Source organism: Pseudomonas sp. FW305-7 (assembly GCF_058786735.1).
Genome location: NZ_JBYSZA010000035.1, coordinates 1 through 54754 on the forward strand (window position 1 = coordinate 1; position 54754 = coordinate 54754).

General features: G+C 59.4%; 53 protein-coding genes. 19 read left to right on the forward strand and 34 right to left on the reverse strand.

The window, feature by feature from the left end; translation table 11 throughout:
* Positions 1 to 282: 282 nt before the first annotated feature.
* From AC3WMT_RS27420 to AC3WMT_RS27445, 6 genes are all read right to left on the reverse strand, one after another.
* A complete protein-coding gene (locus tag AC3WMT_RS27420) occupies positions 283 to 684 on the reverse strand; it encodes an ExbD/TolR family protein (RefSeq protein WP_003220570.1) in 402 nt (133 codons plus the stop codon).
* Position 685: 1 nt separating this feature from the next.
* On the reverse strand, positions 686 to 1411 hold the full coding sequence (locus tag AC3WMT_RS27425; protein WP_103306446.1) for a MotA/TolQ/ExbB proton channel family protein: 726 nt from the start codon (positions 1409 to 1411) through the stop codon (positions 686 to 688).
* A gap of 45 nt (positions 1412 to 1456) precedes the next feature.
* The gene (locus tag AC3WMT_RS27430) at positions 1457 to 2272 is read right to left on the reverse strand and encodes an energy transducer TonB (protein WP_103306447.1); all 816 of its coding nucleotides are present in this window, start codon (positions 2270 to 2272) and stop codon (positions 1457 to 1459) included.
* Positions 2273 to 2650: 378 nt separating this feature from the next.
* Positions 2651 to 2977, reverse strand: a complete 327-nt coding sequence (locus tag AC3WMT_RS27435; protein ID WP_042557100.1) for a hypothetical protein — start codon at positions 2975 to 2977, stop codon at positions 2651 to 2653.
* Positions 2978 to 3167: 190 nt separating this feature from the next.
* Entirely contained in the window at positions 3168 to 4511 is a 1344-nt protein-coding gene (locus tag AC3WMT_RS27440) for an aryl-sulfate sulfotransferase (RefSeq protein WP_103306448.1), read from the reverse strand.
* Positions 4512 to 4534: 23 nt separating this feature from the next.
* Complete coding sequence (locus tag AC3WMT_RS27445; RefSeq protein ID WP_103306449.1) at positions 4535 to 6895, reverse strand: TonB-dependent receptor; 2361 nt, start codon at positions 6893 to 6895, stop codon at positions 4535 to 4537.
* A 165-nt stretch (positions 6896 to 7060) separates the two neighbouring features.
* Between AC3WMT_RS27445 and AC3WMT_RS27450 the strand changes: the two genes are divergently transcribed.
* Entirely contained in the window at positions 7061 to 8005 is a 945-nt protein-coding gene (locus tag AC3WMT_RS27450) for a LysR family transcriptional regulator (protein WP_103306450.1), read from the forward strand.
* A gap of 213 nt (positions 8006 to 8218) precedes the next feature.
* Positions 8219 to 9835 carry an alkaline phosphatase family protein gene (locus AC3WMT_RS27455; protein ID WP_103306451.1) on the forward strand — a complete coding sequence of 539 codons (1617 nt, stop codon included), beginning with the start codon at positions 8219 to 8221 and terminating at the stop codon, positions 9833 to 9835.
* Positions 9836 to 9942: 107 nt separating this feature from the next.
* On the opposite strand, the gene AC3WMT_RS27460 is transcribed toward AC3WMT_RS27455, so the two are convergent.
* Complete coding sequence (locus AC3WMT_RS27460) at positions 9943 to 10863, reverse strand: TauD/TfdA dioxygenase family protein (RefSeq protein ID WP_103306452.1); 921 nt, start codon at positions 10861 to 10863, stop codon at positions 9943 to 9945.
* A gap of 181 nt (positions 10864 to 11044) precedes the next feature.
* Between AC3WMT_RS27460 and AC3WMT_RS27465 the strand changes: the two genes are divergently transcribed.
* Positions 11045 to 11965 carry a LysR family transcriptional regulator gene (locus AC3WMT_RS27465; protein ID WP_042557094.1) on the forward strand — a complete coding sequence of 307 codons (921 nt, stop codon included), beginning with the start codon at positions 11045 to 11047 and terminating at the stop codon, positions 11963 to 11965.
* A 117-nt stretch (positions 11966 to 12082) separates the two neighbouring features.
* Here AC3WMT_RS27465 and AC3WMT_RS27470 read toward each other — a convergent pair whose 3' ends face one another.
* Complete coding sequence (locus tag AC3WMT_RS27470; protein ID WP_103306453.1) at positions 12083 to 13096, reverse strand: ABC transporter substrate-binding protein; 1014 nt, start codon at positions 13094 to 13096, stop codon at positions 12083 to 12085.
* Between the two features lie 407 nt (positions 13097 to 13503).
* On the opposite strand from AC3WMT_RS27470, the gene AC3WMT_RS27475 reads away from it, so the two are divergent.
* Genes AC3WMT_RS27475 through AC3WMT_RS27485 form a run of 3 tightly spaced genes read left to right on the forward strand, consistent with a single transcriptional unit; the run spans position 13504 to position 17537 of the window.
* The gene (locus AC3WMT_RS27475; protein WP_103306454.1) at positions 13504 to 15102 is read left to right on the forward strand and encodes an ABC transporter permease; all 1599 of its coding nucleotides are present in this window, start codon (positions 13504 to 13506) and stop codon (positions 15100 to 15102) included.
* The gene (locus tag AC3WMT_RS27480; RefSeq protein ID WP_042557091.1) at positions 15099 to 15914 is read left to right on the forward strand and encodes an ABC transporter ATP-binding protein; all 816 of its coding nucleotides are present in this window, start codon (positions 15099 to 15101) and stop codon (positions 15912 to 15914) included. Before AC3WMT_RS27475 ends, AC3WMT_RS27480 begins: the two co-directional genes overlap by 4 nt.
* A 12-nt stretch (positions 15915 to 15926) precedes the next feature.
* Positions 15927 to 17537, forward strand: a complete 1611-nt coding sequence (locus AC3WMT_RS27485) for an arylsulfatase (RefSeq protein WP_103306455.1) — start codon at positions 15927 to 15929, stop codon at positions 17535 to 17537.
* A gap of 49 nt (positions 17538 to 17586) precedes the next feature.
* Here the strand turns inward: AC3WMT_RS27485 and AC3WMT_RS27490 are convergent, their stop codons facing one another.
* The 3 genes from AC3WMT_RS27490 to AC3WMT_RS27500 form a co-directional block, all read right to left on the reverse strand.
* Positions 17587 to 19113 (reverse strand): SulP family inorganic anion transporter, encoded by a 1527-nt coding sequence (locus AC3WMT_RS27490; protein WP_103306456.1) that lies wholly within the window; start codon positions 19111 to 19113, stop codon positions 17587 to 17589.
* Positions 19114 to 19203: 90 nt separating this feature from the next.
* Entirely contained in the window at positions 19204 to 19932 is a 729-nt protein-coding gene (locus tag AC3WMT_RS27495) for a carbonic anhydrase (protein WP_103306457.1), read from the reverse strand.
* A gap of 237 nt (positions 19933 to 20169) precedes the next feature.
* Positions 20170 to 21228 (reverse strand): PA0069 family radical SAM protein, encoded by a 1059-nt coding sequence (locus tag AC3WMT_RS27500; protein ID WP_103306458.1) that lies wholly within the window; start codon positions 21226 to 21228, stop codon positions 20170 to 20172.
* A 220-nt stretch (positions 21229 to 21448) separates the two neighbouring features.
* Here AC3WMT_RS27500 and AC3WMT_RS27505 point away from each other — a divergent pair, with 220 nt between their 5' ends.
* A complete protein-coding gene (locus tag AC3WMT_RS27505) occupies positions 21449 to 21751 on the forward strand; it encodes a hypothetical protein (RefSeq protein WP_103306459.1) in 303 nt (100 codons plus the stop codon).
* 68 nt (positions 21752 to 21819) lie between these two features.
* Here AC3WMT_RS27505 and AC3WMT_RS27510 read toward each other — a convergent pair whose 3' ends face one another.
* The 3 genes from AC3WMT_RS27510 to AC3WMT_RS27520 are packed head-to-tail and all read right to left on the reverse strand — an operon-like array spanning position 21820 to position 25667.
* Positions 21820 to 23121 (reverse strand): c-type cytochrome, encoded by a 1302-nt coding sequence (locus tag AC3WMT_RS27510; RefSeq protein ID WP_103306460.1) that lies wholly within the window; start codon positions 23119 to 23121, stop codon positions 21820 to 21822.
* A gap of 12 nt (positions 23122 to 23133) precedes the next feature.
* Positions 23134 to 24918 (reverse strand): GMC family oxidoreductase, encoded by a 1785-nt coding sequence (locus AC3WMT_RS27515; RefSeq protein WP_016983441.1) that lies wholly within the window; start codon positions 24916 to 24918, stop codon positions 23134 to 23136.
* Between the two features lie 2 nt (positions 24919 to 24920).
* The gene (locus tag AC3WMT_RS27520) at positions 24921 to 25667 is read right to left on the reverse strand and encodes a gluconate 2-dehydrogenase subunit 3 family protein (RefSeq protein WP_103306461.1); all 747 of its coding nucleotides are present in this window, start codon (positions 25665 to 25667) and stop codon (positions 24921 to 24923) included.
* A gap of 305 nt (positions 25668 to 25972) precedes the next feature.
* Here AC3WMT_RS27520 and AC3WMT_RS27525 point away from each other — a divergent pair, with 305 nt between their 5' ends.
* Positions 25973 to 26617 (forward strand): phosphatase domain-containing protein, encoded by a 645-nt coding sequence (locus tag AC3WMT_RS27525; RefSeq protein WP_103306462.1) that lies wholly within the window; start codon positions 25973 to 25975, stop codon positions 26615 to 26617.
* A 9-nt stretch (positions 26618 to 26626) separates the two neighbouring features.
* Here AC3WMT_RS27525 and AC3WMT_RS27530 read toward each other — a convergent pair whose 3' ends face one another.
* From AC3WMT_RS27530 to prlC, 3 genes are all read right to left on the reverse strand, one after another.
* On the reverse strand, positions 26627 to 28657 hold the full coding sequence (locus tag AC3WMT_RS27530) for a M3 family metallopeptidase (protein ID WP_103306463.1): 2031 nt from the start codon (positions 28655 to 28657) through the stop codon (positions 26627 to 26629).
* Positions 28658 to 28769: 112 nt separating this feature from the next.
* A complete protein-coding gene (locus tag AC3WMT_RS27535) occupies positions 28770 to 29060 on the reverse strand; it encodes a YheV family putative zinc ribbon protein (protein WP_103306464.1) in 291 nt (96 codons plus the stop codon).
* Entirely contained in the window at positions 29057 to 31135 is a 2079-nt protein-coding gene (prlC, locus tag AC3WMT_RS27540; protein ID WP_177431454.1) for an oligopeptidase A, read from the reverse strand. Before prlC ends, AC3WMT_RS27535 begins: the two co-directional genes overlap by 4 nt.
* A 62-nt stretch (positions 31136 to 31197) precedes the next feature.
* Between prlC and AC3WMT_RS27545 the strand changes: the two genes are divergently transcribed.
* Both AC3WMT_RS27545 and AC3WMT_RS27550 read left to right on the forward strand, forming a co-directional pair.
* A complete protein-coding gene (locus AC3WMT_RS27545; RefSeq protein WP_103306465.1) occupies positions 31198 to 31743 on the forward strand; it encodes a gamma carbonic anhydrase family protein in 546 nt (181 codons plus the stop codon).
* A 28-nt stretch (positions 31744 to 31771) separates the two neighbouring features.
* Positions 31772 to 32422, forward strand: a complete 651-nt coding sequence (locus tag AC3WMT_RS27550) for an HAD family hydrolase (RefSeq protein WP_103306466.1) — start codon at positions 31772 to 31774, stop codon at positions 32420 to 32422.
* Positions 32423 to 32522: 100 nt separating this feature from the next.
* Here AC3WMT_RS27550 and AC3WMT_RS27555 read toward each other — a convergent pair whose 3' ends face one another.
* Positions 32523 to 33614 carry an aminopeptidase gene (locus AC3WMT_RS27555; RefSeq protein WP_103306467.1) on the reverse strand — a complete coding sequence of 364 codons (1092 nt, stop codon included), beginning with the start codon at positions 33612 to 33614 and terminating at the stop codon, positions 32523 to 32525.
* Between the two features lie 58 nt (positions 33615 to 33672).
* Between AC3WMT_RS27555 and AC3WMT_RS27560 the strand changes: the two genes are divergently transcribed.
* Positions 33673 to 34095, forward strand: coding sequence for a PA0061/PA0062 family lipoprotein (locus AC3WMT_RS27560; RefSeq protein ID WP_103306468.1), 423 nt, complete (start codon positions 33673 to 33675; stop codon positions 34093 to 34095).
* Between the two features lie 40 nt (positions 34096 to 34135).
* On the forward strand, positions 34136 to 34555 hold the full coding sequence (locus AC3WMT_RS27565; RefSeq protein ID WP_103306469.1) for a PA0061/PA0062 family lipoprotein: 420 nt from the start codon (positions 34136 to 34138) through the stop codon (positions 34553 to 34555).
* A gap of 6 nt (positions 34556 to 34561) precedes the next feature.
* Here the strand turns inward: AC3WMT_RS27565 and AC3WMT_RS27570 are convergent, their stop codons facing one another.
* Together AC3WMT_RS27570 and AC3WMT_RS27575 are read right to left on the reverse strand one after the other, a co-directional pair.
* Positions 34562 to 34801: a DUF1161 domain-containing protein gene (locus tag AC3WMT_RS27570; protein ID WP_103306470.1), complete on the reverse strand. Its 240-nt coding sequence runs from the start codon at positions 34799 to 34801 to the stop codon at positions 34562 to 34564.
* A 267-nt stretch (positions 34802 to 35068) separates the two neighbouring features.
* Positions 35069 to 35500 carry an OsmC family protein gene (locus tag AC3WMT_RS27575; RefSeq protein ID WP_103306471.1) on the reverse strand — a complete coding sequence of 144 codons (432 nt, stop codon included), beginning with the start codon at positions 35498 to 35500 and terminating at the stop codon, positions 35069 to 35071.
* A gap of 241 nt (positions 35501 to 35741) precedes the next feature.
* Between AC3WMT_RS27575 and AC3WMT_RS27580 the strand changes: the two genes are divergently transcribed.
* The gene (locus tag AC3WMT_RS27580; protein ID WP_027610203.1) at positions 35742 to 36743 is read left to right on the forward strand and encodes an LLM class flavin-dependent oxidoreductase; all 1002 of its coding nucleotides are present in this window, start codon (positions 35742 to 35744) and stop codon (positions 36741 to 36743) included.
* A 249-nt stretch (positions 36744 to 36992) separates the two neighbouring features.
* Here AC3WMT_RS27580 and AC3WMT_RS27585 read toward each other — a convergent pair whose 3' ends face one another.
* Both AC3WMT_RS27585 and AC3WMT_RS27590 read right to left on the reverse strand, forming a co-directional pair.
* On the reverse strand, positions 36993 to 37214 hold the full coding sequence (locus tag AC3WMT_RS27585) for a DUF1161 domain-containing protein (RefSeq protein WP_103306472.1): 222 nt from the start codon (positions 37212 to 37214) through the stop codon (positions 36993 to 36995).
* A 128-nt stretch (positions 37215 to 37342) separates the two neighbouring features.
* A complete protein-coding gene (locus AC3WMT_RS27590; protein ID WP_003187305.1) occupies positions 37343 to 37558 on the reverse strand; it encodes a dodecin in 216 nt (71 codons plus the stop codon).
* 156 nt (positions 37559 to 37714) lie between these two features.
* Here AC3WMT_RS27590 and AC3WMT_RS27595 point away from each other — a divergent pair, with 156 nt between their 5' ends.
* Positions 37715 to 38041 (forward strand): ElaB/YgaM/YqjD family protein, encoded by a 327-nt coding sequence (locus AC3WMT_RS27595; RefSeq protein ID WP_007911686.1) that lies wholly within the window; start codon positions 37715 to 37717, stop codon positions 38039 to 38041.
* Here AC3WMT_RS27595 and AC3WMT_RS27600 read toward each other — a convergent pair.
* Positions 38014 to 38931 (reverse strand): LysR family transcriptional regulator, encoded by a 918-nt coding sequence (locus AC3WMT_RS27600; protein ID WP_103306473.1) that lies wholly within the window; start codon positions 38929 to 38931, stop codon positions 38014 to 38016. The genes AC3WMT_RS27595 and AC3WMT_RS27600 overlap by 28 nt on opposite strands.
* 114 nt (positions 38932 to 39045) lie before the next feature.
* On the opposite strand from AC3WMT_RS27600, the gene trpB reads away from it, so the two are divergent.
* The 3 genes from trpB (at position 39046) to AC3WMT_RS27615 (ending at position 41668) form a co-directional block, all read left to right on the forward strand.
* A complete protein-coding gene (trpB, locus tag AC3WMT_RS27605; RefSeq protein WP_103306474.1) occupies positions 39046 to 40278 on the forward strand; it encodes a tryptophan synthase subunit beta in 1233 nt (410 codons plus the stop codon).
* Entirely contained in the window at positions 40278 to 41090 is an 813-nt protein-coding gene (gene trpA, locus AC3WMT_RS27610; protein ID WP_103306475.1) for a tryptophan synthase subunit alpha, read from the forward strand. The genes trpB and trpA overlap by 1 nt, the downstream gene beginning before the upstream one ends.
* 122 nt (positions 41091 to 41212) lie before the next feature.
* Positions 41213 to 41668 (forward strand): anti-virulence regulator CigR family protein, encoded by a 456-nt coding sequence (locus AC3WMT_RS27615; protein WP_103306476.1) that lies wholly within the window; start codon positions 41213 to 41215, stop codon positions 41666 to 41668.
* Between the two features lie 186 nt (positions 41669 to 41854).
* On the opposite strand, the gene AC3WMT_RS27620 is transcribed toward AC3WMT_RS27615, so the two are convergent.
* The 11 genes from AC3WMT_RS27620 to AC3WMT_RS27670 form a co-directional block, all read right to left on the reverse strand.
* Complete coding sequence (locus AC3WMT_RS27620) at positions 41855 to 43816, reverse strand: DUF7844 domain-containing protein (RefSeq protein WP_103306477.1); 1962 nt, start codon at positions 43814 to 43816, stop codon at positions 41855 to 41857.
* Entirely contained in the window at positions 43813 to 44133 is a 321-nt protein-coding gene (locus AC3WMT_RS27625) for a DUF2388 domain-containing protein (protein ID WP_034152281.1), read from the reverse strand. The genes AC3WMT_RS27620 and AC3WMT_RS27625 overlap by 4 nt, the downstream gene beginning before the upstream one ends.
* A gap of 43 nt (positions 44134 to 44176) precedes the next feature.
* The gene (locus AC3WMT_RS27630; protein WP_103306478.1) at positions 44177 to 44485 is read right to left on the reverse strand and encodes a DUF2388 domain-containing protein; all 309 of its coding nucleotides are present in this window, start codon (positions 44483 to 44485) and stop codon (positions 44177 to 44179) included.
* Positions 44486 to 44592: 107 nt separating this feature from the next.
* On the reverse strand, positions 44593 to 44910 hold the full coding sequence (locus AC3WMT_RS27635; protein ID WP_103306479.1) for a DUF2388 domain-containing protein: 318 nt from the start codon (positions 44908 to 44910) through the stop codon (positions 44593 to 44595).
* Positions 44911 to 45044: 134 nt separating this feature from the next.
* Entirely contained in the window at positions 45045 to 45254 is a 210-nt protein-coding gene (locus AC3WMT_RS27640) for a DUF1127 domain-containing protein (RefSeq protein ID WP_103306480.1), read from the reverse strand.
* Between the two features lie 258 nt (positions 45255 to 45512).
* Positions 45513 to 45728, reverse strand: a complete 216-nt coding sequence (locus AC3WMT_RS27645) for a DUF1127 domain-containing protein (RefSeq protein ID WP_103306481.1) — start codon at positions 45726 to 45728, stop codon at positions 45513 to 45515.
* Between the two features lie 321 nt (positions 45729 to 46049).
* Positions 46050 to 47543: a succinyl-CoA:acetate CoA-transferase ScpC gene (gene scpC / locus AC3WMT_RS27650; RefSeq protein ID WP_103306482.1), complete on the reverse strand. Its 1494-nt coding sequence runs from the start codon at positions 47541 to 47543 to the stop codon at positions 46050 to 46052.
* 214 nt (positions 47544 to 47757) lie between these two features.
* On the reverse strand, positions 47758 to 49191 hold the full coding sequence (locus AC3WMT_RS27655; RefSeq protein WP_103306483.1) for an NAD(P)(+) transhydrogenase (Re/Si-specific) subunit beta: 1434 nt from the start codon (positions 49189 to 49191) through the stop codon (positions 47758 to 47760).
* A complete protein-coding gene (locus tag AC3WMT_RS27660; protein WP_003187417.1) occupies positions 49191 to 49511 on the reverse strand; it encodes an NAD(P) transhydrogenase subunit alpha part 2 in 321 nt (106 codons plus the stop codon). Before AC3WMT_RS27660 ends, AC3WMT_RS27655 begins: the two co-directional genes overlap by 1 nt.
* Before the next feature lie 15 nt (positions 49512 to 49526).
* Complete coding sequence (locus AC3WMT_RS27665; protein WP_103306484.1) at positions 49527 to 50648, reverse strand: Re/Si-specific NAD(P)(+) transhydrogenase subunit alpha; 1122 nt, start codon at positions 50646 to 50648, stop codon at positions 49527 to 49529.
* Between the two features lie 434 nt (positions 50649 to 51082).
* Entirely contained in the window at positions 51083 to 51982 is a 900-nt protein-coding gene (locus tag AC3WMT_RS27670; RefSeq protein WP_103306485.1) for a LysR family transcriptional regulator, read from the reverse strand.
* Between the two features lie 158 nt (positions 51983 to 52140).
* On the opposite strand from AC3WMT_RS27670, the gene AC3WMT_RS27675 reads away from it, so the two are divergent.
* A complete protein-coding gene (locus AC3WMT_RS27675; protein WP_007953903.1) occupies positions 52141 to 53322 on the forward strand; it encodes an acyl-CoA dehydrogenase in 1182 nt (393 codons plus the stop codon).
* A gap of 13 nt (positions 53323 to 53335) precedes the next feature.
* On the forward strand, positions 53336 to 54556 hold the full coding sequence (locus AC3WMT_RS27680) for a CaiB/BaiF CoA transferase family protein (RefSeq protein WP_103306486.1): 1221 nt from the start codon (positions 53336 to 53338) through the stop codon (positions 54554 to 54556).
* Positions 54557 to 54754: the final 198 nt, after the last annotated feature.

Genomic DNA, 54754 nt, shown 5'->3' on the forward strand with positions numbered 1-54754 from the left:
TATGAGATTTGTGCATGGCTTGAAATCTTTTCCCCCTCACCCCAGCCCTCTCCCCCATGGGGGCGAGGGGAAAGGGAGCCGATCTCCTGGCCTTTCAAATCCTGAGTTCGACTGGATTTGTCATGTCGATGTATAGCGGCCAAACAACGCGGTCAGTTCCCTCTCCCTCTGGGCGGTCCGACGTTTCGGGAGGGCTAGGGTGAGGGGCTTTTCTCCCCCGCGAGAAATAAAAAAAGGGCCGCACCCTGCCAAGGAGACGGCCCCGGAAAAACGTAAATTCGGTTAACGCGCAGTGATCACCGACAACTTGGTAATCCCCGCCCGCTCGATCGAGGCCATGGCCCGCGCCACTTCCCCGTAGTTCACCCCGTCATCCGCCTGCAATTGCACGCGCACTTCCGGGTCCTTCGCCTTGGCCGACTTGAGGTTGAATTCGAGCAAGTCCGGCTGAATCTCATCCTTGTTGATAAACAGCTTGCCGGCGCCATCGATACTCACCACCAGCGGGTCTTTCTGCTCGACCGGCGCTACCGCTTCGGTCTTCGGCAGGTTGATCGGTATCGCGTTGGTCAGCAGCGGCGCGGTGACGATAAACACCACCAGCAGCACCAGCATCACGTCCACCAGCGGCGTCACGTTGATCTCGCTGAGCACCTCATCACTGTCTTGCGTGGAGAAGGCCATATCAGGACGCCTCCTTCACTTTTGCCGCGTTGCCTTGCGCTACAACCTTGTGCGCCGTCGGATGAATCAGCACGCGGAACGCACTCTTCTGCGCCAGGCTGTAGAAGTCGTGGGCGAAGTCATCCAGATCGGCGGCGGTCAGTTTCAAACGCCGCAGAAAGTAGTTGTAAACCAGCACTGCCGGTACCGCGACGGCGATACCCACGCCGGTCGCAACCAGTGCCGCACCGATCGGACCCGCCACCGTTTCCAGGCTCGCCGAGCCTGCCGCGCTGATGCCTTTCAACGCTTCCATGATTCCCCACACCGTGCCGAACAGACCAATGAACGGCGACGTACTACCGATACTCGCAACCACCGCCAGACCGGTCTCCAGCGAACGCCGTTCGCGGACAATCTGCTGACGCAAGGCACGTTCCAGTCGATCCTGATGGTTGATCGCCTGGCTCAAATCATTCGTCTGCGGCGCCTCACCAACCTGAATCGCCGCGTAACCGGCCTGTGCCACCCGCGCTGCTGCGCCGGGTTGGGTTTCGCTCAACTCGGCAGCGGAATCCAGACTCGACGCCGCCCAGAAGCGTTTATGAAAGCGCCGATCCTGTGCTTTCAGACGGCCGAACTGCACAGCCTTGAGCAGTGCCAGACCCCAGGTGGCGACGGAAAAAACCACCAGCAGCCAGATCACCGCGCTTTCGATGGATTCCAGTGGAGATGCCAGTAACGTCATGATGTGTTCCCTCGTGTAAACGTTTAGCGCGAATTTGGTTTCGGTTTAATGAATCTTGAAATCGATGGGCACGCTGACCCAGCCGTCCTGAGCGACATCACCCTGCTTGGCCGGGACAAAACTCCAACGTTTCACGGCGTTCAGCGCTGCGTCGTCGAGTTGTTGCCGGCCACTGCTTTTCTGAATCTGAATCTCGCCCGGTTTGCCGCTGGCCAGCACATGCACGCGCAACAACACCGTGCCTTCCCAGCCGCGACGCTGAGCCAGCGACGGATATTCCGGCGCGGGGTTTTTCAGGTAGGCGGCGTTGGCTGACGCCGGTGTCACCGGTGCTGGCGCGGGTGGTGCAGGTGGAGCTGGGGCGGCGGCCGGTGCTGCCGGTTGGGGCGGTGCAGGTGGCTGTTCAACAGCTTTTGGCGCCGGTTTCGGAACCGGTTTAGCCACAGGTTTCGGCTTGGGTTTCGGAATAGGTTTGGGCGGTGGTGGCTTTACCGCCAGTTCGTCTTCTACCGGCGGCGGTGGCTCGACCACAGGCGCAGGCGGTGGTGGCTCGACAACCGGTGGCGCGGGTGGTGCCGGGCGCGAAAACTCGATGGTCATCGGTGGAATTTCCGGCGGCACAATCGGCAACACCGGCGTCGGCTTCTGGCTGATCCAGTAGATCACCACGCCATGCACCACCAACGCCAGCACACCGAGCAGAATCGTCTCGCGGCGACTCAGAATGCCTTTAGGCGCGCGCTGCAAACGCAACTGCCCCAACGGCACGCGATGCGGTCGGCCGAGATCGACCAATTCGCCACTCGGCGTCTGACGCCACAGCAATTCCTGTGCGCTGGCGGCGGTCTGGACATTGCCCATTGATTCACTCCCTGCGGTCTTTTTTGCGTTCTCTACAAAAAGGCTGAGCTGCCGTTTGTTGAATCCCCCACGGCAGATCGCTGGGTGAATCATTGGGCTTGACGCTTATCTCCGAAAGTAATCTTTAACGTTATGCATAGGCTTTTATGGAATATGTAAATTGATCATTTCCAGCAAAGCCACGCGCCACAAGGGCTGCAGCGATGTGTGAAAAAATGCATGCTTTTCAGGCATTGAAAGTATTCACGCAACGCATCGATTTCGCCTGACCGGGTTTGGCAGGACAATTAATACACATTCGATAGTTGACGAATTTATCGTCAGCAATAAAAAAGCCGATGCACTTTCGTACACCGGCCTTTATATATTTCAACTGAGTTACTGCTTGACAAACTCCCCTGCCAGCGTCACGACTTCACCGTCAAAGTTAGTACGGGAACCGGCTGCGCGAACTCTCGCGTAATTATGATCGGGAGAAAACAATGACCACGCCTGAAACCCGCTATTACCATTCAGACCGACAAACGTAATGGTGGTGGGTTGTCCGGTGCTGTTCTGGAAATGGTAATGCCCGTAGCTGACGTCATAGTTGACGCCGCCCTGGCTGAAGGTACCGCTGAAGGTGCCGTTGGAATCGTTGCCATCGGTAATCGTCAGTTTGGCGCCAGCGTTCGCGTTTACATAAGTGCCATTAATGCTCGACATAATTCGACTTCCTTTATCGTTGGGATAAGTGTCTTCCGATGAGAGCAAGTTTCCTCCTGGAAACTCACGACAGTCAGAATGGTTGGACATTCAAATATTGTCCACGCCACTTACAAACGAAATTGCAATAAGCACTGTTCAAGTTACTCATAACTTATCGCCAATCGGTCGAGCATTAATTCCATTTCAACTAACGACTGGCATCGGTCTGCTGCAGTCCAACGGCCGGCGCAATGACGGCCGTCTCGGAGCGCGGCGTTCCGGCAGGCACCCAGTCATAACTCACAGGCAGCGCTCGATAGACCCAGTTGCTGATTGCGTCACTACCCGGGGCTTTGCCGAGGTAGGGACTGACGTATTCCCAGACGTTCTCACCCTTGGCTGTGACCTGGAAAAACCGCCCGTTCATACCTTCGTCGATCAGCGTATTGCCGTTGGGCAAGCGCCGTGCGCTGCTGATAAATGAGCTGTAAAACGCCCAGCCCGGCTGCTTCGAATTGGCCGCGCTGTACTGCCAGACAATCTCATTTTTCAGCGGGTCGATTTCCAGCACCCGCGAGCCGGAGATCAGCCCGAGCGTCACGTTCGGATAACCCGCTGAGCCCTGGTTATCGAATACCAGCAAATTACCCGCACCGGGCAATCCGGCCGGGATGATATGGGCGTCATGCTGACCGACAAACTGATCCACCGGGCGCGGCAGAGTCTGCGCGGTTTTCGGGTTGATCAGCGGCAGGTTCGGCCCCAGACGCCAGACCACTTTGCCGCTGTTCTTGTCGATGATCGCGATGAAATTGGCGTTGCGTGAATCGATCAGCAGGTTGTCCGGATTGAAGCGTTTGTCACCGCCATCGAACCACTTGTTCGGCCCGACCAGACTGAGGTTGTTGATGTGCAGATAATCGGGATTGTCACTGGCGCGCACCAGTTTCAATTGCTCGGCCGTGAAGCCAAACTCGTTGAGGTGCTCGGAGGCCAGCCATTGCCATTTCACCGCGCCATCGGCACCGACTTCGTAGATTGCATCGTCAATCACCTCGGGCACTTTGAAACCTTTGACCTTGTGTACCTTGTTGGCCAGCACCACGGTGTTGCCGTTGCTCAAGCGGCGCTGATCATGATGCTGTTGCGCCGCACCACCGGGTGCGTTGTCGCCCCACTGCCAGACGACTTTGCCATTCCAGTCCAGTTCGCCGACGCTCTGGTTGCCCAGGCCGTTGCCGGCCGAACCGAGCTTGCCCGGATCCTTGTCGCTCAGTTGCAGCAACACGTGTCCACGCTCACCGCCAACCAATTGCGGGTCGATGATCGCCGAGGGGAAACCCGCCTGTGGCCAGGTTTTCACCTCGTTGCCGTTCATGTCGATCAGGTGCGTCTGCTTGTCGGCGCCGCTGAAGATCACGTACTGATTGAACGCTTTGTCCGGGTCATAACGGGTAACGCCCGTGGGGTAGACGCTGGGTGCGGCGAAGGCGCCGCTACTCAACACCGCGCCGGACAACAACAGCGGTAAAGCGCTTTTGATGGGCAACATGATGCAGCTCCTTGAAGGGTCAATCAGAAGTCGTAACGGCCAGTGACGCCGAGGGTTCGCGGTGTGCCGAGCAGGCCTTCATAGCCGCCGTTGCCGCCGGTCCACAGGGTCGTGTAATAGGTTTTGTCGAAGGCGTTTTTCAGCCACAGCGAGACGTCCCACTGGCCTTGATTGAAATCGCCGCGCAGGCCGGTGGAAAAGTTGACCACCGCATAGCTCGGGATCTGGCCGTAGTCGGAATCCTCGACCGTGCCGACGGCTTTCGAGCGGAACGCATAACTGGCGGTGACGTAGGGTTCGAAGCCGTTATCCAGATTCCATTTGTATTCGCCGTTGGCGTTGCCGATCCATTTCGAGGCACCGACCACTTGATGGCCGCTGAGATCGCAAGAGGCCGGAGCGCCTGGCGCCTGGCTGACTTCCGGCGGGCATGGCGCATCTTTATACGAGAGGTAGCTGACGTCGTTGTAGGAGCCGTTGAAGTTCAGGGTCAGGCCGCGCAGCGGGATCACCGTGCTCTCGAATTCGACACCGCGCGAGCGCACGGAACCGGCGTTGGTCAGGTACTGCACGCGGTTTTCGGCGTCGTAGGCGTTGGTCTGGTAGGCGTTGACCTGGGTCCAGAACACGTTGGCGTTGAGTTGCAGACGGTGATCCCACAGCGTGCTTTTGAAACCCAGCTCGGCGTTGTTGGCGCGCTCGGTGCCGATCAACAAAGAGTCGGCGCCGGCCACCGGAGCCGAGCCGACCGCAAGGTTGACCCCGCCGGATTTCTCGCCGTGGGACAGCGTTGCGTAGCCGAGCACATCGTCGGTGATCCGGTAGCTGAGGTTGAGCAGCCCGGACGGACTGGAGCTGTATTGATTCAAGTCGCCAGAGTCGTAAGCGCCGGCACGACCACGCCGCGCCGTCGCGGCAGCACCGGCGACAGTCGCACCGCCAACCGGAGCATTACGCGTGACCCAGGCGCTTTTTTCTTCATAGGTGCCGCGCACTCCGGCGGTGAAGTCCAGACGCTCGGTGAGGTGCCAGGTGCCTTGGGCGAACAGGGCAAAACTGTCGGTCTTAATGTGGCCGTTGCCGACGCTGGTCACGTTGGCCAGCGCACCGGCCGGCGTGCCGTTCCAGATATCCGCCTGCGGGCCGTAATAGGCGAAGGATTTGTTGTCCAGATTGTTGCCGAAGTAGTACGCACCTACGACGTAATCGAAGAACTCACCCTTCGGTGAGGCCAGGCGAAATTCCTGCGAATACTGTTTGTCTTCCACCGACACCCCGGCGTTATAGCTCGCCGGCACGTTGAGGCCGTCGTCGTTGCGCGGGGTGAAATTCCAGAAGCGGTAGGAGCTGATCGAGGTCAGCGTGAAGTCGCTCGGCAGCGTCCAGTTGGCCTCGACCGAGGTACCGCCCTGATGCACGGTGACGTGCTGATCGTTATCCAGATTGACCTTGCGGTGCGAGCCGTTGACCAGCGTCGCGCCGGCGGCATTGGCTCGCGACTGGTAAAGATTGACGCCATTGATGGTCGGCCCGGTGCTGTACAGCACGCGGGTGCCGGCGCTGGAATCCTCTTCGTTGTAATCGCCGATCCAGCGCAGGTTGAAATCTTCGTTGGGCTTGAACAGCAACTGTGCACGGAAGCCATCGCGCGAGCCGCCGTTCAGATCATGGCCGTCGTATTCATTCTTGATGTCGCCATCGCTGCGGGTGCGATAGGCGGAAAAACGCCCGGCGAGTTGATCGTTGAGCGGCCCGGAAATAGTGCCCTTGGTCTGGAAGTAACCGTCCTCGCCGACCGAGGTTTCAATGCTGCGTTCAGGTGTAAACGTCGGCGCACGGGTGCTGATGTTGATCACCCCGGCGGTGGTGTTTTTACCGAACAGTGTGCCCTGCGGGCCACGCAAAACTTCGAGCTGTTCGATGTCCATCAGATCGAACACCGCCATCCCCGGGCGCCCCAGGTAGACGTTGTCGATGTACAGACCGACGCTGCCCTCCAGACCATCACTGGCCGGGTTGTTGCCCAGGCCGCGAATCGACACGCTGGACTGGCGGGCGTGCATGTAGGCGACGTTGACGCTCGGCACCAGTTGCTGCAAATCCTGAATCCGGTAGACCCGTTGCGTCTCCAGATTCTGGCCGCTGACCACACTCATGGGCGTCGGCACATCTTGCGAACTTTCTTCACGGCGGCGGGTGGTGACCGTCACGGTTTCCAGTTGCGAACTGTTGGCCGCCGGCTTGCCGGCCGGCACCGGCGCTGGGGATTCGGATTCAACCGCGTAGCTGTGAGTCCAGCTGGCGCTCCCTGCCAGCAACAGGGCCAGAGGCAGGCGTTTGAGCCGTCGTGGGGTTAAGGGTGACGCGAGGTTCAACGGACTCATGGCGCGGCTCCTGGTCAAAAAACACACAGACATCGTCAGCGCTGCATATTCTTTTAAGTTATTTATTTATGGATTTACAAATATTTACTGCATAAGAGATTGCCTTTATAAGGAGTCGACGTAATGCATATCCAATGCATTTCCCGGATATTTTTTATGTGAAAAATGCATATCGACTTGCGCCAACTTCGTCACTTCATCGCCTTGGCTGACCAACGCAGCTTCGTCGCCGGCGCGCAGGCGGTGAACCTGTCGCAGTCGGCGTTCAGTCGCAGTATTCAGGCACTGGAACACAGCGTTGGCTGCCAGCTGGTTGATCGCGGGCGCAAGGAATTGCCGCCGACCAAGCAAGGCCAGGTGCTGCTCGAACATGCGCGGCGGCTGGTCAGCGGTGCGCAGCAAATGGCCAACGAGATCAGCCAGTTCAATGGCCTGGAGGCGGGAGAATTGCGCTTCGGTTGCGGCCCGGCGCCGGCAGCGGGATTGATTCCGCGTGCCATCGGCAGCTTCATCGGCCGTTATCCAAAAGCGCGGGTGCAGTTCCAGGTCGATGACTGGCAGAGTCTGAGCAAGCGCCTGCTCAGCGAAGAGTTCGAATTCTTTGTCGCCGACACCCGACACTTTGAAGCCGATCCGGATTACCTGACGTACCGGTTACGCCCGCGCAAATGGCATTTCTGCTGCCGTGCGGGGCATCCACTGGCAGGTTTTGAGCGGGTTACCGCCGAACAACTGATGAGCTATCCGCTGGCGGTGAGCATTCGTCCGCCGAACCTGCGCAAAGTCATCGTCGACCTCAGCGGTCGCCCGGATTTCACGCCGAATGTGGAGTGTGAAAACAGCTCCAGCCTGTTGAGTGTGGTGCTGCGTTCGGATGCGATCGGGATCGTCGGCGCGTACTCCGATGCGTTGCATCAGGCCAAGGGTGATCTGCTGTGTTTGAAGATCGAAGGGTTGGCGGACGATCTGGAGGAGTTGTACACCCGCTACGGGATTGTCAGTCGCGCGGGGTATCGGTTGTCGCCGTTGGCTGAGGCGATGATTGAGCAGATCAAAGAGATTGATGCGGTGGATGAGGAGGTGTGTTCACTTGAGAACCTGGCTGTCTGAGCTACCGCTATCGCTGGCAAGCCAGCTCCCACAGGATGTGCGTCTGGCAGAAATAATGTGTTCAACCGGGACTTGTGGGAGCTGGCTTGCCAGCGATGGCGTCGCCACTCACTCCGATGCATCCACTGCATAAAACCCATTCCCCAAATGCACTTGCCGAACACCCCCACCGAAAGCGAAAACCCTCGCCTGTCTCTCTGACCGGTGAACCCCATGTCCCAGCCTGAAAAACCCGTGCGCAACGTGCTGTACATCATGTGCGACCAACTGCGCCGCGATTACCTGTCCTGCTACGGCCACCCGCACCTGCACACGCCAAACATCGATCGCCTGGCCGAAGCCGGTGTGCGTTTCAGCCGCGCTTACACCCAAGGCACGATCTGCGGACCGTCACGGATGTCGGCCTACACCGGACGCTACGTCAGCAGCCATCAAGTGGCATGGAACGCGGTGCCGTTGCCGCTGGAAGAACTGACCATCGGTGATTACCTGCGCCCTCACGGCATTCGTACCGCGCTGGTCGGCAAGACCCACGCCACGGCGAATGTCGATGCCTTGCAGCGTCTGGCCATCAACCCGGACAGCGAGCAGGCCGAAGTGCTCAACGAGGTCGGCTTCGAACCCTACTTCCGTCACGACGGCATCTTCCCCGACGACCCGCTGTTCGACGACAAACGCGAATCAGCGCCTTACACCCATTACCTGCGCGAACACGGTTTCGAAGGCCGCAACCCCTGGCACGACTGGGCCAACGCTGCCGAAGGCGAGCACGGTGAAATCCTCAGTGGCTGGCAAATGCGTCATGCGCATTTGCCAGCACGAATTCCCGAGCAACACTCAGAGACTGTCTACACTACAAATCGAGCCATCGACTTCATCACCGAGCAAGGTGAGAAATCCTGGTGTTTACACCTTTCGTATATCAAACCGCACTGGCCCTACATCGTACCGGCGCCATACCACGCCTTGTACAGTACGAAATCGATTCTCGAACCGGTCCGCGCGACGCCCTCCGAAGCCAGCAAACACCCCGTATACACTGCCTTTCGCCAGCATGAGGAAAGCCTCAACTTCTCCCGCGATTCAGTACGATTGAATGTAATCCCGACCTACATGGGCCTGATCAAGCAAGTGGATGATCAGTTGGGGCGACTTTTCGATTTTCTGCAGAGCAATGGCCGCTGGGATGACACGTTGATCGTGTTCACCAGCGATCACGGCGACTTCCTCGGCGATCACTGGCTGGGCGAGAAGGAGTTTTTGCTGGAGCAGGCGGTGGGCGTGCCGCTGATCGTGCGCGACCCTCGGGCGGCGGCGGATGTCACTCGGGGAACGGTGGATGATCGGTTAGCCGAAACCATCGATGCGCTGCCGACGTTTCTTCAGGCACTGGGATTGCCGGGGGCAGAACATCGGCTTGAAGGGCGTTCGTTGATCCCGCTTCTGCACGGTAAAAACCCAGACTGGCGCCGCTATGCGATCAGCGAATACGACTACGCCTTCCAGGCTCCGGCACGGGAGCGACTCGGACAACCGATCGACCGTTGCCGCATGACCATGGTGCGCAGCGAACGCTGGAAATACCTGGCGTATGACGGTTTCCGACCGCAGCTTTTTGATCTGTTGAATGATCCGCAGGAGTTGCGTGATCTGGGTGATGACCCGGCGTATGCGGCGGTGCGCGAGGAACATGCGGGGCATTTTTTCGAGTGGGTGCGCGGGTTGAAACGGCGGACCACGATCAGTCATCAGGAGATTGATTTACGAGGGCAGCGCTTTCGTTATGGTGAGCCGGAAGCCGAGAAGGTTGTTCAAATCGGCGTGTGGTAGTTAAAAGCATCGCTGGCAAGCCAGCTCCCACAGGATTTAAGTTTTACACATCCATTGTGTTCAACACTTTCCACTGTGGGAGCTGGCTTGCCAGCGATGGGGCCAGATCAGACGCCGCCGATATCAGGGCCTTTGATGATCTGGCTGCGCTGCCCTGACGCCCCCACCGGCACCTCACCTTTAAGCGTCACCCGGCGCACGATCCGATCCTGCGTACCGTAGTCATCAATCGCGTAATGCTGCGTCGAACGGTTATCCCAGATCGCCACATCACCGGCCCTCCAGCGCCAGCGCACGGTGTTTTCCTGACGAATCACATGGCTCTGCAGCAACCCGAACAGGTGCGCCGAATCCGCTTGCGAGTAACCCTTGATGCGTTTGACGAAGTGCCCCAGCAGCAAGCTCTTCTCGCCGCTGATCGGGTGCACGCGGACCACCGGGTGCTCGGTTTCGTAAACGGTCGAAGTAAAGATCTTGCGGTAGCGCTCAAGCTTCTCGGCCGAGACGTCAGGCTTGGCCCCGGCATAGTCGTATTCGTTGCTGTGCACGGCGACCAGTTTGTCTGCCAGTTCACGCAGCTCGGTCGGCAGTTCGTTGTACGCGGTAGCGGTGTTGGCCCACAGGGTGTCGCCACCGAAGGCCGGCGCCACCACCGAGCGCAGGATCGAGGCTTTCGGGTAGGCGTCGACGAAGGTCACGTCGGTGTGCCAGGAGTTGGCGCGCTGGCCTTCGGCACCGTCCAGTTCCAGCAGATAACGGGTGCCGTCACGCACCGGTACGGTCGGGTGCGCCACTGGCTCGCCAAGCAGATGGGCGAAGGCTTCCTGACGCTGATCGTCGAGCTGGGTTTGCTCACGGAAGAACACGACTTTGTACTGAATCAGTGCCTGTTGAATGGCTTCGACCGTGGCGGCGTCCAGCTCACCGGACAGGTGCACGCCACGGATCTCGGCGCCGATTCGGCCGGCCACCGGATGAATTTCCAGCGCGTGGACAGCGGGTTTTACAGCGAGTGCGGCATTGCTCATGGGTAGACCCTCATCGACTGCTTACGGTTGGACGGCAGCGAAACATCGCTCTATCTATATTCCATTTACATCTAATAGATATTCACATGCTTCGTTGACGGAATAAGAGCTTGCATTTAAAACCTCTACCAACCCTCGTCGCAAATGCCTTCGAGCTATTTTTAGGATGCCGGAAAAGCATATGGATCTTCGCCAGTTGCGCTATTTCATCGCCCTCAACGAACACCGCAGTTTTGTCCGTGCGGCGGACGCGATGGGCATCACCCAACCGGCGTTCAGCCGCAGCATTCAAGGGCTGGAGCAAGAGTTCGGTTGCGTGCTGGTGGATCGCGGCAACAAGGATCTGCGCCCCACGCCCGAAGGCCAGGTGGTGCTGCAACACGCGCTCAGCCTGGTGCAGGGCGCGGCGCTGCTCAGCGCGGAAGTGACACAGATGACCAAGCTCGATGCCGGCGAGGTGCACTTCGGTTGTGGTCCGGCGCCAGCGGTGAAACTGGTGCCTGACGCGGTGGCCCAATTCATCAATGCGCACCCGAAAGTGCGCACCTGCTTTCAGGTAGATAACTGGGAAAAACTCAGCCGCGCCCTGAGCCGTGAGGAGATCGAATTCTTCATCGCCGACATCCGCCATTTCGAGTCTGACCCGAACTTCCAGACCCAACCGCTGACGCCCAAGCGCGGGGTGTTTTTCTGCCGGCCGGGGCATCCGTTGCTGGCCAAGGAAAGCCTGTCGACCAACGACATGTTCGACTATCCGCTGGCGACCACGCTGATCCCGCCGGGTATCCGCAAACTGCTGGCGAACCTCAGTGGCCGGATCGATTTCTCACCGACTATCGAGACCGAGCATTTTCCGGCGCTGGTGAAGGTAGTGCTGCAATCGAATGCCATTGGCATCGGGACGGAGGAGGCGTTTTACGAGGACATTGCCCAGGGTTCGCTGGCGTTGTTGCACTGGCGCAATCTGCCGCAGAACCTCGAGAGCATGAATGCGCGCTGCGGGATTGTCAGTCGCACCGGGTTTCGCTTGTCGCCGGCAGCAAGGGCGATGATCGAGACGCTGGTGGCGGTGGATAAGCAAGAGATCAGCGTCGCTGTTTGAAGCGATCGTTCCCACGCTCTGCGTGGGAATGCAGCCCGGGATGCTCCGCGTCCCAAAGCGGACGCAGAGCGTCCATTGATGCGTTCCCACGCAGAGCGTGGGAACGATCAGCGTACGTTAGAGCTTGGCCGCTGCCAGCTCAGGCGCCACCCAATCATTCACCTTGAACGGTTTGCGAATCAGCTTCTGCTGCGCCGCCAGATCCACCTTGTCCTGCAAACTGCCAAGGAACACCGGATCCAGCGTCGATGGGAATATCTCGCTCAACTTCTGATCTTTCAGATCCTCGGTGAGGATCACCGGTGGATAACTCGCCAGTCCCGAGACCAACTGCACGTACGCAGCCTTGTTGCTGTCCTGGGTCAGCCATTCCACGGCCTGCTCTTGCGCCTTGAGCAGTTTGCTCACGGCCTCCGGATGCGCATCGACAAACTTGCCACTGCCCACCAGAACCGACTGCACGCTGCCAGCACCGCCCAGATCCTTGGTGTTCAGCGGCAATTCGGCCAGGCCCTTGGTCTGCAAAGCGGCCAGGCCGGAGCTACCCCACGACGCATCGATCTGCCTGGCCGCCAGTGCGGCAGTCGCGCCGGTGAAGTCGAGGTTGATCACCTTCAGATCCTTCTCGCTCAAGCCCTGACTGGCCAACGCCGCATCGAACGACAGCTGCGTTGCGGTGCCGCGAAAGATCGCCACGCGCTTGCCTTTGAGGTCCTGCAAAGTCTTGATCCCCGAGCCCGGCACGACGCCCAGGTACTGCTTCACCCCGCGGGCACTGGCGCTGAGCAGCCGCGTATCGAGGCCGTTGGACTTGCCGATGATCGCCGCCAGATCACCCAGATACGCCAGATCGACCTGACCATTGGCGAACGCTTCGTTGATCACCGGCCCGGCCCCTTTGAAGAAACTCCACTGAACCTTGATGCCCTGTTCGGCGAAGGCCTTTTCGAAGATCTGCTGATCGCGCAATACGTCGACCACGCCACCGCCGCTGTGCTGGGTGCCGGCGCTCAGGTCGGGCACGGCGATGCGAATTTCCTTGAGTTCGTCGGCATGGACGGTGAAGGCCAACAGGCCCGCCAGAGCCGGGGCGGCGAACAGACTGAAAACGCGTTTGAAGGGAAGGTTCATGGGTGCTGCTCCTGATCACGACGGGCGTTGAGGAGCCGAAAGTAGGCCGAAGGAGCACCTGCGCTTAAATACTATAAATTCACATTTTTATAGCTTTTGGAGCTAAGCAAGCAACCATGGGGCTTACAGCGGCGTATGCATTAACAGCATCGAAAATATTCTTCGAATGCATTGGATGCGCGTCGCGCTGGAGGCCTTAAATGGTCTTGCTTATCTCCCAATAGAATTAATTTGAATTTTATTAGACCAATTTTGCATACACCGCTAACCCTAATGTGGGAGCGGGCTGCTCGCGAAGGCGTCCTGTCAGCCAACACATTCGGCGACTGATACCACGCCTTCGTGAGCAAGCCCACTCCCACAAAAGCAAAGCGGTCAGCCATGCAACCCGACAACGGAGGTCACCCATGGCCCGTCAATCCCTGCTGAGCTTGCCGCTGCCCGCACCGCCGCTAAAAAGTCGGCGCCCTTGGCCAAGCCTGCAGCAACGCCTGTTGCCGTGGTTACTGCCACTCAGCCTCTTCACCCTGTGGTGGCTGGCCGCGCGCAATCACTGGATGAGCGAACAGATCCTGCCGGCGCCGTCACTGGTGTGGAACAGCGCAGTCGAACTGTCTCAGGGCGAGTTGTGGAGCCACTTGTGGATCAGCCTGCAACGGTTGTTCTGTGGATTACTGGCAGGGATCAGCGCCGGGGCGATTCTGGGGGCGGCACTGGGTTTCAGTCGCCGCCTCGAACGCTTGATCTTCCCGACCTTCGCCGGCCTCGCGCAAGTACCGACGCTGGCGTGGATTCCGCTGTTCATGGTGTTTTTCGGTATCGGTGAAGTGTTGAAACTGGTGGTGCTGATCAAAGCCATTGTGGTTCCGGTGACCTTGCACACACTGGTTGGCGTACGCGATGCGCAACCGAAACTGCGTGAAGCAGCCGCCGTACTGCGCCTGCCGTCGCATTTGCTGATTCGTCGTCTGGTGTTGCCTGCCGCCCTCCCCGCATTCATGGCCGGTGTACGTCTGGCGCTGGCCGCCGGCTGGACGTCGCTGCTGGCCGTCGAACTGCTCGCCTCCAGCGAAGGCATCGGTTACCTGATGGTCTGGGCACGGCAGCTGTTCATGCTCGACATCGTTTTCGTCTGCATCGTGGTCATCGGCCTGATTGGCGTGGCGATGGATCGCAGCATCGGGCTGCTGGACAAAAAACTGGTGCACTGGCCGCACCCGGCCACTGCGGAAATCCGCCGTGGCCCGCGCTATGAAGGCTGGCAACGGCTGCAACCGTGGCTGCTGCCGCTGGGCTTGTTGGCGCTGTGGCAAGTAGCGAACGATCAGCAGTGGGTCGACGCGAATATTCTGGTGAGCCCGCTGGCCGTGCTCAACACCACGTGGGACGGCTTGCTCGACGGAACGCTGATCACCGGAATGGCCCTGAGCCTTGGGCGCACCCTTGGTGGTTTGCTGTTGGGCGGCGGAATTGGCTTCGCCCTCGGCCTGCTGTTGGGGCTGTCGCACCTCAGCGAACGCCTGCTCGGCCCGACACTTGCAGCCATTCGGCAGATCGCGATATTCGCCTGGGTGCCATTGCTCACCGCCTGGTTCGGTCTGGGCGAGCTGTCGAAGTGGGTGTTCGTCGCTCTTGCCGCATTCTTCCCGTTGTTCATCGCCACCCAACGCAGCGTCGCCAACCTTTCGCCGCAACTCAACGAAGCCGCGCAAGTGCTGCGCCTGAGTCTCGGTCAGCGCCTGCGTCGACTGGTCCTGCCCGGAGCCGCTCCCGGGATTTTTGCCGGGCTCAGACTGAGCCTGATCTACGCCTGGCTCGGCACCATCGGCGCCGAATATTTCATGCCGTCCAACGGCGGCATCGGCAGCCAGATGATCGGCGCCCAGCAACTGCTGCGCATGGACCTGATCATGGCCGGCATGCTCCTCGTCGGCCTGACCGGCGCCCTGCTCAACCTTATTGGCCAACGCCTGGAAATCCGCGCCACCCGCTGGAGACACGCATGAACGCACCCATTGTCAGCTTCAACCATGTAGGCAAATCCTTCGACGTCGACGGTTTCGAACTGGAGGCGATTCGCGAATTCAACCTGGACATCGCCGAGGGCGAATTCGTCGCCATCGTCGGCTCCAGCGGCTGTGGTAAATCCACGCTGTTGCGCTTGCTGGTAGGCCTCGATACGCAGTTTCGCGGGCAGATCCGCGTGGATGGCAAAGCCGTCAGCGGCATCGGTGGCGAACGCGGCATCGTCTTTCAGGAGCACCGCTTGTTTCCATGGCTGACCGTGGCCGACAACATCGGCCTCGGCCTGGTCAATGAGCCGCTGAGCGCCGCAGACAAGCAACAACGCATCAACGACTTCATTGATCTGGTCGGCCTGCGCGATTTCACCCGCGCCTATCCTCACCAGCTCTCCGGCGGCATGGCGCAACGGGTGGCAATCGCTCGCGGCCTGGTCGCCAGCCCAAGGATTCTGCTGCTCGACGAGCCTTTCGGTGCGCTCGATGCGCTGACCCGTCAGCAGATGCAGGACGAGCTGTTGGCGATCCGTGCCCGCGCGAAAATCACCACGATCCTTGTCACCCACGATGTCGAAGAAGCGATTTTTCTGGCGGACCGCGTGGTGGTGATGGAACCGCGTCCGGGGCGCATCAAGCAAGTGGTCGACATTGCCTTGGCGCATCCGCGTCAGCGCAGCAGTTTCGACTTCCATCAGTTGCGTGAAGAACTGCTGCACGAACTGACCAGTGACGACCATTACCAACCGAGCGTACCGGTGCAGATCCGCGATCTGCCGCTGTCGTTCATTGCCTGCTGAGAGGAGCTTTCGATGCCGCAACGCCCCAATTTTCTGGTGATCCTGGCCGACGACCTCGGCTTCTCCGACATCGGCGCCTTCGGCGGCGAAATCGCCACGCCGCACCTCGATGCACTGGCCAACAACGGCCTGCGCCTGACCGATTTTCACACCGCGCCGACGTGCTCGCCGACCCGCTCGATGCTGCTGACCGGTACCGATCATCACATTGCCGGCATCGGCACCATGGCCGAAACGCTGACGCCGGAGTTGATCGGCAAACCGGGTTACGAGGGTTATCTGAATGACCGCGTCGTGGCCCTCCCCGAGCTGCTGCGCGAGGCCGGTTATCAGACGTTGATGAGCGGCAAATGGCACCTCGGCCTGACCGCCGAACTGGCGCCCCATGCGCGGGGTTTCGAGCGCTCGTTCTCGCTGCTGCCAGGCGCGGCCAACCATTACGGTTTCGAGCCGACTTACGATGAGCAAACCCCCGGCCTGCTGAAATCCACGCCGGCACTGTACATCGAGGACGACACGTTCATCGACGAATTGCCCAAGGATTTCTACTCGTCCGACGCCTTCGGCGACAAGCTGCTGCAGTACCTGAAGGAGCGCGACCAGACCCGGCCGTTCTTCGCTTATCTGCCGTTTTCCGCACCGCACTGGCCGTTGCAGGCACCGGCCGACATCGTTGAAAAATACCGTGGCTGCTACGATGCAGGCCCGGAAGTCTTGCGCCTCGTACGACTGGAAAAACTCAAGGCACTGGGGCTGATCGAAGCGGACGTCGAACCCCACCCGCTGGTCCAGCTGACCGCGCAATGGGATGCGCTGAGCACTGAGCAAAAACAGATTTCCGCGCGGGCGATGGAGGTCTACGCAGCGATGGTCGAACGCATGGACTGGAACATCGGCCGGGTCGTCGATTACTTGCGCCAGCAAGGTCAACTGGATAACACCTTCATCCTGTTCATGTCCGACAACGGAGCCGAGGGCGCGCTGCTTGAAGCGTTCCCGAAATTTGGTCCGGAGCTGGTGGCGTATCTGAGCCAGCACTACGACAACAGCCTCGATAACATCGGCCGGGCCAACTCCTACGTCTGGTACGGGCCGAACTGGGCGCAGGTGGCGACAGCGCCGTCGCGGCTGTTCAAGGCCTTCACCACCGAAGGCGGGATTCGCGTGCCGGCGCTGCTGCACTATCCGCAACTCTCGCTCAAAGGGCAGATCAGTCACGGTTTCGGCACGGTGATGGACATCACCCCGACAATTCTTGATCTGGCCGGCGTGCGTCATCCGGGCAAGCAGTGGCACGGCAAACCGGTGGCGCCGTTGCGCGGTAAATCGTGGCTGGGCTTTTTGTCCGGCGAGACGGCGCAGGTGCATGACGAGCACACAGTGACGGGTTGGGAGTTGTTCGGGCGCCGGGCGATTCGCCAGGGCTCGTGGAAAGCGGTGTGGATCCCCGGGCCGGTGGGGCCGGCGACCTGGCAGCTTTATGATCTGGCCAGTGATCCGGGGGAGATTCATGATCTGGCGTTGAGTCAGCCTGACAGGCTCAGCACTTTGATTGGGCACTGGCAGCAGTATGTCGAGGAGACCGGGGTGATCTTGAGTGCTTCGCCGTTTCAGCCGGATTGAGGTTGCCTGAGATATCGCTATCGCTGGCAAGCCAGCTCCCACAAGGTTTTTATCCGGCTGCACCGATTCCGGTATTGGTCCGAACCCTGCCCTCAAGCCTGCGCTTCAACCCTCGCGACTCAATCAACAGCTTCGATCCCTTCGCCGCATTTGCCCGCCCCCACTCTTCCAGCAACTCCAGACATGAATGGTCGATGTAGCTCAGGTTATTGAGCGGCACATGCACCGTCGTGCCTTCGGGAATCGTGTTCAACACCTGCGTCAACGCCGGCACCTTGAGGAACGTCCCCGCCCCGACCAGACGCAACTCCATCTCGCCGTCCTTCGGCAGATCGATCAGGCTGATCTTCAGGCGTGAAGCCTTGAACGCCAGTTTCACCAGGGTCAGACCGAAACCGACCAACACACCGGTCAGCAGATCCGTGAAGATGATTGCCAGCGCCGTTGCCGCGTAGGTGAACATTGGCATCCGCCCGTAACGGCTAAGACCGCGGAAGGCTTTCAGGTCGACCAGTTTGAAACCGGTATAAACCAGCACCCCGGCCAGACTCGCCACCGGAATGCTTTGCAGCACGCTCGACAGCAACAACACGAACGCCAGCAGCCACAGGCCATGGAAGATTGTCGAATAACGCGTGGTCGCACCGGCCTGGACGTTGGCCGAACTGCGCACGATCACTCCGGTCATCGGCAACGCGCCGACCAGACCGCAGAGCATGTTGCCGACACCTTGCGCCGACAGCTCGCGGTCGAAGTCCGAGCGCACGCCGCTGTGCATGCGATCTACCGCCGCGGCCGACAAAAGGGTTTCCGCGCTGGCAATGAACGCTACAGCGAACGCGGCGATCAATAGCGTCGGATCGGCCAGACTGAGCAGGTCAGCAGGTTTCAACCAATCAATGGCCTCTGCCAGATTCGCCGGCACCTCGACGCGCTTGACCTGCAATGCCAGCAGCAGACTGGCACCCGTCGCCAGACCCACACCCAGCAATGCGCCGGGAACAAAACGCAGCGATTGCGGGCGGAATTTTTCCCATAGCCACATCACCGCAATCGTCGCCAGCCCGAGCAACCCGGCCTGCCAGCCGAACGACGGCAAAGCCTGCGCGACCGCGCCTGGGAATGCGGTGAGATTGTCCAGCCCGGACGGTTTCGGTGCGGCATCGAGCATTACATGCACCTGCGACAGCACGATCAAGACACCGATCCCCGCGAGCATGCCGTACACCACCGCTGGCGCCGTCACCCGAAACCAGCAACCCAGCTTCAATCGCCCGGCCACCAGTTGCAGAAATCCGGCGAGCAACAGAATCGGCCCGAGCATCTCGATGCCGTGCTGGCGCACCAGTTCGAACACCAATACCGCCAGCCCCGCCGCCGGCCCACTGACCTGCAACGGCGAACCCGCCAGCCAACCGACCACCAGACCGCCGATGATCCCGGTGATCAGGCCTTTGGCCGGGGGCAACCCTGACGCAATCGCAATGCCCATGCACAGCGGCAGGGCGACCAGAAACACAACCACTGAAGCCAGTAGCTCCCGTGGCAACACCGCTTTCAATTGAGCCGCACGCATGGCGATTCTCCCGAAGTTTTCTTCAGGCGTGGTGAGGCCGCGTCGCTGAAACAGCGACGGGCGTCAAACCACACAGATTTTTAGGAAGATTTAGAAGCGTGCTTTGGGCGTCGCCACCGGAATCGGATGGCTGCCGTCGAGCGGCAGGAAGCACCCCTGGTCCGCGTCGTAAGCTTTGATTTCACTGGTTTCGATGTTGTAGACCCAGCCATGGATGAACAGATGACCGTTCGCCATGCGCGAGGCTACCGAAGGATGGGTACGCAAGTGCTGCAATTGGGCGATGACGTTTTCCTCGGTGAGGATCGGCATGCTTTCTTTTTCGTCGGCGCAATGACAGTTGTCATGCACCATGGTTTTCGCGACTTCGGCGTGGCGCAGCCAGGCTTTGACCGTCGGCATTTTTTCCAGGCTGTCCGGGTTGAGTACCGCACGCATGGCGCCGCAATCGGAATGGCCGCAAATGATGATGTGCTGCACGCCGAGGGCCAGCACCGCGTATTCGATCGCGGTGGAAACGCCGCCGTTCATCTGGCCGTACGGCGGAACGACGTTGCCGACGTTACGGGTCACGAACAGATCGCCCGGGGAGCTCTGGGTAATCAGCTCAGGGACGATGCGCGAGTCGGCGCACGTGATGAACATCGCTTTAGGCGCCTGGGCCGTGGCGAGTTTCTTGAAGAGTTCTTCCTGCTGCGGAAAAACCTCATGATGAAAATGCAAAAAGCCGTCTACGATCTGTCGCAGCGCTGCATCGGCGGATTCCGCTTCTGGGGTTTGCGCCGACGCAGCCAACGGCTGTTTATCCTTGTCACTCATGATTCATCCTCTTAGGCGGATTCAGGGAGTCTTCCCCGGTATTCCGGTATGAAGCCAGTGGCTGTTTAAAACATCCGGGTCATCCAGACCCGTCAGTCACTCGATGAACAAGGTAGCCGCCGAAACTTAACTCAAACTGAATCAAACGCTCTAGAACGTGCGTTCCAGGTCACAAAAAACGTGACTGAGTGATCTCGGCGGAAGGATTCCAACCCCTCAACCATAAGCCAATTGTCGCTAAATCAACGACATCTGGCGACCCGGCGGACAGAAGGCTGTGCAGTCGAGATTGTAGCCCTCGCGATGATTGAGCCCCAGGCGCTTGATCGCTTTGGCAAAACGTTGCGCGAGCAGGTCGGCAAACGGTCCTTCGCCGCGCATCCGCGCGCCGAAACGGCTGTCGTAGAGCTCGCCGCCACGGCTCTGGCGGATCAGGCTCAGCACATGTGCGGCGCGGCGCGGGTAGTGCGCGTTCAGCCACTCTTCGAACAGCGGCGCCACTTCCAGCGGCAAGCGCAACATCATGTACGCCGCACTTTGCGCACCGGCCGCGTGGGCCTCGGTGAGCAGGCTTTCGATTTCGCTGTCGTTGATCATCGGAATCATCGGCGAACACAACACGCCGACCGGAATTCCTGCTTCACGCATGACCCGAATAGCGCGCAATCGTGCCTTGGGTGCAGCGGCGCGCGGCTCAAGGATACGTTTGAGTTCATCGTCCAGCGTGGTCAGGCTGATCATCACCGCCACCAACCGATGCTGCGCCAGTTCGGTGAGCAAATCGAGATCGCGCAGGATCAGCGAACCCTTGGTGACGATGGTCACCGGATGCCGGTAGCGCAACAGCACTTCGAGGGTCTGGCGGGTGATTTTGTGTTCGCGTTCGATCGGCTGATACGGATCGGTGTTGGAGCCCAGATTGATCGGCGCGCATTGATAGCCTTTTTTCCCGAGTTGTTCCTCCAGCACCTGCGCAGCGTTGGTCTTGGCGATCAGCTTCGTTTCGAAGTCCAGCCCCGGCGACATGTCCCAATAGGCGTGGCTGGGCCGCGCATAGCAATAGATGCAACCGTGCTCGCAGCCGCGATAGGGATTGATCGAGCGATCGAAGGGCAGATCCGGTGAGGTGTTGCGAGTGATGATGGTTTTCGCGGTTTCGATCATCACTTCGGTGTTTTGCGTCTCGGGTACTTCCTGATACCAGCCGTCATCCTCGGCCACCGAGCGATTCGGTGCGAAGCGGTTGTGCGGGTTGGTCGCGGTGCCGCGACCGCGAGGGGGGAGAGGGCTGATCATTGGGCAGGCTCCTGATCTGTATATGCATACAGTACACGGGCAAGCCCGATGTGATCCAGTACCGCTCGGCGATGGGATACGTGCTGACTGGCAAAGTTTATATATAAGTGCAAAGTACAATCCGGGATACATATGTCCCGTTGTCGCGACAAGTTATCGACTATAGTCTTGGCCAGTTCCAACGGCACTTGCCTGATAACTAATTAAAAGGATTTAATTCATGTCTTATCTCAATCAACGCGGCGTCTTTATGCAAATGATGCTACCCAATGCATCGGAGCCCAATACCATTGTTTCGATGCAACTTGCGCGCAAGGAGCTGGGCTGGAACGCCGAGCAGGAACTGCCCACCGAGACGCTGGTTGACTCGGCCTACGTGGTGGCGGTGTCCAGCGACCGTGGCAAGACATTCACTGTTCGCACCAACAAGAACGATGTGGACGGTGATGGCGATATTGATAACGACGACAAAGCGAAGTTGATTGCGCTGGCCAAGGCTTATGTAAGTATCATTAATCCGTAAGCTCGAAGTTGTAGCGATATACATATAGTAAAAACCCTGCATGAATAGTTCATGCAGGGTTTCTGTTTTTAATGATGATCTGTTACTTGGCCAAGATCATCAGTGGACGTTGTTTTCATATCGTCGCTGCGTAAGCCGGCAACCTCCTTGGCACTGACCGGCGCACCTTTATTGCCCCAACTGCCACGGATAAAGCTCACCACGTCTGCCACTTCCTGATCCGACAGGCGCCAGGCAAAACCCGGCATGGTGAAGGTGGACGGCGCGGTGTGCGTCGCCGGCAGCGTACCGCCCTTGAGCACAATGTGAATCAACGAAGTCGGGTCTTCCGATTGCAGCACCGGATTACCCGCCAGCGCCGGGAACACTCGCGTGTAGCCGTGGCCGTCGGTGCGGTGGCACGCCGCGCAGTTGTCGATGTACACCGCTGCACCACGCTGGCTGTCGTCACCGTCCCACAAAGCCTTGGCGGCTTTCTCGTCGTACTGATGTGGCTGATCGTTCGGATCAGTGGCCGGCAGCGACTTGAGGTAGCGGGCAATCGCGGTCAGGTCGGCGTCGGTCATGTATTGCATGCTGTGGGTGACCACATCGCTCATGCCGCCAAACACCGCGCTGCGGTCGCTGCGCCCGGTCTTGAGGAATTGCACCAGTTGTTCTTCGCTCCAACTGCCGAGGCCGTCCTTGTGGTCGCCGCGCAGGCTCTTGGCGATCCAGCCTTCCAGCGGCGCACTGCCGGCCAGAAAAGTGCTGCCATCAGCGGCGCTGAGGGATTTTTCCTGCATGGTCAGGGCGCGTGGCGTATGGCAGGCACCGCAATGTCCGAGGCCTTCGACCAGATACGCCCCACGATCAATGACAGCGTCGTCCGACGTGGCTTTGTAGTCCTCGACCTTCGGCGCAAACATCCAGCGCCAGCCCATCAGCGGCCAACGCATGCTCAACGGCCATGGAATATCACTGGCCTTGTTCTCCTGCGCCACCGGTTGCACGCCGTGCATGAAATACGCGTACAGCGCTTGCATGTCGGTTTCGCTGACACGGGCGTAGGACGGATACGGCATCGCCGGGTACAACGTACTGCCGTTTTTGGCGACACCATGGCGTACGGCTTGATCGAAGTCCGCGAAGCTGTAATCACCAACGCCGGTTTTATCGGGAGTGATGTTGGTCGAGTAGATCGTGCCGATCGGGGTTTCCATCGGCAGACCGCCGGCGAACGGCTTGCCGCCCTTGGCGGTGTGACATGCCACACAGTCGCCCGCGCGGGCGAGGTATTCGCCTTGCTTGATCAAAGCTTGATCAACTTCGGCCGCCTGCAAAGCAGCACTGCCGAGCAGGGCCAGGGTCGCGATAACAATAGTCTTCATGATCATCGCTCCTTAAGCCTGAACCAGCGGGCCGGGGTTTTTCAGGTATTGCTCGCGGATTGCCTTCGCCGACCAATAGGTCAGCGCCGCTACCAGGCCGGTCGGGTTGTAACCCAGGCCTTGCGGGAACGCCGAAGCGCCCGGGACGAACACGTTGTGCACGTCCCAGCTCTGCAAGTAGCGGTTCAGTGCGCTTTTTTTCGGATCGGTGCCCATGATCGCGCCACCGTTGAGGTGGGTGGTCTGGTACGACGCAGTATTGAAGTGGTCACCGACTTTCTTGCCGATCACCGCAATGGCTTTCGGCCCCATCGCTTCGGCAACCTTGCCCATTTTCTCGACCATGAAGCGGTTCATCTTGATGTCGTTTTCCTGCCAGTCGAACGTCATCCGCAGCAATGGCAAGCCGTAGGCATCGCGATACACCGGGTCGAGATCGAGGTAGTTGCCGCGGTAGGACTGATGCGCGCCGTGGGCGTCCATCGACACCTGGTGGGTGTAGTAATCGGCAGTCGCGCGTTTCCACGCACTGCCCCAGGCCGGCGTGCCCGGCGGGTTCGAGGTGCCGGCAATCGGTCGGCTGCCGGCCTGATTGACCCACATCGGCGAACCACCGACGAAGCCGTGCGGACCATGGTCGAAGTTGTCGGCGTTGAAATCGTCCAGCGCCACACCGTTGCCGCCGGCACCGATGAAGTTGTTGGTGTGGGTGTCCTTGTCGAAGAACGCCTTGATGGTGGCCATGTTCTGGTAGGCGAAGTTACGCCCGACCACACCTTCGCCGCTGATCGGGTCGTAGGGCTTGCCGATCCCGGAGAGCAGCATCAGCCGCACGTTGTGCAACTGGAAGGCGCCGAGGATCACCAGGTCCGCCGGTTGCTCGATCTCGCGGCCCTGACCATCGATGTAAGTGACACCCGTGGCTTTGCTTTTTGTGCTGTCGAGGTTGACCCGCAGCACATGGGAATTGGGCCGCAGCTCGAAATTCGGCAGCGGCTTGAGCGCCGGCAGAATATTCACGTTCGGCGAGGCCTTGGAATACATGTAGCAAACGTAACCGCTACAGAACCCGCAGAAGTTGCACGGGCCCATCTGCGCGCCGTAAGGGTTGGTGTATGGCCCGGAGGTATTCGCTGACGGCAGGTTGTAGGGTTTGTAACCGACTTCTGTAGCCGCTTTACCGAACAGCTGTGCGGAAACGGTGTTTTTCTGCGCTTCCAATGGGAACGGGTTGGAACGATCCGGCGCGTAAGGGTTGCCACCCTTGCCCTGACCGACCAATTGACCTTTCACGGTCCAGGCCTGGCCCGAGGTGCCGAAGACTTTTTCGGCGAAATCGAAGAACGGCTCCAGCTCCTCATAACTGACGCCGAAGTCCTGGATGGTCATGTCCTTGGGGATAAAGCTTTTGCCGTAGCGCTCTTCGTAGTGGCTGCGCATGCGCAACTCGATCGGATCGACGCGAAAGTGCACGCCCGACCAGTGCAGGCCGGCGCCGCCGACGCCATTGCCTGGCAGGAACGCGCCCAACTGGCGGTTCGGCAGGGCGATGTCGTTGACGCTATGACGAATGGTGACGGTCTCTTTGGAGATGTCCTGAAAGAGTTTTTTGCGCACGCTGTAGGTGAGTTCGTCGATCACCTGCGGATAGTTGCCGTCGGGGTAGGTGTCCTGCATCGGCCCGCGCTCCAGCGCCAGCACATTGAGTCCCGCTTCGGTCAGCTCTTTGGCCATGATTGCGCCGGTCCAGCCGAAACCGACGATCACCGCGTCGACCTTCTTCATTACGGTTGCCATGCTCAAGCCCTCTCGCCGCGAATCGAAACAGCCGGGAAGGGGTATTGCTCGTTGCGTTCCACCCAATCCATGAAATCGGCGCGGGCGCCGGGGAAACCGATCATGGTCCAGCCGACCATGCCTTTATTGCCGCCGTGGATCGGGTCGCAGAAGAACCCTTCCTTGGTGTTTTGCAGCAGCAGGTTGAAGAAAATCTTCGCCGGAACGGCGTCAAATTGCGCTTTGCCGGCTTCGAGTTGCTTAAGCAAATCGTCTCGGGTAGCGCTGTCTTGCTCGGCAAATGTTTTACCGTTGAGGGATTTTGCCCACTGATCCGTGGCGGCGATGCCGAGGCGGTAGATCTCTTTGGGCACCAGTTTGCTCTGCCAGCCCATTTCGGGCGCGGCGTCGGCGTTGAACGGGCCTTGCATGTACCACAGGGCTCCGGCGGCGTAAGGGGTGTTCATCTGACGGTCGATGTATTCCGGCACACCGGCTTCGAGCGCGCCTGGGCCCTGGGCGTCGTTGGGGATCAACTGCGCCACGGCGGCATTGATGAATGCCCATTCTTCGGCGGTGAAATAGTTCGGCTGATAAGCGCTGGTATCAGTGCGTGTCGGTTGTGGCGCAGGCGCGGCGAGAGTGGCTTCAGGCGCGGCTTGCAGGACACTGCTGCCGAGGCTGGTGCCTGCGAGGGTGACCACCGGAATCAGGGTCAGGGATTTGCGCAAAAACTCACGCCGCGGGTTGTCTCGATCTGCATCAGACATGGGGGGCACCTCATCAGGCATTGATGGTTGTCAGCCGTTTCTGCGAACGGCTCAAGAATTTTCGTTGCGACGTGACCGGTGATGACCCGGAAAAGGGGGACACGTCTGCAACAAGATGTGACAAATGGTAGCAGCCTAAGCATCCGGATGAATCGATTAAGCGGAAAAAAGACTGAAATCAGCCGCTGAAACCGATGAAACGATGTGCGTTCACAATTCTTTGACAACCGCCTCACAGGGCTTTGACCGGCCATCATCGAAGCTGCAACTCCTCTCTTGCAGAATCCCGACACGGTCAACCCAGCATGTCTCGAGTGCGTCTTTTCCCTGCTTTGTGTTTGTCGCTTGTTGCCCTGTTGCACTTGATCCCGGCTCAGGCTGTCGCGGCAAACACCGCTCGCCCCGCTGATTGGGCGCAACCGTTCGAAGTGCAATACAACCTGTTCCAGATGTCGCCGACGCTTTACCGCAGTGCCTTGCCCGACGACGGTGCCGTGCCGCTGCTGAAGAATCTCAAGGTGGCCACGGTGATCAATTTTCTGCCGGAAGCGGACAGCAACTGGCTGTCCGAGCCGGGCATCAATCAGGTGCAACTGCCGTATCGCACCAACCACGTCGATGACAGCGATGTGCTCAAGACCCTGCGCGCCATCCAGGCCGGCGAGGCCAAGGGTCCGGTGCTGATGCATTGCAAGCACGGTTCCGACCGGACCGGATTGATGGCGGCGATGTATCGCGTGGTGGTGCAGGGCTGGAGCAAAGAGGACGCCTTGAGCGAAATGACTCAAGGTGGTTTCGGCGAGAGCGGCCACTTTCGCGACAGCGTGCGCTACGTGATGCAAGCGGATGTCGACAAGTTGCGCAGCGCACTGGCCAACGGCGATTGCAGCACCAGTGCGTTCGCGACCTGCTCGATGAAGAGCTGGTTCCAGTCGGTCAATCTGAAATGAACGGTCGGTTCAATCGATCGGGGACGCCAACAATCCCGGGTTGACCGGCCGGCCGAGAAACGCTGCAAGTGCGCTCAGCATCGAGCGTGAGTCGCCGGGGGAAAAAAATGCCTCGCGAAAATCCCGACCGGTTTGCGGGTCGAACACGCCATCGCGCTGAAACCGCGTGAATACTTCGCTGGCCAGCACGCCAGACCATTTGTAGGCGTAGACCGACGCCTCGTAACCGGTCACCAGGTAGTCAAAACCATTGGCAAAACGGTGGTAACCGGACAGTCGCAGTTCTGGAAATTCGCCCTGCACGTCCTCGAACACCTGCTCGATGCTGCGGCCATCGCCATGGCTGCGGTGCAACTCCAGATCAAATAACGCACTCATCAGCAACACGCCGGTGGCCCGGCTGGTGTGGGCGCCAATGGCCGTCAGCGCGGTGTTGATGCGTTGTTCTGTCAGGCGTTCGCCGCTCTGGTAATGAGCTCCCAGCCACAGCAGAAATTCGCCTGACAGACACCAGTGTTCAAACAGCTGCCCGGCGAATTCGGCGGTATCGCGGCCCAGCTGGGAAATCCCCGACAGGTTGCGATGGGGCGAGCGCGTCAACACATGCTGCAAGCAGTGCCCGAATTCGTGGAACAGCACGCGCAGATTTTCGCTGGAAAGCAGGCACGGATGATCTTCGGTGACAGGGGTGAAGTTGCAGTACAGGTGAGCAATCGGCAGCGCAGGGCGTCCCTCGGCGTTGATCCGGCGAATGCGCAGGGCTGAGGTGAAGGCGTAATCGGCAGCGTCTTCACGATGAAAGGGATCCACGTAGATATGCCCGATCACTTGTTCATATTCGCTGATCTCCAGAAGCCGTACCGTTTCGTCCCAGTGGTTGAGGGTGGTTTGCTCGACAATGGAGATGCCAAACAGGCGTTCACTGAACCGACAGAGTCGACGCAACGTGCCTTCCAGCGGGAAATACTGTCGCAAGCCTTTCAGCGCGCCGTTTAATTGCTCAAGGCGTAATTGCTCGGCGAGAAAATCTTCATCCCACGTCTGTATATCGGCAATGCCCCGCGTGCGTGCGAAGGCTAGCAGGGCTTTGGCATCGCGCTGCAGGGCCGGTCGATTCGTGGCCATTTGCTCGCGCAAAAAATCACCCACCTGTTTGGGCGAAGTGGCCATGCGATTTTCGAGGCGCAATTGCACGAAATTTTCGAAGCCCAGCAATTCGGCTTTCTCCTGGCGCAATGCGAGTAACACCGTCAGGACTGGAGTGTTATTCAGTTCATTCGCCTGAGGGCCACGGTCGGACGCCCGGTTCATCCACGCGGTGAAATAGGCCTCCCGCAGCGGGCGGTTGTGCGCGTGGGTCATGAGCGACCGAAAGGTGTTCTGATCCAGCGTGAGCAGCCAGCCTTCAAGTCCCGCCTGGCGGGCATTGAGTGCCATGCGCGCCAGCACCGCCGGTGACAGGCCTTCGAGCTGCGTGACGTCGTCGATGTGCATGCTCCATGCGGTGTTGGCCAGCTCCAGATTGCTTTGAAACAACTGCTCCAGCTGGCGGATATCGCGGTTCAGACGAGCGAGCCTTTGCTGCTGTGCAGGCTGCAGTTCGATGCCGGACAAGAGGAACTTGCGCAGGATTTTCGCCAGCGAAGCTTTGCGCGGATCATCGAAGCTCGCGGCGACCGAGCTGTTCGCCAGCCGTTGATAGGTACGGTACAGCGCCGCATCCGTGTTTTTTTCAGCGGTGTACTGAGCTGCGGTCAGACTGCACAGCGCGCTTTCCCTGAGCCAGTCGATATCGTCGGGTTTGACCGTCGAAAGAATTTCGATGATGGCCATGGCTTCATCCAGACGCGCATCGGCTTCATCGACGGCCAGCACCAGATCGTCCCAGCCCGGATGCTCGGTCTGGCTGGCGATCACTTGGGTAATGACCTGGCGGTTTTCGGCAACGATCACGTTGAACGCCGGGACCAGATGCTCGGCGCGTATCGCCGACCACGGTGGCAGGGTCCAGTGCTGTAGCAGCGGATTGGTATCGGACATGGCGTCTTCCTTGAGGCGTGGCTGAAAAGGGCCAGCCTAGGCAGGAAGCGCGGGGGATGGGCGGTAGATAGTTACCACCTTCCACCGGCAAACGGTGGAAGGTGGTTGCGACTCAGTGTTGCTCGTCAGGCTTTTTTGCAAGCTTCGGATTGGGGAAGAACTGCACCGCCTGAACTGTCTTGTCCGGCGGCGGCTTGAGCGCGCTGGTGTTGACCCGCGTGCCCAGCTCTTTGGGTACCGACAGGCCTTGCTCGTTGAGTGTGTCGGAGTAACCGCACGCCACGCATTCGCGGTGCGGCACGCTGTCCTCGTTCCACATCATCAACTTGTCCGGCTCGCTGCACGCCGGGCAGACCGCCCCGGCGATAAAGCGCTTCTTGGTAATCACAGGCCCCTCACTCATGCTGCTGCGTCCTCACTCAGGCCGCTATGGCGCAAGAGTGCGTCAATCGACGGCTCACGGCCACGGAAGTCGACGAACAGCACCATCGGCGCCTGCGAACCGCCGCGCGCCAGAATCGCTTCGCGGAACGCGCGACCGGTTTCAGCGTTGAGTACACCGTCTTCTTCGAACTTCGAGAAAGCATCGGCCGAGAGCACTTCTGCCCATTTGTAGCTGTAATAACCCGCCGCGTAACCGCCGGCGAAGATGTGCGCGAAGCTGTTGGGGAAGCGGTTGTAGGCCGGCGGACGCATCACCGATACCTCGTCACGCACGCCTTCGAGCACTTGTGCAACGCTGCGGCCATCGCCGTGGGTGGCGTGCAGTTCGAAGTCGAACAGCGAGAATTCCAGTTGACGGACCATCATCAGGCCGGACTGGAAGTTCTTCGCCGCGAGCATTTTTTCCAGCAGGTCCTGCGGCAGTGGTTCACCGGTTTCGTAATGCCCGGAAATCAGCGCGAGACCTTCCGGCTCCCAGCACCAGTTTTCCATGAACTGGCTCGGCAGCTCGACAGCATCCCACGCCACGCCGTTGATGCCGGATACGCCAGCATGTTCGACACGGGTCAGCAGGTGATGCAGGCCATGACCGAATTCGTGGAACAGGGTGGTCACTTCATCGTGGGTCAGCAGCGCAGGTTTGCCGCTGTCGGCCGGGGTGAAGTTGCACACCAGGTTGGCCACCGGGCTTTGCAGCACGCCATCGATAGTGCGGCGACGGTCGCGGGCGCCGTCCATCCACGCGCCGCCACGCTTGTTGGCGCGGGCATACAAGTCGAAGAAAAAGCGGCCGACGTGCTGGCCGTTTTCCTTGATCTCGAACAGGCGAACGTCCGGGTGCCAGGTGTCGAAGCCTTTCTGCTCGGCGATTTCGATGCCGTACAGACGCTGAACGATGGCGAACAGACCGCCGAGAACCTTGTCGATCGGGAAGTAGGCGCGCAGGGTTTCCTGGGCAACGCTGTAGCGCTGTTCACGCAGCTTTTCACCGTAGAAACCGCTGTCCCAGCTTTGCAGATCGGCGCAGCCCTGCTCGGCGGCGTAGGCGCGCAGCTGTTGCAGATCCTGCGCGGCGAACGGCTTGCTGCGCTTGGCCAGATCGCGCAGGAAGCTCAGCACCTGATCGCTGGATTCGGCCATTTTCGTGGCCAGGCTCAGTTCGGAGAAACTGGCGAAACCCAGCAGCTTGGCCAGTTCCTGACGCAGGTCGAGGATCTCTTCCATCACCGGGCCATTGTCATTCTGGCCGGCGTTCGGGCCTTGATCCGACGCGCGGGTGCAGTAGGCCGCGTAGACTTCTTCACGCAGCGCACGGTCTTGCGCGTAGGTCATCACCGCGTAGTAGCTCGGGAATTCCAGGGTGATCAGCCAGCCATCAAGGCCTTTGGCCTGCGCGGCGGCAGCCATTTGCGCCTTGGCCGAATCGGTCAGGCCGGCGAGGGCGGCTTCGTCGCTGACGTGCTTGGTCCACGCCTGAGTGGCGTCGAGCAGTTGGTTGGAGAAGCGGCTGCCCAGCTCGGACAGTTTGCTTTGCACTTCGGCGTAGCGTTTCTGTTCGGCTTCCGGCAGGTCGATACCCGACAGGCGGAAGTCACGCAGGGCGTGTTCCAGAATAGTCTTTTGCGCCACGTCGAAACCGGCGGCTTCCGGGCTGTTGGCCAGAGCTTCATAGGCTTGGAACAGTTCGCGGTTCTGGCCCATCTCGGTGGAGTAGGCGCTCAGGGCTGGCAGACACGACTCGTAGGCTTCGCGCAGTTCGGCGCTGTTGCACACGGCGTTGAGGTGGCTGACCGGGCTCCAGGCGGCGCCGAGGCGATCATTGAGCTCGTCCATTGCCAACACCAGACCGGCCCAGGTCGGGTTCTGGCCTTGGGTCTTGAGGATGTCGGCGATGGCGGCGCGGTTGTCGGCGAGGATGGTTTCAATCGCTGGCAGGACGTGTTCGGCACGGATCGTGGAGAACGGCGGCAGGTCGTAGGACTGCAAAAGAGGGTTGTTCACGCTCACGGTTGGCACCTTGGCTGGAAGAAACATGCGCCCATCTTAATTACAATCGACACTCACCGCAGCTATCGGCGACAGAGAGAGAACTAATCGTGCCCCTTCGCAAATACCAGAATCACACCCCGCAGTTAAGCAAAGGCGCGTTTGTCGACGGCTCGGCGGTGGTGATCGGCGACGTCGAAATCGGCGAAGACAGCTCGGTCTGGCCGCTGACCGTGATCCGTGGCGACATGCACCGCATCCGCATCGGCGCGCGCACCAGTGTGCAGGACGGCTGCGTGTTGCACATCACCCACGCTGGCCCGTTCAACCCGGACGGCTTCCCGCTGCTGATCGGCGACGACGTGACCATCGCCCACAAAGTCATGCTGCATGGCTGCACCGTCGGCAGCCGCGTGTTGATCGGCATGGGCAGCATCGTCATGGATGGCGCGGTGGTCGAGGACGATGTGATCATCGGCGCCGGCAGCCTGGTGCCGCCGGGCAAGCGCCTGCAAAGCGGTTTCCTGTATGTCGGTAGCCCGGTGAAGCAGGTCCGCCCGCTGACCGACAAGGAAAACGCCTTCTTCACCTACAGCGCGGCGAACTACGTGAAGCTCAAGGATCTGCACTTGGCCGAAGGCTACGACCAGATCTGAATCGACTTACACCTGCTCAGGATTTCTCATGCATTACCAGACCGTACTGTTCGACCTCGATGGCACCCTGACCGACCCGCGTGAGGGCATCACCCGTTCCATCCAGTTCGCCCTCGGCAAACTTGGCATCGACGAGCCGGACCTGACCAGACTCGAACACTTTATCGGCCCGCCGCTGTTACAGGCGTTCATGCAGTTTTACGGCTTTGACGAGGCCAAAGCCTGGGAAGCCGTGAATTTCTATCGTGAGCGCTTCAAGGTCACGGGGCTGTACGAGAACCGCGTGTTCGAAGGCGTCACGCCGTTGCTTGAAACGTTGAGCGGGCAGGGGCGGCAGCTGTATATCGCGACGTCAAAACCTTGGATATTCGCCCGCGAGATTGCCCGGCACTTCGACTTTGCCAAACACTTCAAGGTGATCTACGGCAGTGAGCTGGATGGCACGCGGACCAACAAGGTTGAATTGATCGCGCATCTGGTGAAGGAGGAAGGGCTGGATCCCGCCAATACCTTGATGATCGGTGATCGCAAGCATGACCTGATCGGGGCGCGCAGCAATGGGCTCGACGCGGCGGCGGTGGGTTACGGATTTGGCAGTTTTGAAGAGTTGAACGCCGAGGCGCCGGCTTATCACTTCGAGACATTGGCCGAGTTGCATCAGGCGTTTTTGCAGCGCTGATCAGTACGCCATCGCTGGCAAGCCAACTCCCACAGGTGAGCGGTGTACTCAGGTTCACCGCTGTCCCTGTGGGAGCTGGCTTGCCAGCGATGAGGTCAATTCAGCCACTAAGGGGCCGAGAGTCTGCCAAATCTTTTAACGCCGACTTGCGCGCATCCGCGGATAATTTCCCCAGTCTCTCCACCTCGGCATAAAACCGCAGCCAATCTCCGCCAACCTGCCCGAACAATGCCGCAAACGCCGGCACCCACTGGTCATACAGCCCGAATGGCAACAACCGTGCATTGTTCAGGGGCGCATTCACCCAGGCGTCATAACGCTTGTCCCCGGCCCACTGAGTGTCACGCATCAGCCGATAATCCCGGCGAAACCGCTCGAACTGCGCCGCTTTGCGCTCGCGCATCTGCTCGGCCGGCAAAGGCTGGGCGTAGAGTTTTTCCAATCGTGAACGTGTTTCCAGCACCAACTCGATGAATTGATCGCGCTGCTTGAGCTTTGAATCGTTATCTGCCGGCAATCCGCGAAACGCCCGCCACTGCCGTGTACCTTCCTGCTCGACAAACGTGGCAAAGGATTCGTTGAACTCGGTGTCGTCCTTCACATAAAAACGCTGATGGGCCAGCTCATGAAAGATCAGTGTGGCGAGACGCTCATCGCCCCAGCCCATCATTGAATTGAGAATCGGGTCGTTGAACCAGCCCAGCGTCGAATAGGCCTCGACGCCGCCAATCGACACGTCCATGCCCTGCAACCGCTGAATCGCCGCTTCACCCCGCGCCGCGCTCTGGCTGTAGTAGCCGCGATAAGCCACGCACCCGGCAATCGGGAAGCAATGGTTTTGCGGGCTCAGGGAAAACTCCGCAGTGGCGAACACATTCCACACCACAAATGGCCGGCCGATGTCGGCGTACAGGCGATAGCTCTGGTTGTCCGGCAGGTGCAGCTGTTCGCTGGCAAACGCGCGGGCCTTCTGCGACTGAGCCAGGTGCGTACGCAATTTTGCATCGCGGCTCGGATCGGCAATCACCTTGGTCACTGGTTCGCGCGCCCGCAGCAGTTGCAACTGACCGCTGGCCAACTGGCTGTAATAGCTGACGCTGGAACAACCGTTGAGCAACAAAAGCATCACACCCGGAAACAAAATCCGAAAAACGCGATCAAGTAACCCATGGCTTGGAAGCGGCCTGATCAAAATAAGAAACCTCTGGAAAGTCTGCCCGCAAGACTATCCCGCCCATTGGAGCTTCGCTATGCGCATGTTGATACTGACAGGAAGCCTGCTGACGCTGGCCGGTTGTGCCGGATTCGGAATGCCCGATCCAGACCCTTCGCAAGCCTGGATCGATCTCAATGCCCGGCAACAGGACACGGCGCTGCAAGCGCTGCAAGTCGACAGCAAGACTGCCGTCGATAAACGCTACTTCGAGGTGCAGCCCGGCAGTCATGAACTGAAGGTGCGTTACCAGTTCCCCGTGGAGGCCACCAACATCGGTCCGGACGCCGAACCCCTCTGGCGCGATTGCCAGTTGAGTGTGAAATTCAAAGATTTCAACGCCGGTCAGCGTTATCAGTTGCAGGCCGGCAGTATCGGTTTCCGCCCTTGGGCCAAGCTCTATGACGAGCAGCGCAACGTCGTGGGTCAGGGCATTCCGGCGGGCTGTCAGAAAACCTGATCGGCGTTATGCTGGATGTCCATTTCAAGGGACATTGATCATGCGCAGGTTGACGTTGTTGCTTGCTGCAAGTGTGCTGGCCGGCTGCCAGACACCGGTGCCGGCGGCTGACCCCGGCAAGGCCTGGGTCGACTTTGCCATGCCCTCGCCTGGCGGCAAGGTGCTGATGGCCGAACGGCTGGACAATGTGCGCCTGCAGGATGGCCGGTTTTTCCAGGTTGCGCCGGGCAGTCACGAGTTGACGGTGCGCTTTGATTTCGAGATTTTCGGTGGTGGCCAGGGGATGGACACCGATCCGCAGGAGCGGCTGTGTTACATGACTGTTCGCTACGACCATTTCGAGGCCGGTCAGCGTTACCGGCTCGAAGCGCGGTCGCTGGCCTTTACGCCAAGCGCCCGGCTGATCAATCGGCAAGGTCAGATCGTTGCCGAGGAACGGCAGATCAACTGCGTGCCCTGAGCAATATCAGTCGTTGTTCTTTTGATAGACGATTGCTTTACTGCCGTTCTCGCAAGAACCGACAACCATGGCGATGTCATGTTTCGCGGCTTCTTCCTTGGTGACGATTTCCAGTGTGTAGGACGGCACGGCTTTAGCCTGGATCTTGATTTCGATCTCTTTCCTGAGTTCTTCGCAGTCTTTAGGGGCTGCAATTACCGAAGTGGCCAGTGCACTGCAGAGGATCGCCAAGCCAATACGTTTCATCAATGTAGCTCCTTGAGGCAGCGCGCACGGGCGTGCGCTGAAGCTGCGGTCATGTATTCGACCACACTTTCAGAAAGCGAGTTCTGACTTCGCTCACAAGTTGTGCTGCGGTGTTAACGAAATATCAGGTGCTCTGAAATCCCGGTGGGAGCCTGGCTTGCCAGCGATGACGTCGGCACAGCAACCATTGATGTCGCCGGGCACACCGCAATCGCTGGCAAGCCAGCTCCAACAGGGCTTATGTTGCTGCTAATGGACCGCGTCGAATCAACTGATCAACGAAGCCTCAAGGGTGATCTTCGCATTCAGCACCTTGGACACCGGGCATCCTTCCTTCGCCTTGTTGCTTAACTCTTCAAACTGAGCCTGCGTAGCCCCCGGGATTTTTGCCTTGAGGATCAGCTTCACCGCAGTGATCGCGAAGCCACCGTCCACTTGGTCGAGGGTGACTTCAGCGTTGGTGTCGATGCTGTCGGCCGTCAGGCCTGCATCGCCGAGAATCATCGAGAACGCCATGGAAAAACAACCGGCGTGCGCTGCACCGATCAGTTCTTCCGGGTTGGTACCTTTGCCGCCTTCGAAACGGGCCTTGAAGCCGTAGGGTGCTTCTCTGAGGACACCGGTCTCGGTGGAGATCGAGCCGATGCCGCTTTTCAGATCGCCAGCCCAATGTGCGGATGCTTTCTTCACGATAGCCATGTCTGCCTCCTCAAAATCTGGCGCGGACCGCCGCGCCGACGTGGTTTTAGCTTGCAAGGCTTCTGAGGATAGACGCCGGGACAAAGTTCAGCTCATCTGAATCGTTGACTTTTTTAGTAGGAAATTTCATCACTGCTATTGAAACTCGGGTATATGCCCTCATTGCACAAAACACGCATATGGATTCGGCAGGTTTTCGTTCGCAAGAAAAGCCTGCCTCCTCACTCGGAGACGCAGGTTTATGAAGCAACTGTCCGACGTAAAGTTTTCTACCCTTGATCTGGTGCCCGTGCGCGAGAACGGCAGCCCGGCGCAGTCGCTGCGCAACTCGCTGGATCTGGCGCAGCATGTCGAGAAGCTTGGTTACACGCGGTTCTGGGTGGCTGAACACCACAACATGGACGGCATCGCCAGCTCCGCGACCTCGGTGCTGCTGGGTTATCTGGCTGGCGGCACCTCGACCATTCGCGTCGGCTCGGGTGGCGTGATGCTGCCCAACCACGCGCCGCTGGTGATCGCCGAGCAGTTCGGTACTCTCGAAAGCCTTTATCCAGGCCGTATCGACCTCGGCTTGGGCCGCGCGCCGGGCTCCGATCAGATGACCGCCCGCGCCCTGCGCCGCGAACGTTCCGGCAGTGCCGATGATTTCCCCGAAGATGTCGCCGAACTTGCGCGGTTCCTCGGCCCGCGCACGCCGGATCAACGCGTTATCGCGATGCCGGGCACGGGTACCAATGTGCCGATCTGGCTGCTCGGTTCCAGTTTGTTCAGTGCGCAACTGGCCGGCGAACGTGGCTTGCCCTACGCCTTCGCCTCGCATTTCGCACCGCGTTTCATGCACGAGGCGATTCGGGTCTATCGCAACCACTTCAAGCCGTCGGCGGTGCTCGACAAGCCGTATGTGATGCTCGGGGTGCCTTTGGTGGCGGCTGATACCGATGAGCAAGCCGATTACCTGGCGACCTCGGTGTACCAGCGCATTCTCGCGCTGATGCGTGGGCAGAGTCTGGTGCAACGTCCGCCGGTGAAAACCATGGACGGCTTGTGGCTGCCCCATGAGCGTGAGGCGGTGGGTGATTTTCTCGGTCTGGCGATGGTCGGCAGCCCGCAGAAGATCCGCGCGAAGCTGGAGGTGCTGGTCGAGCAGACGCAGGCGGATGAGCTGATATTTACCTGTGATCTGTATGAGCATGCTGATCGCCTGCATTCCTATGAATTGCTGGCGCAGGTCATGAAAGGCTGAAAGAGCCCCTCACCTTAACCCTCTCCCGGAGCGAGAGGGGACTTACCAAGGTGTTCTTGCGCTCGACATCGACCTGAAATATCGAGTCGAACTCAGGATCTGAACAACTCCGATCGGCTCCCTTTCCCCTCTACCCCTTGGGGCAGAGGGCTGGGGTGAGGGGGTTCGATTGCAAACCCACCGAATATCCCAAATCCCGGACACAAAAAAGCCGACGCCTTCGCGTCGGCTTTTGCATTTCAGTCGCGATCAACCGCGCTTGTAGACGATTTCCTTGGTGCCGCCTTCACAGGTGCCGACGACTTTGCCGCCATTGGCGCCTTTGTCGACGATCTCCAGCGAATACCCGGAAACGCCCTTGGCATCCAGCTTCGCCGCAATCTCGCTTTTCAGCTCTTCACAAGGCTTGCCGGCAGCAAATGCACCACCCGCAAGGCTCAACAAACCTACTGCCAACATGAACTTCTTCATCGGTCGCACTCCCTGGTCGGATTAAAAGAGGCGGGCATCGGGTCATCCACCCGATGCGCTCACCCTGTAGCGCTTTGCCATTCCTATGGCACTCGGCCAGCGCGCAAGTTCAGAAGCGTAGACCAAACTCAGCTACTGGCAATCCGGAACCCGACTTTCAGGGTGACCTGAAAGTGCGCCGCTTTACCGTCCTTGATGTGGCCGCGGGTCTCGGTCACTTCAAACCATTCCAGATGCTTGATGCTCTTGTTGGCTTCGGCCAACGCATTGTTGATGGCGTCTTCGATGCTGGTGGCAGACGAACCGACCAGCTCGACTTTCTTGTACGTGTGATGGTCACTCATGGCGTTCTCCTTGATGGGTGGAATTGAGACTAGCAGTGAATTGCTCTGTTGATTTCGGCGGTCTTGCGCAGACGAAGTTCAGATTTTCTGCACTTTCTCAAACCGCTGAAGTCCCAACCAACACACGCCACTCATCACCAATGCAGGAGAGCCACCATGGCCAACACCTCTTTACGTAAAGCCTCATTGCAAAGCATGGAAGCGGAGATCGAGAGTCTGCTCAAGTCGTTGGAAAGCCTGAAGGACGACGCTTCGGACGAGTCGCGCAAGACCCTCAAGGCGCTGAAAAGCAATGCCGAAAGTGCGCTGAAACATTCGCGTCACCTGCTCAGCGATGCCTACGAAGAAGTCAAAGTGAAAACCCGTGAGACCGGGATCGCTACTCGCGATTACGCTCAGGAACATCCTTGGACCACCGCCGGTGTTGCAGTGGGCGCAATCGGTCTGCTCGCGGCTTACTTGCTGTTCAAGCGCGGCGAGTGATCCGGTTGGCGCAGCTCATTCTTGAGCCATTGCGCCAGTTTCCGGGCGCGCCCGTCAGCGGCGCGCTTGGGTAGCCACAACGCCAGTTGCGCCGGGGTTTCACAGAAGCCCCACGGCGCAACCAGGCGACCGGCCTTCAAATCTTCAGTCACCAACGGCTCCGGCGCGATGGCTACGCCAAGACCGGCCACAGCTGCTTCCAGCAAATAATACAAATGCTCGAAACCTTGTCCCGACTTCAACGCTTTCGCGTCGAGGTGGTTTTGCTGTGACCAGCTTGGCCAGGCTTGTGGGCGCGAGGTGGTGTGCAGCAACGGCTCATTGAGCAGCGCCGAGGCGGGTGCACTTTTCAGGCGTTGATAGCCGCTGAACAGCGGACTCATGACCGGGCCGATGCGTTCTGCGGCCAACTCATAAACCTGCATGTCCGCGGGCCATGGCGGCTCGGCGAACAGCAGCAAGGCATCCAGCCCCGGGCGTCTGGGGTCGAGATCACCTTCCCCGGCCGACAGATGCAAGCGCAAGTCCGGCAACTCGGCATTCAGCCGTCCAAGCCGCGGAATAAACCAGCGTGCCAGCAAGCTTCCAGAGCAACCGAGCACGAACGGCGCATCGGCTGTGTCTTTAGTCAATTCCGCGCAAACGCTGCGTAACCGATCAAACGCCTCACCGCTGGCATCGCGCAACCGTACACCCGCATCTGTGAGTTTCAGGCCGCGGCCATCCTTGACGAACAGACTGACGCCAAGGTGTTCTTCCAATACCTTGAGCTGCCGACTGACCGCGCCGTGGGTGACGTGCAGCTGTTCGGCGGCCTGACTGACGCTGTTGAGCCGGGCAGTGGCTTCGAAGGCGCGCAAGGCGTTCAGCGGGGGAAGATCGTGGCTCATGGTATCTGTGAGTTTTCCTGACAGGTTGCAGCGATCTTATCGGTTTTCAGCATAGAAGGTCAGGGGTAGAGTGGTCGTCATTGTCTTCTGACCCGAATTCACCTGGAGCAACCCATGACCCAGACTTCGAACACCTCCGATCTGCGTAACGGCCCGGACGATAACGGCCTGTTCGGCTCGTTCGGTGGCCGCTATGTTGCTGAAACCCTGATGCCGTTGATCCTCGATCTGGCCCGCGAATACGAAGCGGCGAAGGAAGATCCGGCTTTCAAAGAAGAATTGGCCTACTTCCAGCGCGACTACGTCGGACGTCCGAGTCCGCTGTACTTCGCTGAGCGTCTGACCGAGTTCTGCGGCGGCGCCAAGATCTACCTCAAGCGCGAAGAGCTCAATCACACCGGCGCGCACAAGATCAACAACTGCATCGGCCAGATCCTGCTGGCGCGACGCATGGGCAAGAAACGCATCATCGCCGAGACCGGCGCCGGTATGCACGGCGTGGCAACGGCCACCGTAGCCGCACGTTTCGGTCTGGACTGCGTGATCTACATGGGCACTACCGACATCGAACGCCAACAGGCCAACGTGTTCCGCATGAAACTGCTGGGTGCCGAAGTGATTCCGGTGGTCGCCGGTACCGGCACGCTGAAAGACGCGATGAACGAAGCCTTGCGTGACTGGGTGACCAACGTCGACAGCACGTTCTACCTGATCGGCACCGTGGCTGGCCCGCACCCGTATCCAGCCATGGTGCGCGACTTCCAGGCCGTGATCGGCAAGGAAACCCGTGACCAGTTGCAAGCACAGGAAGGTCGTCTGCCGGACAGCCTGGTGGCGTGCATCGGTGGCGGCTCCAACGCCATGGGCCTGTTCCATCCGTTCCTCGACGACAAGGGCGTCGAGATCATCGGTGTTGAGGCGGCCGGCTACGGCATCGAAACCGGCAAGCACGCCGCCAGCCTCAATGGCGGCGTTCCGGGTGTGTTGCACGGCAACCGCACTTTCCTGTTGCAGGACGACGACGGCCAGATCATCGACGCCCACTCGATCTCCGCCGGCCTCGACTATCCGGGGATCGGCCCGGAACACGCATGGTTGCATGACATCGGCCGTGTCCAGTACACCTCGGTGACCGACGACGAAGCCCTCGAGGCGTTCCACAAGTGCTGCCGTCTGGAAGGGATCATTCCTGCACTGGAAAGCGCCCACGCCTTGGCCGAAGTGTTCAAACGCGCACCGAAGCTGCCGAAGGATCACCTGATGGTGGTCAACCTGTCGGGCCGTGGCGACAAAGACATGCAAACCGTGATGCATCACATGGAACAGTCGAAGCAGGAGAAACACTGATGAGCCGCCTGCAAACCCGTTTTGCCGAACTCAAGCAACAGAACCGCGCCGCACTGGTGACCTTTGTCACGGCTGGCGATCCGGATTACGACACCTCGCTGGCGATCCTCAAAGGCTTGCCCAAGGCCGGCGCTGACGTAATCGAGCTGGGCATGCCGTTCACCGATCCGATGGCCGATGGCCCGGCGATTCAACTGGCGAACATTCGTGCGTTGGGCGCCAAGCAGAATCTGCTGAAAACCCTGCAAATGGTTCGCGAGTTCCGTGAGGGCAACAGTGATACACCGCTGGTGCTGATGGGCTACTTCAACCCGATTCACAAGTTTGGCGTCGAGCGCTTCATCGCTGAAGCCAAAGAGGCAGGCGTCGACGGTCTGATCGTGGTCGACATGCCGCCTGAGCACAACGCCGAGCTGTGCGACCCGGCGCAGGCTGCCGGTCTGGACTTCATCCGCCTGACCACGCCGACCACCGACGACGCACGTCTGCCGAAAGTGCTCAACGGCAGCTCCGGTTTTGTTTACTACGTTTCGGTGGCCGGTGTGACCGGCGCCGGTGCGGCAACACTGGAACACGTCGAAGAGGCGGTCACCCGTCTGCGCCGCCATACCGACCTGCCGATCAGCATCGGTTTCGGTATCCGTACCCCGGAACAAGCGGCCGCTATCGCGCGCTTGGCTGACGGTGTTGTCGTGGGTTCGGCGTTGATCGATCACATCGCCAACGCGACCACGCCGGATCAGGCTATCGACGGTGTACTGAGCCTTTGCTCGGCCCTGTCCGAAGGCGTGCGTAAGGCCCGCGTCAGCTAAAGGTAAAGTTCCTGATACAGAGGAATTAGCGCCTCACGGCACAGACTAATTGAGCAAGACCGAGGGATTCAGAACCACGTTCTGAATCCCTTTTTGCTGTTTGTGCCGTGAGGAAAAACCCGATGAAAATGCCGAAACGTCTGATTGCCGGACTGGGCGTGCTGATTATCAGCGCGACACCGCTGCTGGCCAGCGCCGATCAGCGCGATGATCATGACCACGGCGGCCCGCAGCAGGGCCATTACGATAATCGCGGTGACAATCGCGGTAATGACCACCGTGGTCCGCAGAACGACCACCGAGGCGGCCCGCCTCCACGCGACTTCGGCCCCGTGCGTCAGACCATTCGCGACAATCACGGCTACTTCGTGCGCGGTGCGCCACCACCGCCGGGGATTCATCTGGAGCGTGGCCGGCCGTTGCCTCACGGTTATTACGGCGAGCGTCTGGATGGTCGGGCGTTGGGACGTTTGCCGGTGTATCCAGGCTACGAGTGGCGCCGAGCTGGGGGCGACATCGTGCTGATCGCGGTGGGTACCGGGATCGTCTATGAAATTCTCGATGGGGTTTTGAATTGATCGTCTGATCTAACTGGCGGTCCATCAACTGTGATGAGGGGATTTATCCCCGATGGGCTGCGAAGCAGCCCCGAATCCGGCAAACACAGATGACCAGGCATACCGTGTTCGTTGGGATTGCGACTGCTGCGCAGCCGGTCGGGGATAAATCCCCTCACCACAAAGGTGTGGGGGTTAACTTCAGGATCAGGGCAGTTCCAGTCCGCCAGAGGCTCTGTGCAATTTGCGCAAGTGCGCGCCGATCTGCTTCACATTTTCCTCGCTGGCTGCAATCTCAGCGGCTCGTTTTGGCTCCAGCAATTTACGCACCTCTGCGTCCAGATCACCGGACAGCGCCAGCAGCTTTTTTTGACGCTGGCTGCTTTCCGCTTCCAGTCGGCTGAACTCGCTCGGCTGCGGCAACCCGTAGCCCTTGGAGTCCAGCAGTTCTGCCGGACGGCTGAGGAAGCCGCTGTTGGCGAGGATTTCCTGCAGGGTCGCGTTGGCCTTGTCCATTCCGCCGTTTTCCAGCTCGCGCGCGCCGAGGTAACGCTGTTTGACCTCGTCCTGTGCCAGCAGCAATTGGCGGCGATAGCTCGCCTGTTCCAGCAGCAGCAACGCGGCGCTGGTGCGCAGATCAGCGCGCTCGAACCATTCACGGCGCTCTTCAGCGGTCAGCGAAAGCCATTCCTCAACGGTGTTCTGTTTGATGGGTAATTGCTTCTTCAATACATCGAACATCGCCTGATAGCGATCGCGGAACGAATCGAAGCGGTAACCCAGACGCAGCGCCTCTTTCGGGTCGTCCAGCACGCTGGTATCGGCCAGACCTCGGCCCTTGAGCACTTCGAGCAAACCGTTGGGCATGATGCTGTCCAGACCGGTGAGCTGCGCGTTATTGCTACCGCTACGCAATAGTTTCAAGCCTTCCACCGCGCAGTTGTTGGACAGGAAGAAGTAGTTGCCGTCGTAGCTCCAGTGCATTTCGGCGGCGTGTTCAACCACGCCCTCGATCTCGCTGCGCGACAGATTCAACGGCACCGAGGCGAGGCTGCGCAGTTCGGTCTTGGTGTACTCGTCGATCACTTGCGCCAGTGGCAGGACGAACAATCGCGACGGGTACTTGCCCACCAGTCCGTCCCAGCTGGAGAGCTGCACATCGCCAACGAAGGCGCGATACGACAGCACCAGATGCTGATCCAGGTCGAGCCGGCAATCCGGGCCACGCGGCCGTCCCGGCGCGCAGATCACCAGACGCAGCATGCTGTGGCCCCAACGGCTGACCCAATTCTGATTGGCTTCGGCCAGCAGGTAATCGACGGCGTAGACACGTTCTGGATCCACCTGGCCGAGCGGCTGTTTGGCGAAATCGTTGCCGGCATTGAGGAATGCGAAGGTCTTGGCGCAGGTGTCTTTGGCCGGCGGTGCCCAACCGAAGTGATCCTTGTAATAGCTGTACAAGGCCGGGCGGCGACAGGCGTAACTCGGGTCGAGGAGGAAATACTCCATGTTGACCGCGACGAATTCCTTGGGGCTGGAGATTTCGTACAGATCCGGGCTGCGGGCGATTTGCCGGTTGTGCTGCTCACGCTCGCCGCGGCGGCCGACGTATTGCTGCCAACCGGCCAAGTCCAGCAGCCGCGGATCATCGCTGAGGGTAAAGCGCCGGCCGTTCTGGCCACGGCACTCATCCGGAATACCGATCAGCCCGGCGCTGTTGAAGCGCCGGGTGCAGCGCTGTATCAAAGTGCGTTCGGCACTCGGCCACAGGCGCGCACGATCATAAATGTGGGTGATTTCATGCAGCACCGTGGCGAGCATTTCCTGGCGCACAGTGCCGTGGGGGCGATTGGTTTTTTCTTTGGCTGCACTGCCGTCGGTGAGGCTGGCGAGCAGTTTGCGGTTCAGATCGAGTTCAGAGACAAGCGTCGCCTGGCCATAGGCATTGGCGGGCATGTCGTCGGTCCAGCCAACGTCGATGCGCCGATCCAGCCGCTCGATGAAGCCTGGCGGCAATTTCTGCATGGCTTCATCGATCAGCGCCTGGCTGGCCTGTTGTTGGGCGGGCGTAAGACCCTCGGTCTTGAGCCGCAATTGCAGGCCGGCGTGGGCGCTGTTGCCAAGCAGCAACAACGCCCCGGCCAGCAGCCAGGCGCCGAGTGACTTCACAGTGCGAGGATGGCTTCGGCGAGCACCTGATCACTGGCGTCGCGTGCTTCCGGCACGCGAGTGCGCAAGGTGTTGAGCGCGGCTTCCAGGTGCGCGCCACGGATATCACCGTTGCTGGCGACGAAACTGGCAGCGTCGTCGTGGGCTTCGCGGATGATTTTCGAGTCGCGGATCGACGTAGTCGTGTCGGATGTGAAATCGATAGTGCGCTGGGAGGCACGGACGATGATGTTACTGGTGGCTACCAGGGTGTGCGCCTGGGCCACGTCGGCCAACAAAAACAGGCCAAGGGCGGCAGCAATCAGCGGGCTACGCATGGAACGACTCCGGAGGGACAAGGTTGATCAGGGACTGGGTTAGCTATTGGACGAGAATTGCCTGTGCCAGTTCAAGGTCGCTGACATGAAGTTTCGGCCGGGTTTTGCGCAAGTAATGCAGTGCGGATTCCAGTCGAGCGCCTCGCAGTTCTCCATTACTGGCAACAAACATCGCCGCATCATCGTGAGCGGCGAGCAGCAGTTTACGGTCGAACGGCGCGGAAGACACCATGCCGGTCGCCCAAACGCTCACCACGGTGTTTTGCGTGGAGACATCAAAGGCATTGGCCGACGTCATCCAGCCAGCAGTTAAAAGTACGGAAGGGATAAGCAGATTTTGAAGAAAACGCATAAGACTCGTTAACGGTTAGCGAGTCCCAAGGCTAGCGCAACGCCCGGGCCAGAGCCAGCGCCGAAACATCGGGACACGCCCGGCGTGTCCCGCAGTGCTGCGATCGTTCAGATCGTCAGGATGGCCTGAGCCAGTTGGGCGTCAGTGGCTTGCAACTGTGGCGCCTGATGGCGGATGTGATCCAGCGCGCTTTCCAGTTTCACCCCACGGATTTCGCCTTCGCTGGCGACGAAGCTGGCAGCGTCGTCACGGGCGGCAAGGACGATCTTGTCGTCGCGAAAGGACGAAGTGACATCGGAAGTGGCGTCGGACGAGGACTTCAGGGCGCCGACAACGGCGTCGGTGGTGACGATGAAGCTGGAGGCGCTGGCGTTGGCAGCCACGGCCAGCAGGGCGGCAGCGCTGAGCAGACGAAGACGGGACATGATGTAACTCCTGTGGATAAACCGTTTTGAGAGGTGGCTCGGTATCTGAGGAGTCAGACGCCAGTTGCGCATCATTCGCCACGTTCTGCGTGGATATTAGGCCCGTGGACGCGGTTCGCACAGGGGGCAGAATGCTAGCGCCAGAACGGTTTCTCCATTTCATTCAGCCGTTCGGCATGGCTGAGGCCGAGGTCGGCCAGATCCCGACCGCTGAATTGGGCCAGCAGACGCCTTGTTCTGGCGCGCTCCAGGCCTTGCCAGAGGCCGCGTAGCAGGCGTCGCAGAGCGTTGGGACGGTGAGTGGCGTGGAATGGAATTACTGAAACATCCTGTAAGTCATTCATGACGTATTCCTTTAGCCATAGAAGGCGGAAGGTCATGTTGAACCTGGAACAGATTGTCGGGCAGATACACCAGCGTTAAATTGTACTGGTTCAGATATCGGTTTTATGGAACTGTACCTGTTCGGGGTGCACACACCTGTACGGGTGGTTTCCACAGCCCCAAAACGACAAAACCCGTCGTGGTTTCCCACGACGGGTTTTGTTTGTTCAATTCGGGTTGCTGGCGGTGGGTCTAACGACCAGAGCCAGCGACGCTACTTAGCGCCAGAACGGCTTGCTCAGCTCTTCGTAGCGTTGTGCTTCGCTGATACCGGCGTCAGCCAGCAGACGCGAATCCAGACGAGCCAGTTGATGGCGGCTGGAGATGCGGCGCTGCCACAACATCAGGTTGGCGATAACGCGCAAAGGCAGGGAAGCCTGGGATTTTACAGCTTTGTCTTCGAAAAACAGCTCGGAACTGAGTGTACGTTCCATGGTTGACATCCTTCCGCTTGTGGCGGGATCAGGTAGTGGTTTGACTGGTGCCCATGATCCTCTCGTTTGGCCAGTCTCTCTAGATACAGTTCAACTGTATTGTGAGTGACCAGTTAACTGTTTATAGGGGGTGTACGGGTCAAAATTGAGCAAACTGTACCTGTCTGCACTTAAGTGGTGCGTTTTTGCTCGATTCGATGAATAAGGTAGGTATTTACTGTAGGAAAAGACCGGTACAGCAGTACAGTTTTTGTCAGATGGAGGGCTTGCCGAAGACCGCTGACGAAAACTGTGTTTGCGTCAGCGGTTTATCTGTGCGAATTACACCGTCAGCATGCGTCCGGTTTCTTCCAGATTGATGTGCCAGCTCAAGGCTTCACGCAGGATGTGCGGGGTGTGACCACCGATTGCACAGGCTGCTGTGAAGTAATCGTTCAGCGCCTGGCGGAAGTCCGGGTGCACACAGTTGTCGATAATCACCCGTGCGCGTTCGCGTGGCGCCAGGCCACGCAAGTCCGCCAGACCCACCTCGGTCACCAGAATGTCGACATCATGCTCGGTGTGGTCGACATGGCTGACCATCGGCACCACGCTGGAAATCGCGCCACCCTTGGCAATCGACTTGGTCACGAACACCGCCAGATGCGCGTTGCGAGCGAAGTCGCCTGAGCCGCCGATGCCGTTCATCATCCGCGTGCCGCAGACGTGGGTAGAGTTGACGTTGCCGTAGATGTCGAACTCCAACGCCGTGTTGATGCCGATGATGCCCAGCCGGCGCACCACTTCCGGGTGGTTAGAGATTTCCTGCGGACGCAGGACCAGTTTGTCCTTGTACCTCTCCAGGTTGCCGAACACGTCGCTGTTACGGCGCTCCGACAGTGTGATCGAGCTGCCTGAAGCAAAGCTCAGCTTGCCGGCATCGATCAGGTCGAAGGTCGAGTCCTGCAGCACTTCGGAGTACATGGTCAGGTCTTCGAATGGCGAATCAATCAGGCCGCACATTACCGCGTTGGCGATGTTGCCGATGCCTGCCTGCAACGGGCCAAGCTTGTTGGTCATGCGCCCGGCGTCTACTTCCTGCTTGAAGAAGGTGATCAGATGTTCGGCGATGGCGTTGGTGTCGACATCCGGCGTCGATACAGTGGACGGCGAATCCGTCTGCTGAGTGATAACAATGGCGACAATCTTCTCCGGCGGAATCGGAATCGCGGTGCTACCGATACGGTCGTCGACTTTTACCAGTGGGATCGGCGTGCGCGTCGGACGATACGTCGGGATATAGATGTCGTGCAGGCCTTCGAGGTTGGCGTTGTGCGCCAGGTTGATCTCGACGATCACCTGTTTGGCGAAAATCGCGAAGCTCGCCGAGTTGCCCACCGAAGTGGTCGGTACGATGTGACCCTGTTCGGTAATAGCCACGGCTTCGATGACGGCAATGTCCGGCAACTTCAGTTGCTGGTTGCGCAGTTGCTCGACGGTTTCCGACAGGTGCTGGTCGATGAACATCACTTCGCCGGCGTTGATCGCCTTGCGCAAGGTGCTGTCGACTTGAAACGGCATGCGCCGCGACAGCACGCCGGCCTCGGTCAGTTGCTTGTCGAGATCGTTGCCCAGGCTGGCGCCGGTCATCAGGCTGATCTTCAGCGGCGTGACCTTGGCTCGCTCGGCCAGTGCGTGAGGGACAGCCTTGGCTTCGCCGGCGCGGGTGAAGCCGCTCATGCCGACGGTCATGCCGTCTTCAATCAGAGCGGCGGCGTCGGCGGCGCTCATCACTTTATCCAACAACGAAGGCAGGCGAATACGGTCACGGTACATGGATTATTTTCTCGGGAAGCGAGTAGCAGGATGCGCAGTCTAGTGAATTTGACGGGCGCCTGTCCCGCTACCAAGGTCGCAAACGAGGCGTCTATTTAGCGGGTTTGAAGTAAAACACCGTTACCGGATCCGCAACAACGCGGCAAATTGTCCGACGCTTTGCGTAAACGAAAACACCCCGACAAGTCGGGGCGTTCGGTACAGCGGCGATGAATTACTCGACCGCTTTGACCATGTCTTCGATGACTTTTTTCGCGTCGCCGAACACCATCATGGTCTTGTCCAGGTAGAACAGTTCGTTGTCCAGACCGGCATAGCCGCTGGCCATCGAGCGCTTGTTGACGATGATGGTCTTGGCCTTGAACGCTTCGAGAATCGGCATGCCGGCAATCGGCGATTTCGGATCGTTCTTGGCGGCCGGGTTGACCACGTCGTTGGCGCCGAGCACCAGCACCACGTCGGCCTGGCCGAACTCGGAGTTGATGTCTTCCATCTCGAACACCTGGTCGTAAGGCACTTCGGCCTCGGCGAGCAATACGTTCATGTGACCAGGCATGCGACCGGCCACCGGGTGGATCGCGTACTTCACGGTCACGCCACGGTGGGTCAGCTTTTCGGTCAGCTCCTTCAAGGCATGCTGTGCGCGGGCCACCGCCAGACCGTAGCCCGGGACAATGATCACGGTGTCGGCGTTGGTCAGCAGGAAGGTTGCGTCGTCAGCCGAACCGGATTTCACCGGACGGGCTTCTTTCGCACCGGCCGGGCCAGCATCGGCCGTATTGCCGAAGCCGCCGAGCAGTACATTAAAGAAGGAACGGTTCATCGCCTTGCACATGATGTACGAGAGGATCGCACCGCTCGAACCCACCAGCGAGCCGGCAATGATCAGCATCGAGTTGTTCAGCGAGAAGCCGATACCCGCCGCCGCCCAGCCTGAATAGCTGTTGAGCATCGACACCACCACCGGCATGTCGGCACCGCCGATCGGGATGATGATCAGCACGCCCATCACGAACGCCAGCGCCAGCATCAGCGCGAACGCGGTGAGGTTGCCAGTGAACATGAAGGTCAGGCCGAGTGCCAGCGTTGCCAGGCCCAGCACTGCGTTCAACTTGTGCTGTCCGGCAAACTGTACTGGTGCGCCCTGGAACAGACGGAACTTGTACTTGCCCGACAGCTTGCCGAACGCAATCACCGAACCGGAGAAGGTGATTGCGCCGATCGCGGCACCAAGGAACAGCTCCAATCGGTTGCCCGCCGGGATCGAATCGCCCAGTTGCTTGACGATGCCCAGCGATTGCGGCTCGACTACTGCAGCAATGGCAATGAACACCGCAGCCAGACCAATCATGCTGTGCATGAAGGCAACCAGTTCCGGCATCTTGGTCATTTCAACGCGCTTGGCCATGATCGAACCAGCGGTGCCGCCGATCAGCAGGCCGACGATCACATAACCGATACCCGCAGTCGCCAGCTCAGCGCCCAGCTTATAGATGAGGCCGACGGTGGTGAGGATGGCCAAGGCCATGCCGAGCATGCCGAACAGGTTGCCGCGCCGAGAAGTGGTCGGGTGCGACAGGCCTTTGAGGGCCTGGATGAAGCAGATCGACGCAATCAGGTAGAGCGTCGTGACGAGATTCATGCTCATTACTTCGGCGCCTCTTCTTTTACTTTCGGGGCTTTCTTCTTGAACATCTCAAGCATGCGCCGGGTGACCAGGAAGCCACCGAACACGTTGACCGCCGCCAGCGCCACGGCGAGGGTGCCCATGGTTTTGCCCAGCGGTGTAACGGTCAGCGCTGCAGCGAGCATGGCGCCGACGATCACGATTGCCGATATGGCGTTGGTCACCGCCATCAGCGGCGTGTGCAGCGCAGGTGTAACGTTCCAGACCACGTGGTAACCGACATAAATCGCCAGCACGAAGATGATCAGGTTGTAGATACCGGGGGAGATAAGCTCTTCCATCGTCTGAATCCCTGCTTAGGCGTTTTTGCGGATGACTTGGCCGTCGCGGCACATCAGGCACGCGGCGACGATGTCGTCTTCGAGGTTGACGTCGAACTGGCCTTCTTTGGTGAACACCAGCTTGAGGAAGTCCAGCAGGTTGCGGGCGTACAGCGCCGAGGCGTCTGCAGCGACTTCACCGGCCAGATTGGTCGGGCCGACGATGGTCACGCCGTTCTCGATCACTACTTGATCGGCCACGGTCAGCGGGCAGTTGCCGCCCTGAGCGGCCGCGAGGTCGATGACCACCGAACCTGGCTTCATCTGTGCCACGGTTTCCGCGCTCAACAGCGTTGGCGCCTTGCGACCCGGAATCAAAGCGGTGGTGATGACAATGTCGGCCTGTTTGGCGCGTTCGTGCACGGCCTGGGCCTGACGCTGCATCCAGCTCGCCGGCATTGGTCGCGCGTAACCGCCGACACCGACCGCGCATTCGCGCTCTTCATCGGTCTCGTAAGGCACGTCGACGAACTTGGCACCGAGGGATTCGATCTGTTCCTTCACGGCCGGGCGGACGTCAGACGCTTCGATAACCGCACCCAGACGTTTCGCCGTGGCAATCGCCTGCAACCCGGCCACGCCCGCGCCAAGAATCAGCACGCGCGCCGCTTTCACGGTGCCCGCAGCCGTCATGAGCATTGGCATGAAGCGCGGATAGTAGTGAGCGGCCAGCAACACAGCTTTATAGCCGGCAATGTTCGCCTGCGACGACAACACATCGAGACTCTGCGCCCGCGAGGTGCGCGGCGCCGCTTCCAGGGCAAACGCGGTAATCCCGCACTCGGCCATTTTGGCGATGGTTTCGTTGTTGAACGGGTTGAGCATGCCAACCAGCACCGTGCCGCGCTTGATCAGCGTCAGCTCGGCATCGCTCGGGGCGACCACTTTGAGAATCAGCTCGGCGCCAAACGCGTCATTGGCACTGCCAATGGTTGCACCTGCCGCTTCATAAGCACTGTCGACAACACTGGCTTTAACGCCGGCGCCGGTTTGCACAGTGACCTTATGACCTTGGCTGATCAGCTTTTTAATGGTTTCCGGGGTTGCTGCAACCCGTGTTTCACCGGTCTGGGTTTCGAGAGGAACACCAATGTGCACGTCAAATCTCCTGCGTGATCTTATTGAGTAAACCCAGGCACTGCGGATGGTGCGACTGGGGCGGCCGATCAGCACGATCCCGCCAAATCAGGGCGGGGCGCGGCATTTTGCAGGCGAACTTTATGCCCTTCAAGGGATTATGACGGGTGACGGAAAATTAACTACAAGTCATCCCGTGACCGAATGTCGCAGATGGCCAGCTGAATCCCTTGCAGGCCGTGCCTTGTAAGGATTCTGGCTGAATTTGAAAAATTTTCTCATCGGCGGCGTGAATAGGCCGTAATGAGTCGTGCATGGAGGCTCAAAGCCACGTCCGCAGGCGCTTGTGGGACGTCTGTACGACTTTCGGATACAGTCTGCGATTTTGCGACAAATACTTATATCTGTAGGGCTTTGGTTTTCCTGACTACCGGGTTAGTAATCGTTGAAAGCCTCTATCCTTCTAGGCTGTAGCTGTTTGCCTGATTTACCAACCAATCGCGAAAAGCCTTGAGCGACGCCGATTCGACTTTCCGCTCCGGAATCATCAAGTAATACGCCTTGATACTGGAGAGCGCATTCGGGTTGGCGATCACCAGGCGTTTCTCAGTCAGTTCGCGCTGAATCAGGAACGGTGGAATCAGCGCGATACCCATGTCGTGCATGGCTGCCTGGGCCAGCATGGAGAATAGCTCGTAGCGTGGGCCTGTCATGTCGCGGGGGATGTTCAGGTGCTGAGAGTTGAACCATTGGCGCCAGGCGTAGGGGCGGGTGGTCTGTTGCAGTAGCGGCAACTCGGCAATTTCGTCGGGTGTCAGATGCGTCCTGCTGCCGAGTAGGGCGGGGCTGCACACTGGCATCGGATTTTCGCCCATCAGCCTGTGAGATTCGGTACCCGACCAATCGGCATCGCCGAAGTAGATCGCTGCGTCGAATTCGGTATCGGCAAACAGAAAGGGGCGGGTGCGGTTGGTCAGGTTGACCGTGACTTCCGGATGCTTGAGTTGAAAATCCTTGAGACGCGGCAGCAGCCATTGGGTGCCGAAGGTCGGCACGACCGCCAGTTCGATCACGTTGGTGCCTTGCTGGCCCATCACTGAGAGAGTGTCGCGTTCGACTGCATCAAGTTGCGTGGCGACGCGGCGGCTGTAGGAAAGTCCTGCTTCGGTCAGCTTCACGCCTCGCCGCGAGCGTCGGAACAGCTCCACGCTCAGGAAGTCCTCCAGGCTGGCGATCTGTCGGCAAATGGCGCCTTGGGTGAGGGAAAGTTCTTCGGCGGCCTTGGTAAAGCTCTCGTGGCGAGCGGCAGCTTCGAAGCTGATCAGGGCGGTGGTGCTGGGGATCTTCCTGCGCATGTACGTCAACCTCACTAATGAGCCGCATAAAAGGCATCTCGCGACGTTTCGGAGTGAGAAATTAGCACAACAGAATGCGAAAACCTCGTTTGCCGCGACGGCGAACCGCGCCTAGGATCAATGCCACGTTAATTCACCCGATTTGCGAGGACACACTCATGGGCGGTAAAGCTAGCTTCAACTGGATTGATCCCCTGCTGCTGGATCAACAGCTCACCGAAGAAGAGCGCATGATCCGCGACACCGCCGAGCAGTTCGCTCAACAGAGCCTCGCGCCGCGTGTTCTCGAAGCTTTCCGCCATGAGAAAACTGACCCGGCGATCTTCCGCGAAATGGGCGAAGTCGGCCTGTTGGGCGCTACCATCCCGGAACAGTACGGTGGCAGCGGCCTCAACTATGTCAGCTACGGTCTGATCGCTCGTGAAGTCGAGCGCGTCGACTCCGGCTACCGCTCGATGATGAGCGTGCAGTCTTCGCTGGTGATGGTGCCGATCAATGAGTTCGGCACCGAAGCGCAGAAACAGAAATACCTGCCGAAACTGGCGTCCGGCGAATGGATCGGCTGCTTCGGTCTGACCGAGCCTAACCACGGTTCCGATCCAGGCGCGATGATTACTCGTGCGCGCAAAGTCGACGGCGGCTACAGCCTGACCGGCGCGAAGATGTGGATCACCAACAGTCCGATCGCCGATGTATTCGTGGTCTGGGCCAAAGACGATGCCGGCGATATCCGTGGCTTCGTGCTGGAGAAAGGCTGGAAAGGCCTGAGTGCTCCGGCGATTCACGGCAAGGTCGGCCTGCGTGCATCGATCACCGGTGAAATCGTCATGGACAACGTGTTTGTGCCGGAAGAGAACATCTTCCCAGACGTGCGCGGCCTGAAAGGCCCGTTCACCTGCCTCAACTCCGCACGCTACGGTATCTCTTGGGGCGCACTGGGCGCCGCCGAGTTCTGCTGGCACACCGCTCGCCAATACACCCTGGATCGTCAGCAGTTCGGTCGCCCATTGGCCGCTACTCAGCTGATCCAGAAGAAGCTGGCCGACATGCAGACCGAGATCACTCTGGCCCTGCAAGGCTGCCTGCGTCTGGGTCGTATGAAGGATGAAGGCACCGCTGCGGTAGAAATCACTTCGATCATGAAGCGCAACTCGTGCGGCAAGTCGCTGGATATTGCTCGTATGGCCCGCGACATGCTGGGCGGCAATGGTATCTCCGATGAATTTGGCGTGGCCCGTCATCTGGTCAACCTGGAAGTGGTGAATACCTATGAAGGTACTCATGACGTTCACGCGCTGATCCTCGGGCGTGCGCAAACCGGTCTGCAGGCGTTCTATTAATAGGAGAGCGACCATGGGCGCGCTGTCGCATCTGCGGGTACTGGATTTATCGCGAGTGTTGGCCGGGCCATGGGCCGGGCAGATCCTCGCCGACCTTGGCGCCGAGGTGATCAAGGTCGAGCGCCCGGGCAATGGCGACGACACGCGCGCCTGGGGGCCGCCCTTCCTTAAAGACGCGGTTGGCGAGAATACGTCGGAGGCGGCTTACTACCTGTCGGCCAACCGCAACAAGCAATCGGTGACCATCGACTTCACCCGCCCTGAAGGGCAGAAGCTGGTGCGGGAGCTTGCGGCCAAGTCGGACATTCTGATCGAGAACTTCAAGGTCGGTGGGCTCGCCGCTTATGGTCTGGATTATGAGTCACTGAAGACGATCAATCCGGATCTGATCTATTGCTCGATTACAGGGTTCGGCCAGACCGGGCCGTATGCCAAACGTGCGGGTTATGACTTCATGATCCAGGGGCTGGGCGGGTTGATGAGTCTGACCGGCCGGCCTGAGGGTGATGAGGGTGCCGGGCCTGTAAAGGTGGGTGTGGCGCTGACGGATATTCTCACCGGTCTGTATTCGACGGTGGCGATACTGGCGGCACTGGCTCATCGCGATCATGACGGTGGTGGTCAGCATATCGACATGGCGTTGCTGGATGTACAGGTGGCCTGCCTGGCTAATCAGGCGATGAACTACCTGACTACCGGCAATGCACCCAAGCGTCTGGGCAATGCGCATCCGAACATCGTGCCTTATCAGGACTTTCCTACGGCGGATGGGGATTTCATCCTTACCGTGGGTAACGATGGTCAGTTCCGCAAGTTCGCAGAAGTGGCGGGGCAGCCGCAGTGGGCTGACGATCCGCGTTTTGCGACTAATAAGTTGCGGGTAGCGAACCGGGCGGTGTTGATACCGCTGATTCGTCAGGCTACGGTTTTCAAGACTACTGCTGAGTGGGTGGCTCAATTGGAGCAGGCGGGAGTGCCTTGTGGGCCGATCAATGATCTTTCCCAAGTGTTTGAGGATCCGCAGGTGAAGGCGCGCGGGCTGGCGATCGAGTTGCCCCATGCGCTGGCGGGGATGGTGCCTCAGGTGGCGAGTCCTATTCGGATGTCGCAGACGCCGGTCGAATATCGGCGCGCTCCTCCTTTATTGGGTGAGCATACGTTGGAGGTTTTGCAGCGAGTGCTGGGTTTGGGCGCCGGTACAGTGGCAGCGTTGAAGGCAGAAGGGGTGCTCTGACTTCTCCTTCTATATAGAGGGAGCGTATTTCCTTCCTTATATAGAGCCCTTTTGGATGTTTTTTAATCGATCTGCAAGTTATTGAAAGAAAAGCGAAATTAACGGTTGACGGCAGATTCCAGAGGTCTATAATTCGCCCCACTTCCGGCGCAGTCGAAACGGAAAACTCCTTGAGATTCAATGAGTTATACGGTTTTC

Excerpts from the sequence above, each read along its gene's own strand:
- AC3WMT_RS27420 (WP_003220570.1), bottom strand. The coding sequence starts at position 684 with ATGGCCTTCTCCACGCAAGACAGTGATGAGGTGCTCAGCGAGATCAAC.
- AC3WMT_RS27425 (WP_103306446.1), bottom strand. The coding sequence starts at position 1,411 with ATGACGTTACTGGCATCTCCACTGGAATCCATCGAAAGCGCGGTGATC.
- AC3WMT_RS27430 (WP_103306447.1), bottom strand. The coding sequence starts at position 2,272 with ATGGGCAATGTCCAGACCGCCGCCAGCGCACAGGAATTGCTGTGGCGT.
- AC3WMT_RS27435 (WP_042557100.1), bottom strand. The coding sequence starts at position 2,977 with ATGTCGAGCATTAATGGCACTTATGTAAACGCGAACGCTGGCGCCAAA.
- AC3WMT_RS27440 (WP_103306448.1), bottom strand. The coding sequence starts at position 4,511 with ATGTTGCCCATCAAAAGCGCTTTACCGCTGTTGTTGTCCGGCGCGGTG.
- AC3WMT_RS27445 (WP_103306449.1), bottom strand. The coding sequence starts at position 6,895 with ATGAGTCCGTTGAACCTCGCGTCACCCTTAACCCCACGACGGCTCAAA.
- AC3WMT_RS27450 (WP_103306450.1), top strand. The coding sequence starts at position 7,061 with ATGCATATCGACTTGCGCCAACTTCGTCACTTCATCGCCTTGGCTGAC.
- AC3WMT_RS27455 (WP_103306451.1), top strand. The coding sequence starts at position 8,219 with ATGTCCCAGCCTGAAAAACCCGTGCGCAACGTGCTGTACATCATGTGC.
- AC3WMT_RS27460 (WP_103306452.1), bottom strand. The coding sequence starts at position 10,863 with ATGAGCAATGCCGCACTCGCTGTAAAACCCGCTGTCCACGCGCTGGAA.
- AC3WMT_RS27465 (WP_042557094.1), top strand. The coding sequence starts at position 11,045 with ATGGATCTTCGCCAGTTGCGCTATTTCATCGCCCTCAACGAACACCGC.
- AC3WMT_RS27470 (WP_103306453.1), bottom strand. The coding sequence starts at position 13,096 with ATGAACCTTCCCTTCAAACGCGTTTTCAGTCTGTTCGCCGCCCCGGCT.
- AC3WMT_RS27475 (WP_103306454.1), top strand. The coding sequence starts at position 13,504 with ATGGCCCGTCAATCCCTGCTGAGCTTGCCGCTGCCCGCACCGCCGCTA.
- AC3WMT_RS27480 (WP_042557091.1), top strand. The coding sequence starts at position 15,099 with ATGAACGCACCCATTGTCAGCTTCAACCATGTAGGCAAATCCTTCGAC.
- AC3WMT_RS27485 (WP_103306455.1), top strand. The coding sequence starts at position 15,927 with ATGCCGCAACGCCCCAATTTTCTGGTGATCCTGGCCGACGACCTCGGC.
- AC3WMT_RS27490 (WP_103306456.1), bottom strand. The coding sequence starts at position 19,113 with ATGCGTGCGGCTCAATTGAAAGCGGTGTTGCCACGGGAGCTACTGGCT.
- AC3WMT_RS27495 (WP_103306457.1), bottom strand. The coding sequence starts at position 19,932 with ATGAGTGACAAGGATAAACAGCCGTTGGCTGCGTCGGCGCAAACCCCA.
- AC3WMT_RS27500 (WP_103306458.1), bottom strand. The coding sequence starts at position 21,228 with ATGATCAGCCCTCTCCCCCCTCGCGGTCGCGGCACCGCGACCAACCCG.
- AC3WMT_RS27505 (WP_103306459.1), top strand. The coding sequence starts at position 21,449 with ATGTCTTATCTCAATCAACGCGGCGTCTTTATGCAAATGATGCTACCC.
- AC3WMT_RS27510 (WP_103306460.1), bottom strand. The coding sequence starts at position 23,121 with ATGAAGACTATTGTTATCGCGACCCTGGCCCTGCTCGGCAGTGCTGCT.
- AC3WMT_RS27515 (WP_016983441.1), bottom strand. The coding sequence starts at position 24,918 with ATGGCAACCGTAATGAAGAAGGTCGACGCGGTGATCGTCGGTTTCGGC.
- AC3WMT_RS27520 (WP_103306461.1), bottom strand. The coding sequence starts at position 25,667 with ATGTCTGATGCAGATCGAGACAACCCGCGGCGTGAGTTTTTGCGCAAA.
- AC3WMT_RS27525 (WP_103306462.1), top strand. The coding sequence starts at position 25,973 with ATGTCTCGAGTGCGTCTTTTCCCTGCTTTGTGTTTGTCGCTTGTTGCC.
- AC3WMT_RS27530 (WP_103306463.1), bottom strand. The coding sequence starts at position 28,657 with ATGTCCGATACCAATCCGCTGCTACAGCACTGGACCCTGCCACCGTGG.
- AC3WMT_RS27535 (WP_103306464.1), bottom strand. The coding sequence starts at position 29,060 with ATGAGTGAGGGGCCTGTGATTACCAAGAAGCGCTTTATCGCCGGGGCG.
- prlC (WP_177431454.1), bottom strand. The coding sequence starts at position 31,135 with ATGTTTCTTCCAGCCAAGGTGCCAACCGTGAGCGTGAACAACCCTCTT.
- AC3WMT_RS27550 (WP_103306466.1), top strand. The coding sequence starts at position 31,772 with ATGCATTACCAGACCGTACTGTTCGACCTCGATGGCACCCTGACCGAC.
- AC3WMT_RS27560 (WP_103306468.1), top strand. The coding sequence starts at position 33,673 with ATGCGCATGTTGATACTGACAGGAAGCCTGCTGACGCTGGCCGGTTGT.
- AC3WMT_RS27565 (WP_103306469.1), top strand. The coding sequence starts at position 34,136 with ATGCGCAGGTTGACGTTGTTGCTTGCTGCAAGTGTGCTGGCCGGCTGC.
- AC3WMT_RS27570 (WP_103306470.1), bottom strand. The coding sequence starts at position 34,801 with ATGAAACGTATTGGCTTGGCGATCCTCTGCAGTGCACTGGCCACTTCG.
- AC3WMT_RS27575 (WP_103306471.1), bottom strand. The coding sequence starts at position 35,500 with ATGGCTATCGTGAAGAAAGCATCCGCACATTGGGCTGGCGATCTGAAA.
- AC3WMT_RS27580 (WP_027610203.1), top strand. The coding sequence starts at position 35,742 with ATGAAGCAACTGTCCGACGTAAAGTTTTCTACCCTTGATCTGGTGCCC.
- AC3WMT_RS27585 (WP_103306472.1), bottom strand. The coding sequence starts at position 37,214 with ATGAAGAAGTTCATGTTGGCAGTAGGTTTGTTGAGCCTTGCGGGTGGT.
- AC3WMT_RS27590 (WP_003187305.1), bottom strand. The coding sequence starts at position 37,558 with ATGAGTGACCATCACACGTACAAGAAAGTCGAGCTGGTCGGTTCGTCT.
- AC3WMT_RS27595 (WP_007911686.1), top strand. The coding sequence starts at position 37,715 with ATGGCCAACACCTCTTTACGTAAAGCCTCATTGCAAAGCATGGAAGCG.
- AC3WMT_RS27600 (WP_103306473.1), bottom strand. The coding sequence starts at position 38,931 with ATGAGCCACGATCTTCCCCCGCTGAACGCCTTGCGCGCCTTCGAAGCC.
- trpB (WP_103306474.1), top strand. The coding sequence starts at position 39,046 with ATGACCCAGACTTCGAACACCTCCGATCTGCGTAACGGCCCGGACGAT.
- trpA (WP_103306475.1), top strand. The coding sequence starts at position 40,278 with ATGAGCCGCCTGCAAACCCGTTTTGCCGAACTCAAGCAACAGAACCGC.
- AC3WMT_RS27615 (WP_103306476.1), top strand. The coding sequence starts at position 41,213 with ATGAAAATGCCGAAACGTCTGATTGCCGGACTGGGCGTGCTGATTATC.
- AC3WMT_RS27625 (WP_034152281.1), bottom strand. The coding sequence starts at position 44,133 with ATGCGTAGCCCGCTGATTGCTGCCGCCCTTGGCCTGTTTTTGTTGGCC.
- AC3WMT_RS27630 (WP_103306478.1), bottom strand. The coding sequence starts at position 44,485 with ATGCGTTTTCTTCAAAATCTGCTTATCCCTTCCGTACTTTTAACTGCT.
- AC3WMT_RS27635 (WP_103306479.1), bottom strand. The coding sequence starts at position 44,910 with ATGTCCCGTCTTCGTCTGCTCAGCGCTGCCGCCCTGCTGGCCGTGGCT.
- AC3WMT_RS27640 (WP_103306480.1), bottom strand. The coding sequence starts at position 45,254 with ATGAATGACTTACAGGATGTTTCAGTAATTCCATTCCACGCCACTCAC.
- AC3WMT_RS27645 (WP_103306481.1), bottom strand. The coding sequence starts at position 45,728 with ATGGAACGTACACTCAGTTCCGAGCTGTTTTTCGAAGACAAAGCTGTA.
- scpC (WP_103306482.1), bottom strand. The coding sequence starts at position 47,543 with ATGTACCGTGACCGTATTCGCCTGCCTTCGTTGTTGGATAAAGTGATG.
- AC3WMT_RS27655 (WP_103306483.1), bottom strand. The coding sequence starts at position 49,191 with ATGAGCATGAATCTCGTCACGACGCTCTACCTGATTGCGTCGATCTGC.
- AC3WMT_RS27660 (WP_003187417.1), bottom strand. The coding sequence starts at position 49,511 with ATGGAAGAGCTTATCTCCCCCGGTATCTACAACCTGATCATCTTCGTG.
- AC3WMT_RS27670 (WP_103306485.1), bottom strand. The coding sequence starts at position 51,982 with ATGCGCAGGAAGATCCCCAGCACCACCGCCCTGATCAGCTTCGAAGCT.
- AC3WMT_RS27675 (WP_007953903.1), top strand. The coding sequence starts at position 52,141 with ATGGGCGGTAAAGCTAGCTTCAACTGGATTGATCCCCTGCTGCTGGAT.
- AC3WMT_RS27680 (WP_103306486.1), top strand. The coding sequence starts at position 53,336 with ATGGGCGCGCTGTCGCATCTGCGGGTACTGGATTTATCGCGAGTGTTG.